Consider the following 54766-nt stretch of genomic DNA (forward strand, 5'->3'; position numbering starts at 1 on the left):
ACGCGATTGAGATAGCCGTAGATGTAGATCTTGAGTAGCACTGCCGGGTGGTAAGACGGCCGGCCTGTGGTCGCAGGCGTGGCCCCTTCAAATCCCAAAGAAGCCAGATCGAGTTCTTCAACGAATGCGTCGACGATTCTGACCGGATTGTCTTCTGCGATGAAGTCCTCGAGACATTCCGGCAGCAGCGTCGCCTGATTGCGGTCCGCACCTTCGACAAATCGCCCCATCTTCGCCTCTCGCAACAACGGGTTGATTCAGTCTAGGCGATCGATGCGTTTTTACACAGCCTCGGCCGCATCCTGTCCGAAGTGGTCGGCGGGAGTCGACCCTGAACGGCGATCACCCTACCCAAACTGTAGCGGCCGCTTCCAAGGTACAACAGACGCTAGTCCACTACGGGCGCAGTTGCTGTCTTTCTTTCTGCTCGCCCTCTCAAAGTCGTGACGCTCATGACGGGTCTAATCCACTCGGGCTTGCTTTCGGCCACGTACCCGGTCCGGCAAGCCATCGCTCTATGGGTTGGCTTGATGATGGCCGCCCCGACGGCCATCATCTCTTCTATTCGCCGTGCTCCATGACGTCAGTGAGGTAGGCGACGTCTTCAGTCTCCGAGAGTGGCCTCGCCAGATGTTGGTCAAACAGCTCCAGCGCTTCTTTCGTATAGGGCTGCTGCCAGTGCCAGTCCAAGGCGGCCTGATCTTTCCAGCGCTCGAACACGACGTATTTGTCCTCCTGCCCTTGCACCTTGAACAACCGGAATTCATTATTGCCCGCCTCCTTTCTCGTGAGACGGATGCCTGGCACCATCTTGTCCAGCACCTTCGCCGCAGAACCCGGCTTGAAGTGGAGGTTGAGCATCACGATTACTTCACCGGAAGCCTTGTTTCGAGTGTCCTGGTTCATGTCTCGGATTCCTCAAGCAGCGGGCGGTTCAGCCTTGTCCACGACGATGATCCCGTTCGAGCGCGCTGCCTGCAGCCTTAACGCCTTGAGTGGCTGATATTCCGCCGAATCGTAGAAATGGCGGACAGCCTGGCGATCAGGGAATTCCAGGATCACAAAAAAATTCGGCGCCCAGGCTCCCTCATAGTTTTCGGCCCGGAGTTCCCGGGCCAGCGGTCTGGCGCCATGGCGCGCCATCAACTCAATAGCCCCTTGCTCGTATTGCTCCATCCTGGCGCGGTCGTGTACTTCAAGATCGATGATGACTAGTGCTGACATGCCACGGCTCCTGTCGGGTTGCGAACGTATTGTTCTGAACATTCAAGACGATACCGATCGGTATCGTCTTGAATCGGAGTATGATACCGATCGGTATCCTGGTCAACAGGACTGCCGGAATTCTCCTTGGCTACACGCGGTAGAACAGACGAAATCCCCAGATAACATGACCACTTCAGCACTTGCGCCCCGTGAACGCATCATCGAAGCCGCGCAGTCGCTCTTTTACCGTGAGGGCATTCGCGGCATTGGTGTAGAGGCTATTGCCTCAGCGGCAAATACCAACAAAATGGCGATCTATCGTCACTTTGAGACCAAGGACGATCTGGTCATCTACTGGCTGTCGTCCGTGGCACAGGAGTACGAAACGATGTGGGCTCAGTGGGAAAATCTTTACCCCGGGGATCCCGCATCGCAACTCAAGGCATTGGTCCAGTCCGTGGTGCAGCGCCTGCGCACAGAGGGAAACCGCGGATGTGCTCTCGCGAACAGCCTGGCGGAACTCCCGGACGAGCGCCATCCCGCCCGAGTGGTGATCGACCAGCACAAGAATGCCCAGTTGCGGCGCATTCAGGCTTTGTGCGGCGCGGCCGGGCTCGAAGATCCCCAACATTCCGCCATGATCCTGCACCTGTGCTTCGAGGGTGCTCAGGTGGCGGCGCAATCGTTAGGCGCGGATCATGTTGCTACACACCTGGTAAGTTTGATCGACGCGATGCTGGGGAGCCGGGATGGGGTACATCCCAGGCCTGACGCAGGAAGCGGTCGATTTCGCAAGGCCCGTGGTACGAAATGATCCGTATGACCAGGGGCGAGAGCGATCCCGTCATGCATAAGTGTCCTGAGGCAAGGGGTTACGAGCTTTGCTCATAACTCCTTGTGCTGTTTTGTCAGTGAAATCTCGATCAGGTTTGCAGCGCAGCCTTGATTGCCTCGGCGAGTGATGTCGTGTTCCTGCCCAGAAGCCTGGAGAGGTCGCGCGACGCGCTATCCAGTTCACCTTGCGCCGATTTCACGTCCGCATCGATCACCACATCGACGATCATTTGCGGCAGGCCGAACCCCTGTAGCGCTGACGCATAGTCGGAGGAAGGAAGGTCGTTATAGGTAATCTGGCGACTCACCTGCCTCGATAGCTCCTCGACCAGTTCAGCCATCGAGTAGGCATGGTCTCCGGCGAGTTCATACGTCTTGTGGGCATGACCGGGCTGGGTTAGCACGGCAACCGCCGCGCCTGCGTAATCGGCCCGCGAGGCAGATGCAAATCGCCCTTGTCCTGCGCTCCCGTTGATCGCGCCATGTGCGAGCGCAGCCGCCAAGGCATCCGTGTGGTTCTCGAGATACCAACCGTTGCGTAGCAATACGAAATCAATGCCGGAACGCTTCAGATACGCTTCCGTCCTTTTGTGTTCGTCGGCCAGAATCAGCCTGGAGGTACTGGCGCGCAGTAAGCTTGTATACGCAATCAGCTTGACGTCAGCGTGCCTGGCGGCATCGATCACGGCCTTGTGTTGCTTGAATCGTTCACCTGGCTGGACTGCCGATATCAGCAGCAGTTTCTCCACGCCCTGGAACGCCTGTGCCAGTGTCTCGGGGCGATCGTAATCCGCTTCGCGTACCTGTACGCCAAGAGCGTGCAGTGCGTCGGATTTTTCCGGACTACGAACCGCAGCAATGATTTGCGCTGCGGGGACGACTTGCAGAAGCTCTTTGATGACCAGTTGTCCAAGCTTCCCGCTTGCTCCAGTAATGGCGATCATTTTGTTTCTCCTTTTCAGCGACGGCGGATGATCAGCGAAATCGGCAGGCCGAGAGCGAACATATGGATCAGCAAGGCGGCCACGTAAGGCATGGGCGACACCGATGCAGGCGTGGTGAAGGCGCTGTGCGGCAGCACGACTATGCCCATGAAAAAGAACACGATCAGGCCGAGCACCGGACCAGCAATCCACGCCAGGCGATTCACCACCGGCAGGCGCGACGCGACCAGGCCGTAGGCAAGTGCCGGAACGATCGACACAAAGAAGTGGAGCAGGGTTCCGAGGATCAGGCCTGCGGCGCCTTCATAAGCGGCCATGCCCATCAGGCTGCTGGCGGCGAGTTGCATCTCCGGAACGACGCCGATACCCCGTGACAGTTGCAGGATCAGCACCGGAACGAGAACGATAAGGCCGGCGGCCACTCCGGCGGTCAGCCCTTTGGTCAGGGTGCGGGATAACCCGTCCACCGATTTCGTAGTATGAAGCGATTGCTCGCCCGGTGTTGCATGTGTCGTGTTCATGATCTGCTTCCTCATATCCTCTTGAAATGTGGGCGGCGGAGCGGCTTGTCCGTCGTTGGAAGCAGTCTAAAAAGCCGGGGGCGGGAGAGAAACTCCTGGATTATTAAAAGATTATTGTCGATTACCCCCCCTAATCGCGCAGCTTCGGGAAGTAAATCACCCGTTGTCAGGCTTCACTTGCGACGGATGCGCGGCAAACAACTCGACGATCCAGTCCACGAACACGCGCACCTTGGTACTTAGATGCCGGTTCGGTGGGTAGACAACCGAAACGGGCATCGGCGGTATCTTCCAGGCTTCGAGGCAGATCTTCAGCTCGCCGGAGGCAACGAGCGGCGCAGTCATGAACGTGCCGCAAATCACAATGCCGAGACCGGCTTTGGCGAGATCGGCACACGTTGATACGTCGTTGCAAAGAATGGTTCTTTTGCCCTGGATATCGACGGATTCGCCATCGTGGTGAGCGACGAGTGGAAATGGCTTCGCGGTTCGTGCCGAGATCATATGGATCACTGTATGGTGAACGTTGATCTCGCCAGGGTGGGCCGGTTTGCCATGTCGTTTCCAATAGCCGGGCGATGCGCAGATGCCCATGTGGCTGAACCCGACCCGGCGGGCTACCAGTAGCTGGTCGGTAAGCGTGCCGATGCGTAACGCGCAGTCCACGTTGTCGGCGATCAGATCGACCGGTGTGTCACTGGCACCGATCTCCAGATCGATGTCTGGATATCGCGCAAGAAAATCGGGCAGAGCGGGTACGACCACCGAGTGGGCAAGCGGGCGCGGAAGATCGATGCGCAGCCTGCCTTTTGGATTGGCCTTGACACCGGTCATCGAATTTTCCAGTTCCTCCAGATCGGCCAGCAGGCGCACGGCGCGGTCGTAATAGGCCGCGCCGTCGGGCGTGACCGTGACGCGCCTGGTGGTCCGATTGAGCAGTTTGGTGGCCAGTTCGTCTTCGAGTAGTTGAACCAGCCGCGTCACGGTGGGTTTCTGGATGTTGAGGGTCTCGGCGGCCTTGGTGAAGGTTCCCGATTCCACCACGCGCACAAATATGCGCATCGCGTCGAACTTATCCATTCGTCCTCGGGCTCAAGGGTTGGGCGTCAATCTGCATCCAGGTCATCATGGGGCTTGATAAGGTTTCCACACCGGTAGTGTGTTGATTTGCAGTGGAGTTTGAAATCAGCACAAACGTTGTATTTTGTTCGGACAGCACGAAGAAATGATTGTGGTTAGGAGGCTCCGTCATCTCCAGCGCGCGTCGACCGTGTTACTCAGTACAGGAAATGCCGGTTCAAACGGCCAGCACTAGTCTTACGAGATCGGCCGTGCGGGAGACCGCCATCTTGGCGTGAATGGATTTGAGCTGGCTGCGAACCGTCCCGACAGAAACGCAACGGGACTCTGCACACTGTACTGGAGACAGTCCGTCACAACAAACGGCTACTGCGACTTGGGCTTCACTCGCGGTCAGGCCGTAAAAAAGCTGCAAGCGAGTTTCGCGTTCGCGCGGTGTCACGAGACCCGTGGACGTCATCAGCGTGACGCTTTGGGTATGTTGTTGTGCGAGCATCGACTGCGGCGGCACGGGCATTAGCGCCAGCGTGAGTCTTGTGCCATCGGCCCTGCGCAACACAATGCCGCCACGAGCTAATGCCGTGCGCCACTGCACGTCGTCCTGGCAGGCGTCGGGTATGAATCGATCATGCAGGAAGCGCAGCACGGGCTCCGTCGCCATGAGCGAAGCCGCAGCGGAATTTGCGAACAGCAAGGTTCGCCGGTCGTCGAGCAGGAATATCGGTAAGGGGAGGCTTTCGAGCGCAGACTCCGCTAGTGCGGCACGTGACTCGAGTTGATCCAGACGCGCCTGCATTCTCAGGGCCCGGCTAAAATGCGCGCCGAGCGCAATGCATTCACGTTGTTGCGCCGGGGTGAACCCTTCTGAATCGGGACCGCCGAGCAGACTGAGATATTTACTGTCTCCGCGATGCCGATGGATAAATACGCCCGAGATGCTACCAAGCCCATTAGGCCGCATGAATTCCTGGTGGAAGACACTGCGAGCGCGTTGTTGCTGCGTCATGATGGCCCGATCTTCGAACCACCGCCCGGCGGCCCAGGTGCCAATGACCCGTACGCCAGGATCGTGAAGATAGAACTCCGAACTGTATTCGCGTTGGCAGCTTTCTAGCCATGCTTCGTCATCGCCGACTGCGTGGTCGATCAGTGCCAGTTGTGTGGTGTCGTCGTAGGAGAGCAGGGTGGCTGTTCGCGTGCCCAACGTGCAACGCAAGCCTTGCAGCGCGTCCTCCCAGGTCGCGTCGCCGAGCGCGGCCGCGTAAATGGTATCGATCAACGCGACGTGATTCAAAAGCTCGTCTGACACAGCACTTCCCCGTTTCCCCGGCGCACCTTTTCAGCGCGCATTTTTCCGCAAATCTTACCTGAAGATGCCTTCAGTCTTCAATTGCGAACAGCCGTGACGTGTTGGTTGCCGGCGTCATCCCCAATTTTGGAGATGACACGCTGTTGCCGCCCCCGTAACTTCTGCACCCGGGAGCAGGGCCGTACGGCACGGCGTGCCGGCGAGACCCACTTCTTGTCTTTCCATGAAAACAACAGGGGGAAGTTTGCGCGTGGTGACGATTTGGTTGCGCATACAACGATAGTTCATCCATATTTGGCGAACGCGATCCTTATCTTCCGTCGTGGGACCGGCGCTGTACGCCGGGGGCAGAAGACAGCGGTGAGAAGAAGGAACTGGTCGTGATGTTCGACACTAAGAATATTGTGAAGCGCTATTCGATGAGCGAGTCGGCCATTTCGCGAAAGACCGGTATCTTCAACTAGTAGCTAACCTGGCAGACCGGAGCTCGTCGAGATTCATAGCCGCGCACGTGCCGCCTCTTTAAGTACCGAAGATGCGGCTTGAACGTTCATATACCAACAATAAAGTGACTGATTGAAGCACTGGCTGTACCAAAGCAAATCAAGGGGAGATGTGGAGATGCGAATGACGAACGTGAAGATTGGCACCCGGCTCGGCCTGGGTTTCGGGTTGGTGCTGATGTTGATGGTGGTCCTGGTCGTCGTGAGCTCATCCCGTATTGCACGGGTCGGTAATTTGAATGACCAGCTGGTCAAATCCGACTGGGTCAAGGCACAGGCTGCGAACGCCATCGACGGGGCGATGCGCTCCAATGCCCGGCACGCGCTGGAACTGATTGCCACGAACGATCAAGCCCGTCGAGAACAGATATTCGGCAAGATTGCAGACGACAAGGAATCGATTAACCGCGACATTCAGACGCTCGACACGCTGGTTTCAACCTCCGAGGGCAAGGCCATATTGAACCAGTTCAAACAGGATCGCGCGCAGTATGTGGAGTCGTTTTCGAGGGTTGGGCGGTTAGTGCGGGACGGCAAAGAGGATGGGGCTCGGCAGGCTGTCCTGACTGAAACGCTGCCGCGTCTCAATACCGCCTTGCAAGAGATCGGGAAACTGGTGGATTGGCAGGCAACCCGCGTCTCAAACATAGGGAGCCAGACACACGACGAGATCACTTCGACCCGTGACCTCATGGTCGGGCTGGGGATCCTGGAAATCGTGCTGGGCGCCGGCTTCGGCATCTGGATCACACGCACCATTACCCGCCCTCTCAATGAAGCCGTGAAGATCGCGCAATCCGTATCGAACGGTGATCTCACAAGCCGCATTGAAGTGCATAGCACTGACGAGGTGGGCCAGCTCCTGCAAGCGCTGAAAACGATGAACACGAGTCTGGCCGGCATGGTCTCCCGGATTCACGCTGGTGCGGAGACGATTTCCGCCGCCTCCGGGCAAATCGCGGCAGGCAACACCGATCTGAGTTCGCGCACGGAAGAGCAGGCCGCGTCACTCGAAGAAACTGCCGCGAGTATGGAGGAGCTGACTGCCACGGTACGTCAGAACAAAGAAAGTGCGAAGCAGGGCAACATGCTCGCGGCCGAGGCGTCCGAAATCGCTGCACGCGGCGGCGACGCAGTGGGGCGCGTGGTCGACACGATGCGCGAGATTTCAGACAGTTCGGCGAAGGTCGCCGAGATCATCAGCACGATCGAAAGTATCGCGTTCCAGACGAACATTCTGGCACTCAACGCGGCGGTCGAAGCAGCGCGTGCGGGCGAACAGGGCCGGGGTTTCGCCGTGGTCGCGGGCGAAGTGCGCACCCTCGCGCAGCGTGCAGCTACCGCCGCAAAGGAGATCAAGGATCTGATTACCGAGTCCGGGGATCGCGTGAAGGCTGGTACGGAACAGGTGGACGAGGCGGGCCGCACAATCAGCGAGGTGGTGTCCGCCGTGCGTCGCGTGACGGATCTGATGGGCGAGATCGCCGCAGCATCGAACGAGCAGCACAAGGGCATCGAGCAGGTGAACTCGGCGGTAATCCAGATGGACCAGGTCACGCAGCAGAACGCGGCGCTTGTGGAAGAGGCGTCGGCGGCGGCCCAGTCCATGGCCGAGCAGGCGCGCAGTCTACGCAACACGGTGTCCGAGTTCAAAGTCCCGACTGCACACGCGGCCTCTGCTGGGGCTGCGAGTGGCACGACGCGCACGACGCGCACGCCGGCCATGCCGGCGCCGAAAGCGCCCGTACGTTCCGCACCGCGCGCCACGCTGAAGTCAGCGGTCTCGACCGAATTGGTCAAGCTGGCCGAGCAAAGCGACGAGTCCTGGGGAACCTTCTGACCGAAAAACAATAGATAAATATTTTTAAGAAAACGGGGTTGGTTGTGATTAAAAGGATTATTCTTGTGCTCGCCACTTCTCGGTGGAGTGGCGTATGACGCCTATGCCAGCTCGTTCGTGCTAAAGCAAATAATTGACAGGAATGCCACCATCCAGCGCAACACGGACTACCGCGCTTGCGCTAAACAGCGTGGCCACCATACTGGCTTCGATGTTTTGCTTCGCCGTGGTGGATGCACTGGCGAAGACAGTCGCGCTGCAATATCCAGCAAATGAAGTCACGTTTTTCCGGATGCTCTTCGGTCTGGTGCCGGCAGTCGCAATGTGCTGCCGCGGGCGACTTTCAATAACTGAGCGACTGGCCAACATCGACATCAAAGGGCAGACTGCGCGTGCGCTGACGCTCCTCGGCGCGTCAGGACTATTCTTTGCCGGCTTGCCTTACGTCCCATTAGGAGAAGCGGTTGCACTCGCGTATTCGGAAACGCTAATCGTCATCCTGCTCGCACCTTTGATCTTGCGAGAGCGATTGACGCGAAGTGGAGTCGCCGCGGCGCTCGTCGGATTCTGCGGTGTGCTGCTTGTTGTGCGCCCGGGTGGCGGTCAGTCAAGCTGGCTCGGTCCAATGTTCCTTCTCCTGAGTGCCTTCTTCGGCGCGCTCTCCATCGTCCAGATCAAACGCATACGATCTACCGACGACTCGGCGACGACGGTTCTGTTCTTCACCCTGGTTGGGACGGTTATTACCGGCCTTACTGTTATGTTCAATTGGCGCACCCCATCCGTGGAGGCACTGTCGACCATGGCACTCCTTGGCGTATTCGCGACCGCAGGACAGATCTTGATGACGGTCGCTTTTCGCCAGGCGGACGTCGGGAAGCTCGCACCGTATAACTACACGAGCATAGTCTGGGCGGCGCTATTCGGTTATGTCATTTGGGGTGAGATGCTTCAGCCACTGTCCCTCGTGGGAATCGCACTTATCGTCGGCAGCGCCATTTCGGTCTCGGTTGGCCGGAAAGACAAGGAGGGGCCACTCGCCTGACGAGACATCCGCCGGCGTTTGGCCAGGAGGTATGACGTACGGTAGAAGAGGTGCATACTGCATTTTTCCAGTTTGAAGATGCACGGTATGCACGCCGCTCTAAGACGCCTCGATTTGAACCTCCTGCTCGTGTTCGACGCGCTTTATCGCCACCGCAGCGTGGCGGCAGCGGCCGACGAACTCGCGCTGAGCGCGTCTGCGTGCAGTCACGCGCTGTCGCGCCTGCGGGGCACCCTGGGCGACGATCTTTTTGTGCGCTATGGCAGTGCGATGCAGCCCACGGCGCTCGCCGACCAGATGTCGCAGGCCGTCGCCGACGCGCTTCGCCTTCTCTCGGACAATCTGGGCGCGGCGGGTCCGTTCGTCCCGACGACGAGCACGCAAACCTTCACACTCGCGGCCACGGACTTCACCGCGTTCGCGCTGTTGCCGGGTTTCATGGCGCGGCTACAGGCGCTTGCGCCTGACTTGCGGGTGAACGTCGTGTACTCCAGTCACCGCGATTCGCTGGAAGATCTCGCGGCCGGGCGGGCGCATTTCGCGCTCAGTTTCGCCGATGCGGATAGCACGTCGTGCGAAGGCGTGGAGTCACTGGACTGTTTCACCGATGAGTACGTCGTTGCGGCGCGAAAGCCTCATCCGCGTATTTCGGATTCGCTTTCCATCGAGCAGTATCTGCATGAGAAGCACGTGGCCGTGCTGCCGTGGACGAGTTCGGGCAGTGTGATCGACGCGGCGCTGACGAAATGCGGATATCGTCGCCGCGTCGCGGTCCAGTTGCCGAGTCTGATGGCCGCGCCGTTCATCGTGGCCAACACGGAGCTTCTGCTCACGCTGCCGCGACGAGCCGCCGAACAGCTGAGCAAGGCCACGCCCCTCGCTATATTCCCGACACCCTTCGAGAGTCCCGGTTACACCCTCAGGGTGTACTTCCACGTTCGGCATGCCGGTGTCGCTGCTCATGCATGGATGCGTGAACAGTTGATTCGAGCGTTCGATGAGGGGCACGACGCGAAGCCGCCTTCGAAGCCTGGCAAAAAATGAACTGCATATCGTGCAGCCTGCGCTGAAGACTATTCAGCGCATGGATTCGTCCCGGCTCTTATGATCCGAGGTTGATATTTTGCTGATCGACGCCTTCCATGACCCACGACATCCACTTTCGCGCGGCCTCGCCGGCCGACGCTGACCGCTGCTACGAAATCGAGATCTCCGCCTATGAGGGCGACGAAGCGGCAACGCACGAGAAAATAGCCACGCGTATCGCGCAGTACCCGGAAGGTTTCCTCGTCATGGAACGGGGCGACCGGGTAATCGGATTCATCAACTCGGGGTGCGCCTACGATGTCGTGATGTCGGACGAAGCGTTCAAGGAACTCGTCGGGCACGACGCGGCGGCGCCGAACGTCGTCATCATGTCCGTCGTCGTAGACCCCGCCGAGCAGGGCAAAGGCTACTCGACGCTTCTAATGGAGACCTTCGTTGGCCGCATGCGGGCGATGGGCAAAGCCACCATCCACCTGATGTGCAAGGACCGGCACGTCGAGCTGTACCGGAAGTTTGGCTACGAGTACGTGAGGCCGTCCGAATCCGATCACGGTGGCATGGCGTGGCACGAGATGATCCTCGTGCTCTGATTCAGCCATTCTGCTCGGACACCTCACCGGTATCGACGGACTCCGGTGCCGCGCCCGTTTCTGCAGGCGGCAGTGGTCCGGCCGCGTCGTCGCCGAGCAAGGGGCGCTCGGGGTGCACGAAGAGCCATAGCAGCGCACCGCAGGCGGCGGCCGCGCCGATCACGATCATGCCGCTTCCCCAGCTATGCGTGACCTTGACGACCAACGCCAGCGTCATGGGGCCCGCGACATTCGAGAGGGCCCCCCACACGTTCGTCCAGCCCGACATGACGCCGGCAAACGCGCGCCCGAGGTCCTGCGTGGCAGACCAGACGACGACTTGCACGAATCCCACCGCGGCGAAGGACAGGCACAGCAAGCCGATGACCACCGCAATCGAATCTGCTCGTGAGGCCGCCGCCAATGCGAGCGCGCTCACGACAAATCCGGTCATGGCAACGGGCGTGCGCGCCCGGTAGACCGAGCCGGTCTTGCGAAGCAGCCAGTCGCTGAACGCACCCGCGACGAATACCGCTACAAACACGGCAACCCAGGGCAACGATGCGTACACACCCATCGCCTTGAGCGAGAGCCCGCGCGCACGCATGAGGTAGGTTGGCAGCCACGTCGTATAGAAGCTCTGGATCAGCACGAGCAGGAAGTACTGGACACCGAAGACCCAGAAGCGCCACTGCTTCAGACAGCGCCTGAGCGCACCCCTGGCTGCCACGCGCTCGGGTGGCTGGCCGGCGGCGATGTACTCGACCTCTGCCTTTGTGATGAGCGGATGTGCCGCCGGCGTGTCGCGGTAGCCAAACCACCAGATCGCGCCGAGCAGCAAGCCCAGTGCGCCGAATCCGAAGAAAACGGCATGCCAGCCGAACCGCGCGATGGTCCACGCCGTAAGCGGCGCCGAAACGATCGGGCCAAGATAGAGCCCTGCCAGCAGCAGCGCGTTGCCTTTCGCGCGCTCGCTGGCCGGAACCCAGCGTTTGAGTGCGACGACGCTGCTCGACCAGTCCGCCGACTGCGCCCCGCCCAGCACGAGCCGGCACCCGAAGAGCCAGGCGAACGAGGTGCCCAAGGGGGTGGCGAGCATCATGAGCGACCAGAGCGTACTCGTGCCGAACAGCACCTTGCGCGACCCGAAGCGTTCGGCAGCGCGGCCGGCCGGTATCTGCCCGATTGCATAGGCCCAGAAGTAGATCGTGAGGATCATCGACATCTCGACGATCGACAGGCCCAGCTCGTTCTGGATCGTCGGGGCCGCGACAGCCATGGCCGTGCGGTCGAGCGTCATCACGAACGTCAGTGGCGCAACGAGCAATGCCACGATCTTCCAGCGGAGATGGTTCACGGTGTGCAACATCCCTTGTATGAAAAACCGCGAATTACGCCTCGCGGTCGGCGTGATCGGGATCGGCGGCTTCAAACCCTTGCGGATCGCGCTCGGCCCACTGATGCGCCCACGCCAGCAGCGGCTGCAATGCGGCCAGGAGCTTCCTGCCTTCGGCTGTCATTCGATAACCGCCATCGCCGTGCTCGACCAGACCGGACGCCCGCAATTCCGCGAGCCGCGTATTGAGCAGGCGGGCATTGGTGTCGCACGCTTCCTGGAGCGCGCGAAACGTCATCGCGTCACCGCGAAGTTCCCACAGTATCCGCAGTGCGGTACGCCGTCCGAGCAGGTCCAGCACGACCATGATCGGCCGTCCGGTTGTCGAGCCGCGAACGGGTTGTCCTGGTCGTGGAATTTTCATGCTTTACTTTTTAAAGCATCGAATCCAGGCTGTCAACCAGTGAGTGCGGGAACATGCGATGCGCCAGCCCGGCGCTACGCATGATGTGAAAAGCGATGTCCGAGTTCGCGCAACCACGCGAGAAAGGTGTTGATAGCAGGATCGTCGAGACGTGCTTCGCGGACATAGCTGCAGTAGCGCCATGCCGGCAAGGCGGGGCCGTCGAACGGAAACACGAGACGGCCCTCTTTGACGTCGAGCGCGACAAGCGCAGTAGGACCCATTGCAATGCCCAGCCCATCAATGGCGGCTTGCAGGGTCAAATAGAAGTGATCCAGTTGCTGCGAATGGCGAGCGGCGAGCCCAGGGTTGCCGCTCGCCGCAAGCCATTCCGCCCAGAGGCCGGGATAGGTCGCCGTGTGAAGCAGGGTGTGGTGCGCCAGGTCTGAAACGCTGTGTATCGGATGAGTTTCCAGCACCTTGGGTGAGCACACCGGCAACCGGACTTCCGACAAGAACTCCTTGACCGCATATCCTGCCGACTTCTGCTCGCTGCCGCGAATCGCCACATCGCATTCGTCGCCGAGTTTTTCGATTGGCTCGTCCGAAGTCGTCAGCCGGACTTCCACCGCCGGATTGGTCAGCTGGAAGCCTGAGAGCTGCGGCAATAGCCAGCGCAACGCGAACGTCGTCGGCGCGTTGACCCTCACGATCTGCGCGCGCGTGGCGCGAAGCTGTTCACTGGTCGCCAGCGCGATGCGATCCAGCGCCGCCGATACCTCGGCCAGGTAGGCGCGCCCCGACGCGGTCAATACGACCCTCCGACCACGGCGCTCGAACAGGTCGAGTCCAAGCCAGTCCTCCAGTTGCCGAACTTGTCGGCTAACGGCCCCGTGCGTGACGCAAAGCTCCTCGGCCGCCATTGAAAAGCTCTCCGCGCGGGCGGCGGCTTCGAATACGCGCAGCGCGTTCAACGGTGGCAGACGACGCGACATGAACTCAATCCTATGTGACTTTTCCTGACAAGTTCAGTGAGTTTACATCGCTTTTCGTAGCGCGAGCATAGCCCTATATTGAGCCCCTTTGCAGCAGTTCCGGTTCTGGATCTGTTCGATTAACTCACCAGGGAATATCTCGCATGTCGAATGTCGTCGTGGTCGGCGCGCAGTGGGGCGATGAGGGAAAGGGCCGGATCGTGGATTGGCTCGCGGAGAAGGCGGATATCGTCGTCCGTTACAACGGTGGGCACAACGCCGGGCACACGCTGGTGGTGGACGGCCGAATCTACAAACTGGCGCTGCTGCCGAGCGGCGTCGTGCGCGGGAAGCTCGGCCTGATCGGCAATGGCGTCGCGCTCGATCCCGAGGCGCTGCTCGCGGAGATCGACCGTATGGCGGCGATGGGCATCCGCGTCACGCCGGAGGTGCTGCAGATCGCCGAGACGGCTACGCTGGTCCTGCCGGTGCATCGCGCGATCGACGCTGCCCAGGAACGGATGCGTGCGAAGCCGCTCGGCACCACCTTGCGCGGCATTGGTCCGGCTTACGAAGACAAGGTTGGGCGCCGCGGCCTGCGCGTGTGCGATCTGGCAGAACCGGAACTTCTGGCCCAGAAGCTCGACGCTTTGCTCGCGCACCATAACGCCTGGCTGCGCGGCTCGGGCCAGGAGCCATTCCCGCGCGAGCCGATGCTGAGTGGCCTGCTTGCCATGGCGCCGCGCATCCTGCCGTTCGTGGGCCGCGTCTGGGAACAGCTCGACCACGCCCATTCGTCGGGCAAGCGCGTGGTATTCGAAGGCTCGCAGGCGGTCATGCTCGACGTGGATTGGGGCAGCTACCCCTATGTGACGTCGTCGAGCACCATTGCCGCCGGCGCGGCTAGCGGCGCTGGCATCGCGCCGTCCCAACTGGGGCGCGTGCTTGGCGTCAGCAAGGTCTATGCGACGCGCGTCGGCGAAGGTCCGTTCACGTCGGAACTGGACGGCACGCTCGGCGACGTGCTCCGCCAGCGCGGCGGCGAGTATGGGGTCAACACCGGCCGCCCGCGCCGCTGCGGCTGGCTGGACACCGTGCAACTGCGTCAAAGCTGCAAAGTCGCGGGCATCAACCAGCTCGCGCTCACCAAGCTCGATGTGCTCGATGGCTTCGAGTCGGTGCAGCTCTGCGTGGGCTACATGCTCGATGGGGCGCGCATCGACTACATGCCATCCACGAACGCCGAGCAGCAGCGTCTGCAGCCGGTCCTCAAGCGCTTCGACGGTTGGGCCGGTTCGACCCGCGGCGTCCGCTCGTACGCCGATTTGCCACCGCAGGCAGCGGCGCTGATCGATGCGATTCAGAACGAAGTCGGCGTTCCCGCGGCGATGGTCACCACCGGCCCTGAACGCGACGATGCGATTGTCCTGCAGTCCCCATTCGCGTAATGCTCGAATGTCGGCCTAACCTTCGCTGTCCATCCTTGAACGGATCTCGGCAGCCGAGAGGTCGCGCTGATGAGTGGCGATCTGCCAGGTGTTGCCCCACGGGTCTCTGACCATCGCGCGCCGGTCGCCGTATGGCAGGTCGGCCGGAACCTCGAGCGAGACCGCATTTGCCGCAATCGCTCGCTGGTAGGTCGAATCGGTGTCCTGAACGTAGACGTACAGAAATGCCGGCATCGGATCGCGAAGACCGTCCGAGCCGCTAACCATCACGACGGAATCGCCGATCCTGATTTCGGCTGGCAACCCATGGCGGAATGCGCCCTGTGCCTGAAACACCGTCTTGATGAAGGCGATCAGATTCTCCGCGTCCCGTACGACGATTCGGGGCGTGACGGTATGCCATCCATCGGGCTGAAAATTGGCCATGTCGGGCAGCCTCGCAAGAGATACGCACGGGCATTGTCCACCGGGTGCCCGGTCGGCGCTAGCCGCGTTTGCGCAGCGGCTCGAGCAAGCCCTTCAGCCCGTTATGGTCCAGCTCCTGCATCAGCGCGAGCAGCCGGCCGATTTCGCCCGGCGGGAACCCTTCGCGGGCGAACCAGTTGAGGTAATGCCCCGGCAGGTCGGCGATGAGCCGGCCCTTGTATTTGCCGAAGGGCATGGCGAGGGTGACGAGGCGTTCGAGGTCTTGGGCTTGCATGGGGGCTATTGTGCACGGCTCGGTGTTTCCGTGCGAATGCTACCCCGCGCGAAGCTCGGAGGGATCGAGAAAAAAGTTTCGGTTGCCGGCCATGCGCTCAACCATGAAGTCGATGAATGTCTTCACGCGCAGAGACTGTTCGGTTCGATGCTTGTAGTAAATATAGATCGTGCCGTACTCAGTGACGTGCTGTGTCAATAGCGGAATGAGCCGTCCGCTGCGGATATGCGTCGTGGCATTGAAGCTGCCCAACTGCCCGATGCCGAGACCCGAAAGCACCGCCTGCGTTTCCAGTTCCGTGTCGTTCACGCAGATGGCGGCGGCCACGTCGCGATAGACGATCTCGTCGCCGACACGAAACTGCCACTGCGCAAGCTTGCCCGTATTGGCGCGCCGGTACCCCGTGCAGCGATGCTGAGCGAGTTCTTCGATGGTCTGCGGCGCGCCGTTGCGCTCGATATATTCCGGCGATGCACACACGATCAGCTGAATCGGCACCAGCCGTCGCGCGATCGAGCCGCCCGAAGGCGGCGGCCCGCCGCGAAATCCCACATCGGCGCGGTCGGTCACGAGATCCGTGAACTGATCGTCGAATTGCACTTCGAGCTGCACGTTCTGATAGAGCTTCTGGAATTCCTCGAAGTACCGCCACAGGACCGGGAGCCCGAAGGCGCGCGGCGCACTCACGCGCAGCACGCCGGCCACGTCTTCTCTCGAGCGCCGGGCCTCGTCGAGCGCGGACGACAGAATGGCAAGCGCCGGCTCCACGCTCTCGAGAAGCCGTTGGCCTTCTTCTGTGAGGCTCAGCTTGCGGGTGGTTCGGTGAAAGAGCCGCACACCCAGTTCCTTCTCCAGTTGCATCACCGCATGGCTCGCGGCCTGCGGCGAGATGCCTTGATCGACTGCCGCGCCACGCAGGCTGCCGAGCGCCGCGGCACGGACGAACGTGGTGATCGCACGAATCTCGTTCATTTCCGGAGCACCCCATTCGCAAATAAAAGTTGATTATCTCGCCAGTAATATACGGCTAGTTTATGTCAATCGCCGCGCCTACCATGGCATCACCTCATCACACACGTAGGAGAGACATCATGGCTGACGCTCAACAAGGTGGCTTCAAGCGCGTATGGTTCATCACCGGCGCGTCGCGCGGCATTGGCGCATTGATTGCCGAAGCGGCGCTCGCGGAAGGCAACGCGGTTGTGGCCGCGGGACGTAACGTCCGGGCCATCGTCGAGCGCCTCGGGGAGTCGGCTGCATTGCTGCCGGTTGCGCTGGACGTCACCGACGAGGCTCAGGCAAAGGCGGCAGCGCAGGCGGCGGTTGAAAAATTCGGCCGCATCGACGTGCTGGTCAACAATGCCGGCTTCGGTCTGCTGGGCGCAGTGGAAGAATCCGCCGACAAGGACGTGCGCCGCATGTACGACACGAATGTATTCGGTCTGCTGAATGTCACGCGTGCCGTGTTGCCGACGATGCGGGCAAACCGCTCGGGCCACGTGATCAATATTTCATCGATTGGCGGTTATCGTGCCGCGGCCGGATTTGGCGTGTACTCGTCGACGAAGTTCGCCGTCGAAGGCATTACGGAAGCGTTGTATGCCGAGCTGAAACCGCTAGGCATTCACGCAACCGTTGTCGAGCCGGGCTATTTCCGCACCGATTTTCTGGACGCGTCCTCGCTCGTCGTCGCACCGGACGTGATCGACGACTACGACGAAACCTCGGGTGCCGTTCGCCGCAAAGCCGTGCAGATGAATCACAACCAGCCCGGCGACCCGACGAAGCTTGCGGCAGCGCTGATCACGCTCGTCGACGCGTCGAACCCGCCGTTGCGCCTTCCGCTCGGCACGGACACGCTCGCCGCCATCGCTGCGAAAAACGCTTACGTGACCGAGGAAACGCAAACGTGGAAGGATCTGTCGACATCGACTGACTTCGCCGCCTGAGTGCCCTGGCAATGTGACCCGCGGCCCGCGCCGTTCCTCATGGCGTACCGTTTGCGCAATGCACAGCAAACCCGGGCCGTTCGGCAAGCCGTTCGAAATACGCAGAAACAGCCGGCAAATGCGGATGCTCGAACGGCGTGCCGAACCAGCGGTTCATCGACAATCCAACTGGAATATCGGCAAGCGAGAATTGCGCGCCGGCAACGAACGCGCCGGTCGCCTGCAGCCGCGCGTCGAGAATGCGCATATGCCGGGTCCAGTTCTCGATGGAAAGGGCAATATCGTTCGTTGCCTGGTGAGCAGGCGACGCTCTGACCAGGCCGAGAAATGCATAGCTCCACGAACGGTTCAGGTCGGTCGCCTGCCAGTCCATCCACTGATCGACGCGTGCACGCGCAAACGCATCGGCAGGATAGAGATGCGCGCCGCCATAGCGCGTCGCCAGATAACGGATGATGGTGTTCGACTCCCACAGAACGAAATCGCCGTCCTTGATGACCGGCACGAGCGCGTTGGGATTCAATGCGAGGAATTCCGGCGTATGCGTCGAGCGAAAGCCCGAGCCCCAATCCTCACGCTCGAAGGGAAGATTCAACTCGACACAGGTCCAGAGCACCTTGCGAACGTTGATGGACGATGCTTTTCCAAGGATGTTGAGCATATCGAAAGGAAAGAAGAGGGAACCGCGCCGGTCCACGATACGTGAAGCGTTTCGCCGCCGCCATGTACAGTTCACCGAACATGCGCCGCTGCAGTTCTCACCAGCGCTTGCAATCGGCACGCAACCGGTGCATGGTTCAACGACTTGCCCCCGGACTCGAACCAGGAGACTCAACGATGTCGCTCGCGCTATATGGTCATCCGTTTTCCTCGTACACGCAGAAGGTGCTCGTCGCGCTGTACGAGAACGACACACCTTTCGAGTTTCGCGGCGTCGGTCCGGATTCGCCCGAGCATACGGCGCAGTGGCTGCAACGCTGGCCGCTACGCAAGTTTCCGGTGCTCGTGGACCGCGAACGCAACGTTGCGGAAACCAGCATCATCATCGAATACCTGCAACTCGCGCATCCTGGGCCGGTGCGCCTGCTGCCTGCCGATCCCATGGCCGCGCTCGACGTGCGCTTTCTCGACCGCTTCTTCGACCTGCATGTCATGACGCCCGTGCAACGCGCCGTGGATGGCGCATTGACCGGCGACCCGGCGAGGCGCGACGAAGGGCGCGCCTTTGCTGAGGAAAAGCTCGAACTCGCCTATGGATGGCTCGAAGGCCATCTGGCGGGCAAGACGTGGGCGGCGGGCGAGGACTATACGATGGCGGACTGCGCCGCGTCCTCGTCGCTGTTCTATGCGGACTGGACGCATCGCATCGCCCCGGCTTATCCCGTCCTGCGCGCCTATCGCGAGCGCCTGCTTGCGCGGCCTTCGTTCGCGCGGGCCGTGAACGAGGCGCGGCCATATCGTCCGCTCTTTCCGCTCGGCGCACCGGATCGCGACTGACGCGATTCGATCAGGGCTGCGAAGTAAGCGCGGCACCATTGTGAAAGAGGCTTGCACGATGCCATGCAAGCCTCTTTTGCTTTGCAGACAACGAAATCAACCCACCGAAGGCTCACCTTCGCCTGACTGCTTGCCGGGGCGGTCGGCGGGCGACTGCTTGCGCGACTTGTCATCGCGCTCCGGCATGGCACTGCGCTGGTCGTCGCTGTGCTCGGTGTGTTTCTGCTGGTTTTCGTTGGCTTTGCTGGCGCCATTTTCATGGGGCTTCGGGTTGCTGGCGGTCATCGTTCCTCTCCCATATTGGTAGGCCCGCCAGATCCCGCAAGGCTCGCGCCCGGGGCGTGAATACGCCTTAAGCGCTTTCGCGCTCCTTGAGCCGTTTGCGATGCGCGGCAACTTTCGCGCGATTCCCGCAGATCGCCATGCTGCACCAGCGGCGCGCGTGACCGCGTGTGTGGTCGGCGAAGAGCAGCGTACATTTCGGGCCTTCGCAGGCTTTCACATGGGTGAAGTCTTGCTCGCAGACCAGTTTCGCCAGCGCTTCGGCGATGGGCATCAAGAGCGATTCCGGCGTTTTCCAGCGGCGATTCACGCGGTATTCGAGTGCCGCTGCGCCCTCACCGCCGGCCGCAACGACTTCGCCATAGCGGTCGTCACGCGCAAGTAGACCGTTGAGCGGCGCGAGTGCGCTCAAATCGGCGCCGGCGAGCGGCCGGCCTTTTGTTTCCTGCACGAAGCACCTGAACCACTCGCGCAGCGCGCGCGCCTCGCCTGCGACGGTGTCGAACTCGGCCGCGGTGAACTGCGCGCGCATGGCGGCAAGCGCCGACGCGGGGACCATGCCCGCCTGATCGAGCCAGGATAGCAAACCTTCGCCGTCGGCGATCCAGTCGATGGGAACGTCTACCGGTGTGGCAACCGAGTTCAGGAAGTCGAGCCCCGGCGCATCGGCCACGAATATCGCAGGTATTGGACGGTAGTCCATTTTCTCGCCGCAAAAGGGTAATCAGGGTGCATTCAGTGTAACCGTCAAAAACGACCTTGACAAGTTACATCTCTGGTTAGTAACCTCTAAAACATCATCAACACGGTTACGAAAGGAGCGGAGCATGTCTCACGGTCAAGCGAGCGTGGTGCTGGCGCACGGCGCATGGGCGGATGGATCGAGCTGGAGCAAGGTGATCGAGCGGCTGAACCGGCAGGGCATCGAGGCCGTGGCGGCCCCGCTCCCGCTCACTTCACTGAGTGACGACGTGGCGGCGCTCGAGCGCACGCTCGAACGGGTCGAGGGCCCGGTCGTGCTGGCCGGGCATGCGTACGCGGGGGCTGTGATCGGCGCCGCGCGTGCTGCGAATGTCGCGGCACTGGTGTACGTGGCCGCGCTTGCGCCTGACGAAGGCGAAACCGTGGCCGACGTGTTCTATCGCGGGAAGACGCACCCGCAGGCGCCGCAACTCGCGCCCGACCGGCACGGCTGGATCTGGCTGCCGCAGGAGGCGTTTGCGAACGCATTCGCGCAGCATGCCACCGAGCAGGAGGCGTCGGCGCTCGCCGCGATCCAGCGTCCGATTGCGGCGGCATGTATCGGCGAGGCGGTGGCGCGGCCGCTGTGGAGAGACCGGCCGGCCTGGTTTCTCGTCGCCGGCGAGGACCGCATGATCGATCCCGATACGCAGCGCTTCATGGCAAGCCGGATGAACGCCCAGGTCCGCGCCCACGAAGTCGACCACACGCCCAGCGTCACGGCGCCCGATGCCGTGGCCGAGGTCATCGCCGAAGCCGTTCGGTCTGTCTCTTCGCGCTAAACGCGCGGTTTTCCGTTCACCTCTGGAGGAACCCATGACTGCCATTGCCTACCGCCGCGCCGATGTCGACGGCTACAACGTGTTCTACCGGGAAGCCGGGCGCGTCGGAGCGCCGAAGCTCCTGCTCTTGCACGGCTTTCCGAGTTCCGGCCACATGTTCCGCGACCTCATTCCCAAGCTGGCCGACCGCTTTCATATTGTCGCGCCGGATCTGCCGGGCTTCGGTCAATCGGACTTGCCGGACCGGGAGGAATTCGCGTACACGTTCGAGAACATCGCGAAGGTGATGGCGCGTTTCACCGAGCGCATCGGCTTCGACCGGTTTGCGGTGTACGTGTTCGACTACGGCGCGCCCACGGGCTTTCGCCTCGCGCTCGCGCATCCCGAGCGCATCACGGCGATCATTTCGCAAAACGGCAACGCCTACGAGGAAGGCCTGAGCGACGGCTGGAATCCGATTCGCGCTTACTGGCAAGACGCGTCGCCGGCCAATCGCGAAGCGTTGCGCGCGATGCTCAGTCGCGAAGCGACGATCTGGCAATACACGCACGGCGTGCCCGATGCGTCGGCGGTGTCGCCGGACGGCTATTCGCTCGACGACTACTATATGAACCGCCCCGGCGCGCACGAGATCCAGCTCGACCTGTTCCGCGACTATCGGAACAATGTTGCGCTCTACGCCGAGTTTCAGGCGTATTTCCGCACGCATCGTCCGCCGTTTCTCGCCGTGTGGGGCAAGAACGATCCGTTCTTCCTGCCTCCCGGTGCGGAGGCATTCAAGCGCGACTTGCCGCAAGCCGTGGTGCGCTTTTTCGACACCGGCCACTTCGCACTGGAAACGCACGCCGACGAGATCGCCACGGCGATCACGGAATTTCTCGAATGATGGTTGGCAATACTGATCGAACGAGGAGTGGGAAGATGGCCAGCAAAGTCGCAATCGTAACGGGCGCGAGTCAGGGGATTGGCCGCTCGACGGCCGTGAGGTTGGCGCGTGACTTCGACGCGATAGTGGTGGTGGCGCGCAACCGCGAGCAGCTCGAAGAGACCGCTACGCAGGTGAGAGACGCGGGCGCCGAGGCGCTCGTCATCGACATCGATCTTTCGCTTGCCGATGCGGCGCGGCAAGTGGTCGAGCAAACGCTCACGGCGTACGGGCGTATCGACGCCCTGCTCAACATTGCGGGCGCGGTGCCGCAGATCGACCTGTTTGAGATGACCGACGAGCAATGGGAGCGCGGCCTCGCGCTCAAACTGCACGGCGCGCGACGATTGACGATCGAAGCGTGGCCGGCACTGAAGGCCAGCTCGGGCGCGGTCGTGCTGATGTCGGGCAATTCGGCCGTGTTTCCGAAGGCGCCTTATGCGGCCGTGGGCACGATCAACGCGGCGATCGTCGCACTGGCAAAGGCCTTTTCGGACCGCGGTATCGCTGACGGTGTGCAGGTCAACAGCGTGCTGCCCGGCCCCGTGATGACAGGGCGCCGCCAGTCGTACCTGGAACACTGGGCGCCGCTGCACGACATGAGCGTCGAGGAAGCCACGGCGAGGTTCCCTGCGGAAGCAGGCATTGCGCGCTACGGCACCCCCGAGGAAATCGCCGAATTGATGGCGTTTATCGTCTCGCCCGCCGCGCACTGGATGACCGGCACGACACTGAGGATGGACGGCGGCGAGGTCAAGTCGATCTGAGCGCGATCTGAACGGCGAGGCGCACTCGTTCCTGCGCTGGCGCGCCTCGCCGTACCGGATGGATGCGTGTACAACAGATGACGCAGGCGCCCGCCTGCGTTTGCGCCTGGGTCCCCCGTTTTGCCCACATTGCGCACACGGGGTATCATCACGACCTCATCGGTAATACATCAACACCCCCCAATACGATCCGGACACCTCGCGTGAAGCGCAGGTGAGCATCGGCGCGCGCCTTCGCAGGCCGCCGCGTTCGATGCAGATCGACATCTCAAGCTTGCAGGAAAGGTCATGAAACGAGATTTGGCGGGGTGGGTGTTGTCTACGCGGTCGTCGGGGGACGCCGCCGCAGCCGTGCGAGCGGCGGCATGAGCGCCGCGCTTCTTCGCATGCGCCGCGTGGGCCCGCTTGCCGCGCGCATCGCCGGCGCGATTTTCGGCGGCTATGCGCTGGGCGCTCTCGCGAGCGTGGCCGCGCTTGCGCTGCCGATGAGTGCACCGCAAGGCGTCATCACGGGCATGCTCGCGAGCTTCATTTTTTACGCGGGTGCGGTGATCTGGGTGTTTCTCGCGCGTAGCGCGCGGCGTGCGTGGGCCGGTCTGCTGCTCGCGGTGCTGCCGCTCGCGCTGGCGGCATGGTGGGCTTCGTCGCCGGTTGCGCACGCAACGTCTGCGGCATCCACTGTAGCGTCGGCGGGAGGCGCGCAGCCATGAAGCACCCAGACAAACAACCGCAAGCGCGCGGCGTGCGCCAGAGCATGTCCGATCTCCATACGTGGGCCGGTCTGCTCGTCGGCTGGATTCTCTACGCGATGTTCCTGACCGGCACGGTCAGCTACTTCAAGGAGGAGATATCGCAATGGATGCGGCCCGAACTCGCGCATCAACAGATCACGCCCGACCCCGCCGCCGTCGCGCAGCGCGTGAATGACACGCTCGAAACGCTCGCGGCGGGCAGTCCGCAATGGAGCATGCAACTGCCGACCACGCGTAGCAATATCGCCAGTGCGTTCTGGCGCATGCCGGCTACGGCGTCTGGCAAGCGCGCCTTCGGCGAAGCGACGTTCGATCCCGCAACGGGCAACAAGGTAAGCGCGCGCGACACGCTGGGCGGCGAGTTCTTCTATCGCTTCCATTTCCAGTTCTATTACCTGCCGGTGATATGGGGACGCTGGCTGGCCGGCCTGTGCGCGATGTTCATGCTCGTGGCGATCGTGAGCGGCGTGATCACGCACAAGAAAATCTTCGTCGACTTCTTCACGTTCCGCTGGGGCAAGGGCCAGCGTTCCTGGCTCGATGCCCATAACGCGCTTTCGGTGTTCGGTCTGCCGTTCCACCTCATGATCACGTACACGGGCCTCGTCACGCTGATGACGATGTACATGCCATGGGGCGCGCAAACCGCGCTGAAGACCCCCGCGCAGCGCGAAGCACTCACCGCGCAGATGAGCGCATATATCCAGCCCGGCAAGCCGCTCGGCGTGAAAGCCCCGCTCGCACCGGTCGACGCGATGGTGCGCGAAGCGCAGGCGCGCTGGGGACGGGACAACGTGCTGCGCGTGACGGTGACGAACCCCGGCGACGCAAGCGCGCGCGTGGCGGTGGCGCGGGGCGAGGCGGCGCGCGTGTCGATGAGCCCGCAGTACCTGCTGTTCGATGGCGTGAGCGGCAAACTGCTCGCCGTGAAAGACAGCGTGGGCGGTGCGGCCGAAACACGCGGCGTGCTGTACGCGCTGCATATGGGACGCTTCAGCGACCTGCAGCTGCGCTGGCTGTATTTCATCGTGAGCCTGGCGGGCACGGCGATGGTCGGCACCGGGCTCGTGATGTGGACGGTGAAGCGCCGCCAGAAGCTGCCCGATCCCGAGCGGCCGTACTTCGGCTTTCGCTTCGTGGAGCGTCTGAATATCGCGAGCATCGCCGGCCTCTCTATTGCGATGACGGGCTATTTGTGGGCCAACCGACTGCTGCCCGTTTCGTTGATGCATCGGGCGGAAGCGGAAATCAACGCGTTCTTCGCAATCTGGGCAGCCACGCTGTTTTACGCGCTCGCTCGCCCCGCCAAACGCGCCTGGATCGAGTTGCTGTGGTTCGCGTCTGCGTTGCTGGCGTTGTTGCCGGTGCTCAATGCGTTGACGACGCAGCGCCCGCTTTGGCGCAGTCTCGCGAATGGCGACTGGGTCTATGCCGGTTTCGATCTGATGATGTGGGCGCTCGCCGCGCTGCACGCCGCACTCGCGATACGCACGGCGCGGCACCGGCCGAGTGCGAAGGCGGCCGGCAAGCGTCGCGTGAGTGCGCTTGCGGCGCAGGAGGACGCATGATGCCGATTTTCGCTTTGGTGTTGTGCGTACCTGCCTTTGCGTGCCTCGCGATGGCCATGGAGCGTCATCAGGAGACGCTGTTCAGCGCGCGATTGCCCGCCGTGCTTTCCCGCGTTCTGCGCTGTGTCGGATGGTGTGTGTTGCTCGCTGCGCTGTGGCTGGCCGTTGCGGGGAAGGGCTGGGCGTTGGGGCTCGTCTGGTATAGCGGCTGCACGAGTCTCGCGGCAGGCATCGTGTATGGACTCCTGATTGTTTATGCGCGACGAACAACGGTGCGGTGAGGGAAAGGCTTCGCGGAATTTGCAAACATACCGGCTTTAATGCTTTAGTTAAGCTGCGGTTACAGAGTGCTGGCCTTCATTCATGTCGCATTGGGTGTCTTGTGCCGACAACGGCACCAATTTCACGCAGGGGGTATTCCGAAGCAAGCGACTAACATAGGAATACCGATTACCCGGTGCGTGAAGGAGTTGCAAACATGAAAAAGCTTGCGCTTATGTTGCTTCCTGTTCCGCTCACCATGCTGGCGCCGGTCGCTCAAGCGCAAAGCAGCGTTACCCTTTACGGCGTGATCGACGAAGCCTTTCAGTTCGTCCACAACGCCGACGCTCAGGGCAACAATCTGTATCGGATGCAAGGTGGCAATCTGCAAGGGTCCCGCTGGGGCTTGAAGGGAACGGAAGATCTGGGCGGCGGCCTGAAAGCGATCTTCCAGCTGGAAAGCGGATTCGACATCAATAGCGGCAAGATGGGCAGCTACAACGGCAATACCTTGCTATTTGGCCGTCAAGCCTTCGTAGGATTGACGCACCAGCAGTATGGAACGCTGACACTGGGTCGCCAGTACGACCCGGTCGTCGACATGGTCCAGCCGCTTACCGCAGACAATTACTGGGGCAGCACTTTCACCACGCCGGGCGACGTCGACAACAACGACAACAGCTCTCGTACGAACAATGCGATCAAGTATCTCTCGCCGCAATTCGCGGGCTTCCAGGTCGAAGGCATGTATGCGTTCGGCGGCGTCGCGGGCGCGACGGGTTCGCAGCAGACCTGGTCGGCGGCGGCGAGCTATGTGACTGGCTCATTCAGCATCGCGGCGGGCTACGTCCGCATGACTAACGCAAATTCCACGATTCCTCGCACCGGCTGGACCAGCACTTCGGACGGCACCTTCGACGGCGGTTTCCAGAACCTCGCCTATGAAACCGCCAAGTGGGTCGGCATTGGTTCCGTTGCCCTGCAATACGTGGCCGGACCGTTTACGTTCGGCGGCCGGTATAGCAACGCGCAGTACAAGGCGGACTCGCAATCGCTTTTCCCGTCCAACCAGCGCTACAACGTCGCTGCCGGTTTCGTGAACTACGCGGTTACGCCTGCGTCGCTCATCGGTGTTGGCTATACGTGGACGCACAGCGCGGGCGACACCTCGGCGACCTATAACCAGGTCTCGCTGGGCGGCGACTACAACCTCTCCAAGCGTACCGACGTGTACCTCGTCGGCGCGTGGCAGCACGCCAACGGCACGCAGCGCGTACCGACCGCGACGGGTTCCATCCTGACCACCGCGGTCGCTTCCGTGGCGGACTATGGGCTGAACGGCAGCTCGAGTTCGCAAATCATGGTGAGCCTCGGCATCCGCCACAAGTTCTGATTCACCGCAGCCTCTCTTCTGCGCCCGCCGCACTGCATGGCCGTTCCGGCCGTGCATCGGCGGGCGCGTCATGCTGCCTGCCAGCCGCAGTGGCTGACGGTAGGACCATGGTCTGATTGTCTTCGCCGTGCCGCTCCCACATCATTGAACTGACCACTGCGCCGGTCGCACGGCGCGGTGTTTGCCCCGCATTCGGGCGTCGTGCCGATGGCACGACTGTCATTGTCCAATCTCCCGCCGATAGCAGCAGGCGTAATCGGCGCGATCTCGCACGCGCTCAAGGAGTTGATATGGATACCTATATAAATCGTCGGACCGGCGCCCTGTGCGCCGCCGTGCTGCTTTTGATGAGCGCCGCGCAGGCAACGCCTATTGCGTATCCCGCGAAGGGGCAGAGCGCGCAGCAACAGCATTCGGACGAATCGGCATGCTACTCGTGGGCGAAGAGCAACACGGGTATCGACCCGAAACAGGTTGCGTCGACGCCACCGCCGCCTTCGGGCCCGGCCGTGGGCGGTGGCCAGCGTGTCCAGGGCGCGGCGCGTGGCGCGGCGGGCGGCGCGGTGATCGGCGCGATTACCGGCGACGCGGGCAAGGGCGCGGCAGTCGGCGCGGCGGCCGGCACGATGGTGGGCGGCTCGCGCGCGCGGCAGGAGCGGCGTGCCCAGCAGGCGAACGCCCAGCAACAGCAGCAGGGCGCGATTGACACGTTCAACCGCGCGTTTGCCGCGTGCATGCAAGGGCGCGGTTATACGGTGCAGTAGCGCGCCGTGCATGGAGTGGCTCGAGGCGGCGTAAGACCAAGGTCCGATTTGTCCAGTGCGCCGCGTCTGACACTATGTAATTCAGCGATGAGCAACGCTTAGCAACGATGTGCGAGCAACGTCTCATTCTCGCGTGACGTTCGATCCGCATGCGTGAGTGCCGTGTCCGGGCTGTCTAAACCCAATGGAGGACAACAATGAAGCGACGGATTTTTGTGCTTACGGCGGCGGCCGCGGCTGGGCTGGCTGCAGCGGGTTGCAGCACGACCACGAGCAGTGGGACGAGCGGCGCGACCGACGCGGCGAAACGCCAGGAGATCGATGCGGCCGTGGACGGCACGATGTCCCGGTTGTTCTCGACTGTTCCGGGCTCGCAGGAACTCGTTTCGAAGTCGCAAGGCGTGCTGGTGTTTCCTTCGGTCGGCAAGGCGGCGTTCATTATTGGCGGCTCATATGGCCAGGGTGCGCTGCGCGTAGGCGGATCGACGGTCGGGTACTACAGCACGGCGGCCGCTTCGTTCGGCTTGCAGGCTGGGGTTCAGTCCACTGCCGTGATCTTTCTCTTCATGACGCAGGACTCGCTCGACAAGTTCCGCAACTCGAAGGGCTGGTCGGTTGGCGGCGACGTTGCCGTTGCGCTCGTCAAGGTCGGTGCGAATGGGCAGATCGACACGAGAACCGCGACGGCGCCGGTTCAGGCGATCGTGATGACCAATACGGGCATCATGGCCGATGCGTCGGTAGCTGGCACGAAGGTGACGAAGCTCGATCTGTAACAGGAGGTCGCGATGTCGTACCTCAAATGGGTTGTTTCAGCAGCCTTCGTGGCCGCGGCGCAGCTTGCCGCGGCCCAGGGCCAGACGACGGCTAACGTGACGCACGAGCCGGGCAAGGCAACCGTCACTGGCATGCACAAGGTGACGGCGACCGTCACGAAGATCGACGCCGATACCCGCACCGTCACGCTCAAGCGTCACGACGGCAAGCTGGTCGAAGCCGAGCTGGGACCGGAAGTCAGAAACTTCGATCAGCTAAAGGTCGGCGATGTCGTGACGATGACCTATAAGGAATCGCTCACGCTGAGCCTGAAGAAGGGCGGCGGCGGCGAGACCTCGGTACAGGAAACGCCACAGGTCGAGCGCGCGGCTGCCGGCGAGAAGCCCGGCGGCATGGTCGGGCGTGAGGTGAAAGTCACGGCCAATGTCGTATCGGTCGACACTAAAACGCAAATGGTCACCTTGATGGGACCCGAAGGGGGGACGATGGACCTGCGGGTCGAGGATCCCCAGCAGCTTGCCAGCGTGCAGGTCGGCGATCAGGTCGAGGCAGTGTATACGGAAGCGTTCGCCGTATCCGTCAAGCCTGCACAACACCACAAGTAGTCGCGCATGGGGCAGCCGCTTGCGCTCAGGATGCCGGTCGGCGCGCACGGCGGCGCGTGGCTGGCTGTCCTCATCGGTAACCGAACGCTGGGTCAAATGAACAACGTGACACGATCCGTGGCCGTCGTCGACGACGAGGAGTCGGTCGGGCGAGCAATCCAGCGCCTGTTGAAGTCGGTCGGCATCGACTCCGACGTGTACACGAGCGGCGAGGCATTTCTCGACGCGCTGGCGGCTGCGGCACCGGACGCGCCGACGTGCGTGGTCCTCGATATCCAGATGCCCGGCATCAACGGTATCGAGGTGCAGCGCCGGCTGGGGGGCACCGGCATCCAGTGCATCGTCATAACGGCGCACGACGATGCGCGCGTGCGCGAGCAGGCACAGGCAGCCGGTGCGGTAGCGTACCTGCGCAAGCCCTTCGACGACTCCGCGCTCATAGGCGCGGTCCATGCGGTGCTCGGCGTGCCGCCGCCACGCTGACGCCCCGCATGCCGAATCGGTACAGCGACGATGAATCGACCACGCCACGACCGGATTCAGGGAGGCCCCGCGATGAAGCGCGGCGAGCTTCTTGTTTGCCACGACTGCGATCTCATGCAGCGCGGCGCACCTTGTCCGCCGGGCGGCACGCTGCGCTGCCTGCGCTGCAACGCCGAACTGGAGCGGGATCTTCCGGAAAGCCTCGGGCGTGCGCTCGCATTCGCGCTGGGCGCGCTCGTGCTGTTCGTCATTTCCAACCTGTATCCGATCGTCGGGCTTTCGGTGAACGGCAATCTCGTGCGCACGACGCTGTGGCACGCGGTCGAGATTCTCTATCTCGACGGCATGTGGCCCATCGCGGCGCTGGTGTTCGCCACGACGATCCTCATGCCGGGCATGCAGGTCGTGTGCCTGCTCGCGCTCCTCGTACCGCTTGCGCTCGGCCGCGCGCCCTGGCAGGCGCCGCTCCTGTTTCGCGTGATGTACACCGCTCGGCCCTGGGGCATGACCGAGGTGCTGATACTCGGCCTGCTGGTTGCGCTCGTGAAGCTGTCCCATATCGCAACGGTCGTGACGGGCGTGGCATTGTGGTCGTTTGGCGCGTTGATGCTGGTGCTCGCGGGCGCGAGCGCGGCATTCGACGCAAGGCAGTTCTGGTCGCGCGTGGCGCGCGCGACGCAGCCGGCCAACGCGGTCAACGTGGCCGGCGCGCCTGGCGTCACAGCGAGCCTCGCGCCTGGCGAAGAGGCCGGAGCACGAGGCGAGCGCGCGGAAGGCCCGCTCACGGGCGCCGCGTGCGGCATCGCGCGCTGCCATGTGTGCGGGCTGCTCGCGCGAATGCCGGCGGCGGCGCATGCGGCGACGTGCCCGCGCTGCGGCAGCGCGCTGCATATGCGCAAGGTCGCGAGCCTGTCGCGCACGTGGGCGCTTCTGGTCGCGGCGATCGTGCTGTATGTGCCTGCGAACGTGCTGCCCGTTATGGACACGAGTTCTCTGTTCGGCACGCAGAAGGACACAATCATGAGCGGCGTGGTGTATCTGTGGGTGTCGGGTTCCTGGCCGCTCGCGCTGCTCGTGTTCATTGCCAGTATTGCCGTGCCCATGCTGAAGATTCTCGGGCTTTCGTATCTGACGTGGACCACGCAGCGCCGCTGGACATGGCTGCCCGAGCAGCGCACACGCATCTACCGGCTGATCGAGCTGGTCGGCCGCTGGTCGATGCTCGATATCTACGTCATCACGATGCTCGTCGCGCTGGTGCAGTTCAACGCGCTCGCCACGATCAAGGCGGGGCCCGCCGCGATTGCCTTCGGCGCCGTCGTGATCCTCACCATGTTCGCCGCGAACATGTTCGACCCGCGTCTCATCTGGGATGCGATGGAGCGCGAAAATGGCAGCGCCCGGTAACGACAATTCCTTGCCGGACCTGCCCGAGGCGAAGCCGGTGCGCGGCTCGCGCTGGCGCATGCAGATCGTCTGGCTCGTGCCGATCGTCGCGGTGCTCATTGGCGGCTGGCTTGCCGCCAAGGCGATCATCGAGGAAGGGCCGACCATCACGATCAGCTTCAAGACCGGCGACGGCCTCGAGGCCGGCAAGACGAAGATCAAGTACAAGGACGTCGATATCGGCGTGGTGAAGGCAGTCACGCTCTCGCCCGATCACAAGCGTGTGATCGCGACGGGCGAACTCGTGAAAGATGCGGCGAGCATGCTCGTCGACAACACGCGTTTTTGGGTCGTGCGCCCGCGCATTTCGGGCGGCACGGTTTCGGGCCTGAGCACGCTGCTCTCGGGTTCGTATGTCGGCATGGATGAGGGCAACTCCAGCAAGATGCGCCACGACTTCGTGGGGCTCGAAGTGCCACCAGTGATCCCGAGCGACATACCGGGACGCGAATTCGTGCTGCACAGCGGGAACATGGGCTCGCTCGATGTCGGCTCGCCGGTGTTCTTCCGTCGTCTTCAGGTCGGACAGATCGCTTCCTATGAAATGGACCCGAACGGCAAGGGCGTGACGCTGCGCGTGTTCGTGAACGCGCCCTACGACCGGTTCGTGCGCAGCGATACGCGCTTCTGGCACGCGAGCGGGCTCGACGTCTCGCTCAGCCCCGACGGCGTGCAGATCAACACGCAATCCGTGGTGTCGATGCTGATCGGCGGCGTGGCGTTCGAAACGCCCGACGACGACGACAGTGGATCGCCCGAGGCCGACGCCAACTCGAAGTTCGAGCTTTACGCCACGCACGCCGACTCGATGAAGGTGCATGACCGCATTGTCGACACCTACGTCGTGACCTTCTACGACTCCGTGCGCGGGCTCACCGTGGGCGCGCCGGTCGATTTCCGCGGCGTCGTGATCGGCGAGGTAACACGCATCTACACGCGTTTCGACCCGGTGAAGAAGCAGTTCAGCATTCCTGTTGAAATCAACCTGTATCCGGAACGTTTTACGTCGCGCTTCGAGAAAGGCCAGCCGTCCGGTCGCCTCACTTCGCAGCCGCGCCAGCTGGCCGAGTTCCTCGTCGCAAGCGGCTTCCGGTTCCAGCTGCGCTCCGGTAATCCGCTCACGGGACAGCTCTACGTCGCCTTTGACGTCTTCCCGGACGCTGCGAAGGCGAAGATCGACTGGTCGAGAACGCCGCCCGAGATGCCGACGGTGCCGCGCACGCTGCAGTCGCTGCAGGATTCGCTCACGCGGCTGCTCGCGAAGCTCAACGGCATCCCGTTCGAGGCGATCGGCGCGAATGCGCAGCGCACGCTGAAGAGCGCGAACGACGTGATGGCGAAGCTCGGCACCGACGTCGTGCCGCAGGCGCACGACACGCTTTCGGCGGCGCAATCGACGCTCAACTCGGCCACTGACGCCTTGCAGCCCGACTCGCAGCTGCAGCAGAACACGAGCGACGCCATGCGTGAACTGGCCCGTACCGCCGCTTCCGTGCGCATGCTCACTGATTATCTCGAGCGCCATCCCGAGGCCGTCGTACAGGGCAAACCTGGAGGCAAGCAGTGAACCGCCGCAACCTGATCCTGCCTACCGTTCTCGCCGCTGCGATGACGTGGCTCGCCGGCTGCTCCTCGCCGTCGCCCACGTTCTATGCGCTGCGCTCCGCCGACGATGCGACCGCCGCGACGTCGAACGCGTCGCCCGCCGTGCCAACGGGCGCTGCCGCGCTCGATGTTATCGTCGGTCCCGTGACCGTGCCCGACATGGTGGACCGGCCGCAAATCGTCACGCGCAATCCGGACAACACGATCCAGATGAACGAGTTCGCGCGCTGGGCCACGCCGCTCAAACTGGACGTCGGGCGCGTCGTTGCCGCGGACCTGGCGCAGCGGCTCGGTACGGCGCACGTCTCGACGTTCGATGGCGCGTCTACTCCGCCGGTCTGGCGCGTTCGCGTGGATATCACACGCATCGACAGCGTACTGGGAGACTCGGTGACGATCGATGCGCAATGGGTGGTGCGCCCGCCTGGTCACCAGGCGCTGACGCTCGGGCACACGGTGGCGCACGAACAGGTGACGAGCCAGGACTACGGCGCGCTCGTCGACGCGCACGATCGCGCACTCGCCACCATCAGCGCGGACATTGCCGCCGCGATTCGCGCGGACCATGCAACAGTTGGCAGTGCGACGGAGTGAGCGCGGCACGCGGGATCTCATGATGACGTTGCGTTGTGCGTTGCTCGCACTGACTGCGGCGCTGGCGTTGGCGGGCCACGATGCGGCGGGAAGCGTGCCGCGCACCGAGGACACGCCGGCGGGACTCTTCGCGGTGCTCGATTACGTTGTCTCACCCGCCGAGCCGGCATCCGCGCAGAGCGCGGTTGCGCTGCGCGAGGCCGGCGTGGAGCAGGAGACGATCAAGGCGCGCATCGTCGAAGCCTGGTTCTACCGCCTGCGTGCGGACCCGGCCGTGGCGGTCGCCGTGCCCGGCGGCGTGGCGGGCCTCGAAGCGCGGCTGCGCGACGACGCGGCCCGCGAGCGCCTGATCCGCGGTGGCATCGCGCGCCTGATTCCGCAAGACCGGTTGGCGTACCTCACGCTGCTCGCGAAATACATGGGCCGCGCGGCGCGCGGTAATTGCCAGGGCATGGCGAGTGTGCAGGACATTGCTCAGGGCATTTCGATCGGCAGCATGAGCGATGCCGACACGGCCGAATACTTCTCGTTGCTTTATCGCGTGGTGATCCGTTCCGTGCTCGCCGCGCCGGTTACGCTGCCCACGCCCATGGCATACGAGCGGGCGTTGCGGCATCTCGACGATGCGGTCAACGCGGCCCTCGCCGGCGATCCGCAATCCGTGGCGCGGCTCGAGCGCGTCACGAACGGCGGGCCGGGCGCCACGATGGCCGACATCTGCTGGGCGAGCGCGGTGCTCATGCGCTCGACGGCGGCGATGAGCGCACCCGATCGCGACGCACTACTGCTCTACATGCTCGGAGAAGACGCGCCGGAGCGAGTACCTGCCCCCGAGCCCGCGCATGCGCCCTGACGCACAGTGGCGCTGCGTCGGAGTTACCTGTCAAGGCGAAGCCTTCGTCCAGCCCGGGCCCGGATCGAAGGACGTCATCGCTTCGGCTTTCGCCGCACCGTCCGGGCCGAGATCGCGCTCGTAGACCTGGCCGTCGTGGCTCACCATGAAGGTCTTGATACCGGTGTCGCCGTACCGCACCGGCCACGCAACGACGCCGAATCCGCCGAACAGCTTGTTGTCGACCATGTAGTTATACGCGCCGCCCGGCGCGTGCGGTCCCTGCGAGGTCAGCAGCTTGTAGTGGTAGCCGTAGTAACCCGCATTTTCGGCATTGCGCGCGCCGGCCTTGAGGAAAGCCACGCCGAGCGGACTCGGCTCGGCGTCGGGGCCGGTCGGCCAGTACAGGCCGTCGTGTTTGCCCGGCGAACTCGCGAGCTTGCTGGCGTAGACCAGCATGTCGCTGCCGTCGTGATAGGTCTGCGCATATTCGCGTTGCGCGTCGTAGACCGCGAGCATCGTCTGCATCACGGCAAGCTCGTTGCGGCCAATGCGGCGCACGCGCATTTCCTCGACACCGGCGTGCGTGTCGAAGTGCCAGCCGTGAGCGGTCTTGACGATCGGGACCGGAAAGGTCCAGCCGTCGTCGCCAACGGCGATCATCGCGTGATTTTCATCGGTATCCTGAATGGTGTGCGAGGTCTGCCATTCGCTGAGGAATTTGTCCCGGATCTCCGCGCCGACCGGTGGTATGAGCTGGCGGAAATCCGCGCCGAAGAGCGTGCGCAGTTCCGCCTCGTCGTTGCCGGCCACGGCGTCGCCGAACGCGGTCATCGCCGCATCGGGTGTAGCGAAGGTGCTTTGCCCGGCAGCCGCGCAAGGCCGCGGCGCGTACGCGAGGAGTGCTATCGCGATCGCCGCCGCAACCGCTGCCGATGCAGCCGGACGGAGAAACTCATGTCTGTTCATGGCCGTTCTCCCTAGCGCCTGCCGCCGCCACGACCGCCGCCACCGCCGCGCATCCCGCCGCCGCCGCTCGGACGATTGAACCCTGAGGACTGCACGCTGGAGCGGCCGCGACTCGCGTCGCGCTGGGTGGCACCGCCGCCGCCCACACCCTGGAAGGCGCCATCACGTCCGCCTCCGCCGCCGTAGCTTCCGCCGCCGCCGCCGCCAAACCCGCCACCGCCTGCCCCGGTGCTCACGCGATTGCTGACGCCGGCATTGTTAGCCACACCGCCGCGATTGCCTCCGGCACCGTTATTACCGATGTTCCCGCGATTGCCGCCCGCACCGTTATTGCCGATGTTCCCGCGATTGCCGCCCGCACCGTTATCGCCGAGATTCCCGCGATTACCGCCCGCACCGTTATTGCCAACGTTCCCGCGATTGCCACCCGCCCCGTTGTCGGCGATGTTCGCGCGATTGCCGACACTCGCGTTATTGCCCGCGCCGCCGCGATTGCCGAGATTGCCCTGATTCCCGCGGTTTCCATTGCCGAGGCCCTGTCCGCCTGCGCCGCCGCCCGTGCGGTTGCCGGCGCGGTCGGCCACGCTGGCGCCGTTCTGGCCGTTGCGGCCGCGATAGTCGCGGCGGCCGTCGGCGCCCGCCACGTTGTTGCCGAATTTCTCGCGCGTAGCGTTGTCACGGTATGCAACGCCCTGGCGATGGCTCGCATCGTGCTGCCACTTGCCTCCCTGGACCTTCGTGCTGTCGAAGTTGCGATTGACGTTTCGCGCCTTGTCCACGTTGATGTTGACGTCGCCGCCGCCCCAGTTGCAGTTGCCGAAGATCGCGCCCGCGGCAGCGAGCCCGACGCCCCACGCGAAGCCGGTCATCAGCGCGCCGCCGGGATAGTAGGCGGGATAGGGTGGCCAGGCGTACGGCGGGTAAGCGGGGTAGCTCCATGCGCCGTACACGACCGTGGGGTTGTACGCGGGCACGTAGATCACCTCGGGGTTGGCAGGCTCGATCTTCACAATGGTCTGGCCGCCTTGGGCGGGCGGCTGTTCGACCACGACCTTCTGCTGTTCGTTGCTCTTCAGGTTGCCCGAGTCCTGCGCGCGCGCACGCAGGCGCTGCACGGCGGCGAGCACATCCTTTTCCTGCGCGAGGAAGGCGTCACCGAGCTTCTGGGTCCAGTCGAGCTTGTCGTTCATCGGCTCGAGCGCCTGCGGGAACGCAACGAGCGATTTCACGCTCGTGTCCCACGGCTGGTCCTGGACGGCCTTGACGGCATCGTCGCCCTTCACCTTCGGATGCTCCTTGACCCAGCGCGCCGCGTGCACGATTTCCAGCGGGTAAGTCGACGCCATGAGGACTTGCGCCAGCACCGAATCTGGATAAAGCGCAATCGGCGCGACGAGCGCTTCGAGTTCCTCGGGTTTGTAGGGGGCGGGCTGCGGCGCATCTTGCGCGCGCACCGCCTGAGTGCCTGCCAGGAGCAACGCGAGCACGAGCAGGCAGACCGTGTGCGTGCGTTGTTTGATCCAAGAGGTCATGGCCGATCCTTCCATTCGTTTGCTCAACCGCACTGCGGGACGGATAGCGACAACGTGAAGGGGCGAGCGCGTGAGCGCGCATTCTTTTTCGAGTGTGGCGAGGCGGGGAGGCCCACGGGTATAGTCCGGTAAGCCGCTCTGTGCTGGCAATCGGACCAGAGTCCTATTGACAGCGCAATGGTGGCGCAACGATTCTATTCGTTCGTCAAGGCTGGCAGCGGCGATACCGGGAGACTCAAAATGAAAATGCGTTTTGCTGCGCCGTGTGCGATGGCGCTCCTGCTTTGTGCGCCCGTTTTCATGTCCGAAGTATTTGCGCAGGCGGGAACGATGGGTACGAAGCAGATGCGGGACGTGCAGCGCAAGGCGGAGCACAAGGCTCGCTCGAACCAGGCCCAGCAACATAGCCAGCAAAATTCGACGCAGCACCATGCGGCGAGCGCAGCCGCGCCAGCTTCGGCGCCTTGATCGACAACGGTACTGGACGAACTGTCACATGTTGAAAGTGTGACGGACGCTGCACGGCCGTTTAGCGCGTCTCCAATCGAAATAATGGCTGCGGTTATTTCATAAAAAACATAATAGATAATTCACACGACAAAAGACACGGCTGTTATTCATTTTGAATAAAAATGATTGCGCGTGCCATTATCAAAAGCGAATAAAACGTTCGCAAATATATTCCGCAAATAGTCAGTGTATATGAGTGCTTGCAAGCGCATTCAAGGCCTGGCGCGCCTAAAAGGCGATGTATGCGGAAAAAGTTATCGAAAACAATTGCGCGCAGAACGAATCATCGGCAATTTCTTTCATATAATAAACGCGCGGCGAAAGCGTACAGCGAAGCGGTTCCGCAATCATGATCCCATCCATTGTTTTCTTCAACGACTGACTCATTTTCCGCAGCTGCCGGAGCGTTCTTCGAAAATGAAAACCAGGCGGTAGTCAGTATTGGGGTGCAACCTGCCCCGCAAACGGCCGGAATTCTGGTGCTCGTCAAATCCGCCCCGCTCAGGCGCTGAAGCGTTCGAAGCGTTTCGCACGCCGGAGCAGGGTAGCGTAGTCGGAGGACACCGTGATCAGGGCAGACATGGGGAACGAAAAACTAAAACTGAACAGGTCGAGAGCCGAGCACGCGGCGGCGAGCCTGCTGGCGTGGCTCGACAGGATGAAGCCACGCACGCTACCGAACGGGCGGGCATTGGCCGCGCGCAGTAGCGGCCACGTATCGGCGCAGGCCACGCAAGACATTGCGCAAAGCCTGCGCAGCGTCCTTGAAGTGGTGCCTGCGGCGGCGCTCGTGATCGACGAAGCGGGCAGCGTTGCCTGGGCAAATGGCATGGCTACGCGAGTACTCGGCTACGCCTTGGGCGAGTTGATCGGCATGCGTATCGAGGCCGTGCTCGTGGCCTGGCGGCAAGGCGCGGGCCCCGTATCGTTCGCCGCGTTGAAGACCGGGCAAGGCCGGCCGCATAGCGAGACGCGCGTGGCCATTGCGCGCGCGAAGAACGGCGCCGATCTCGACGTGCATGTGAGCGCTTCGGCGTCGCTCGCGGCCGGACCGGCGGCGCGCATGGTGGTCGTCATCGAACCGGAAGGTCACGACACGATGCCCGCGGAAGCCGGCAGCGAACCACGCCGGCTGCGTCGGGAACGGGCGTCCGAAGTGGGCGACATGGCCGCCGCGCTCGCGCACGAAGTCGATCAGCCGCTCACGGCCATTCTCAGCAACGCGCAGGCGGCGCAACGGTTTCTCGCGCAGAAGCCGCCGGCCATGAGCGACCTGCGGGAACTGCTTGGCGAGGTCGTCTCCGATAGCACGCGTGCGCACGCGATCATCCGCAAGATGCGCCAGTCCGCGCGCTGCGAGCCGCCCGAGATGTGTCCTGTCGATGTCGGCAGCCTCGTGCGCGACGTGGTTCGCCTGCTGCGCCGTGAGACGGAAAGCTGTGGCGCGGCAGTGGGCGCGCGTATCGAAGACGGCCTGCCGCAAGTGCACGGCGATGCGGTTCAACTGCAGCAGGTGCTCGTCAATTTGCTCTTGAATGCGCTCGATGCGGTGCACGACTGCCGCGCGGAAGATCGCAGGGTGTGCATCTTCGTGACGGCAAGCGAGGATCGCGGCAAGGTGCGCCTCGCCATCCGCGATCATGGGCCGGGTGTCGATGCCGACCGGCTCGTCACGCTGTTCAAGCCGTTCATGACGTCCAAGCCGCAAGGGCTGGGTCTCGGCCTCTCGATCAGCCGCACCATCGTGATGGCGCACGGCGGCCAGCTATGGGCCGAGCGCAACGCCGATAGCGGCCTGACGTTCCATATCGAACTTCCCGCGGAGGGCGCGTGCGTGCAGACGAACACGCGTTTTTCACCATGAACTCGCCCACTTCCATTGTGTTCGTCGTGGACGACGACGAGCACGTTCGCAACGCACTATGCCGCTTGCTGCGATCCGGCGGGTATACGGCAGAGGCCTACGGAAGCGCCAGCGCCTTCCTGCACGGCGCGGATCTGGCGAGTGCGCCGGCGTGCCTGCTGCTCGATCTCCAGTTGCCCGACTTGAGCGGCATTGAATTGCAGCAGCGACTCGAGGGCAGGGTGCCGATCGTCTTCGTATCGGCCCACGGCGACATGGGCACGGCGGTCCAGGCGATGAAGGCTGGCGCATCGGATTTCCTGACGAAGCCGATCGACGCGCGCGTGCTGTTCGAAGCCACGTCGCGCGCGCTCGAACGTGCCTGCCATCTCTACGAACAACGCGAGCACCGCGCGGAGATCCAGCGCCGGGTGGAAAAACTCACGCCGCGCGAGCGCGAGGTGATGGCGCTCGTGGTGACTGGCCGGCCGAACAAGCTCGTGGCCGACGAACTGGGCGCGGCGGAGAAGACGATCAAGATTCACCGCGCGCGCGTCATGGAGAAGATGAAGGCGAATTCGCTTGCCGACCTGGTGCGACTCATGACCACGTTCGATGCCGACGCGCCCGAGTTGCATCCGCTTCCGCATACAGGCTGAGGGGCCAAGGGGCTAAGCGGTAGCAGGGCAGCCGCGCCGCAGCCCCGTCACTTCAAATGGCTATTGCGCCAGTCGCGCGGCGTCATGCCAAAGCGCGCGCTGAACCAGTTCGTGAACGAGCCCTGCTGCGCGTAGCCGAGCAAGTCGGAAACGCGCCCGATAGGGTAGCGCGGGTTGCTCATGTAGCGCACGGCAAGTTCGCCGCGCACTTCCTCCACGAGCCGCGTGAAGCTCGTATCGGCGCCCCCGAGCTGGCGCTGCATCGTGCGCACGCTCAGCCGCAGATGCGCGGCCACCCCTTCGACGGTGGCCTGCTCGAGCGGCAGCAGCAGGTAGATCGCCTTGCGCACCTCGAGCGCCGTGGAATCGACGCCCGTTACGTTGAGCGATTCGGCGAGGCTCTCCGCGTAGCGCACCAGCTCCGGGTCGGCGGCGGGGTTCGGGTAGTCGAGATCGGCGGCCGTGCATACGATGCCGTTGAAGTCGCTGCCGAATTCCAGCGGACAGCCGAAAAAACGCCGATGAAACGTGAGACTGGGCGGCGCCCGGTGAACGAAGTGCACCGCGCGCGGTTTCCAGTGGTCGCCGAGCAGTGCGCTGGAGTGGCGCGCGAGCACGCCCACCGCGAGTTCGATGGCCTGGTTCGTGGGAATGCCCGGCTCGACCACCAGTTCCTCGCGGATAGTGACTGTCGCGCCCGCATCCTCGACATACACGGCAAGCGCCTCGTTGAGCAGGTGCCGGAATTCGGCGGTCGCGAGCAGCACTTCACGCAGCGTGCGCTTGTGCGCGAGCAGAATGTTGACCACGCCGCTGCCGAACTTGTGCCGGACCTCGGCCATCTGGAGCGCGAAAGTCGGGCACGATGCCTTTTCGGCCGAGCGCTCCAGCAACAGGCAGGCCGCGGCGACGGGAATGCGGTCGTCGGGGTTCGCGAGCGCCGCGGCGTCGATTCCCACCTCGTGGGCAAGCTCGACCGGGTTCAGCCCTACGCGTTTCGCGATGTCGAAATACCCGCTCATCGACACCGAACTCGCCGTTGTCTCCATTGTCGTGTCTCCTCCTTGCTGCGGTCTTGCCGTGCCTCGTCGCCCGTCAATCATGGGCTTGAGCTTATGTCGGTGTTAACGCCTGGTGGCGCGAAAAGCTAAAACGATGGCGCGCGATCAGAAAAGTGTAGCGCAGGTTTGCCGTATCGTGCATCTCAACGGATCAGCCAAGTTCCGAGCGTTATTTCAGGCTCCTGGCCATGTTGCCAAACGTTGAAATACCGTCCCCCATATTGGAGAACACGATGCAATTCCTCGACGATTCGCTGCACCCCGAGAACCAGGACAAGGTTGTGATTACCACCGCGCCGTATGGCCCGGAATGGATGCCCGAAGACTTTCCGGAAGACATTCCGGTGACGATGGACGAACAGATCCAGAAGGCCGTCGACTGCTACAACGCGGGCGCAACGGTGCTGCATCTGCACGTGCGTGAACTCGACGGCAAGGGCTCCAAGCGCCTCTCGAAGTTCAACGAGCTGATCGCAGGCGTGCGCGCCGCGGTGCCGGACATGATCATCCAGGTCGGCGGTTCGATCTCGTTCGCGCCGGAAGACGAAGGCGAAGCGGCGAAGTGGCTCTCGGACGACACGCGTCACATGCTGGCCGATCTCGAGCCGAAGCCGGACCAGGTGACCGTGGCGATCAACACCACGCAGATGAACATCATGGAGCTGCTCTACCCGGAATACCTGGCCGGCACCTCGCTCTCCAACCCGGCGTTCATGGCCGCGTATAGCGAAATGACGGTCCCCGCCGGTCCGGCATGGGTCGAGGAGCATCTGCGCCGTCTGCAGGCTTCGGGCATCCAGCCGCACTTCCAGCTCACGGGCATCCACGCGCTCGAAACGCTCGACCGCCTCGTGCGCAAGGGCGTGTACAAGGGTCCGCTGAACCTCACGTGGATCGGCATCGGCGGCGGCTTCGACGGCCCGAACCCGTTCAACTTCTTCAACTTCGTGCATCGCGCGCCGGATGGCTGCACGATCACGGCGGAATCGCTGCTCAAGAACGTGCTGCCGTTCAACATGATGGCGATGTCCATGGGCCTGCATCCGCGCTGCGGCATTGAAGACACGATCATCGACCAGCACGGCAAGCGCTTCACGTCCGTGCAGCAGATCGAGCAGTGCGTGCGCGTGGCGCACGAGCTGGGCCGCGAAATTGCCACGGGCAAGGAAGCGCGCGAGATCTACAAGATCGGCGTGCAGTATGAAACGGTCGAAGAGACGCTTGCAGCGAACGGCATGGCGCCGAACCGTGTGTCCGGCGTGAAAAACCTGCCGCTGCGCGCGGCGTAATGGCAGTGGGGTCCGGCGCGCGCATAGGCTTGTGCCGGGCCTCGAAACGGGTGTTTGGCGCTTGCGTCATACCTGCTGGAAACTGAGAGAACAACGGAACCCGACGAAGAGCGGGCTACCACGGAGACAACCCATGCTCACGCATGCCGAGCCCACCGCGGGCGAATTGACGACGACCAGGACGAGCGTGCCCGCTTACGCGTGGGTGGTGTTCGCCTTGACGGTCGGGCTGCTGCTTTCGGACTACATGTCGCGGCAGGTCCTGAATGCAGTGTTCCCGCTGCTCAAGACCACATGGAATCTTTCGGATACGCGGCTCGGCTCGCTGAGCAGCGTGGTCGCGCTGATGGTGGGCGTGCTCACGTTTCCGCTGTCGGTGCTCGCCGACCGCTGGGGCCGCGTGAAGAGCATCGTCCTGATGGCGGCGCTGTGGAGCATCGCCACGCTTGGCTGCGCGCTTTCGACAAACTACGGCGAAATGCTGCTTGCTCGCGCCTTCGTCGGCATCGGCGAAGCCGCTTATGGCAGCGTGGGGATTGCCGTTGTCCTGAGTATTTTTCCGGTGCGCCTGCGCTCCACGATTACGGGCGCGTTCATGGCGGGCGGCGCATTCGGCTCGGTGCTGGGCATGGCGCTGGGCGGCGCGGTGGCGGCGCAGCATGGCTGGCGCGCGGCATTTGGCGCGATGGCGGCGATGGGAATCGTGCTGGTCGTGATCTATCGCATCGTCGTCACGGAAAAGCGCATTGCCCCGCTGCAGCCGGCAAGCGTGAGCCGCGAGGCGAATGGCCTCGGGATGCGTATGAGCCTGCGCGCGCTGCTCAAGGGCCTGTTTTCCACGCGCTCCGTGGTGTGCGCGTATGTGGGCAGCGGCGTGCATCTGCTCGTGCCGGCGGCGGTGTGGAGCTGGCTGCCGAGCTTTTTGAACCGCTACTACGGCATGGCTACCGGCAAAGCGGCCGCGACCGCCGCAGTGTTCGTGCTGGTGACGGGCATTGGCATGGTGGTGTGCGGCAACCTCGCGGACCGCTTCAGCAAGGATAACGGCGCGCGCAAATGGAGCATCGCCATTGCGTACTGCCTGATCTGCTTCGCGCTGCTCACGGTCGGCTTGCACATGCCGGCCGGCCCGGCGCAACTGGTTCTGATCGGTGCGGCCATGTTCTTCTGCGCAGGCGCAGCGGGCCCTTCGGGCGCGATGGTGGCGAACCTCACGCCGCCTTCGATCCACGCCTCGGCGTTCGCCACGCTCACGCTGGCGAACAACCTGCTCGGCCTCGCGCCCGCCGCGGTGCTCACGGGCATTGCCGCCGACCATATCGGCCTGCTTGGCGCGCTGCAGCTCGTACCGTTTGCGCCGCTCGTGGCGGCAGCTGTTTTCCTGATCGGCAAGCGCAACTACGCTGTCGATCTGGATCGTGTGAACACACTGCGCGAAGAAGCCGGTGGGCACGCACAACGATGAATTTGAATTGGCAGTTTGAGTCGGCTTGACTGAGTTCGAGTCAACGCGTTTGAGTAAAGGATAGGAGATTGAACATGGCGAAAGCAGTGCGCTTCCACGAAACCGGCGGTCCCGAAGTCATGCGCTACGAGAGCGTCGAAGTGGGCGATCCCGGCCCCGGACAGGTCCGCCTGCGCCATGAGGCAGTCGGCCTGAATTTCGCGGATACCTACTTCCGCTCCGGCCTGTACCCCGTCCCGCTGCCTGCCGGCATGGGCGTGGAAGCCGCGGGCGTGGTCGAGGCCGTGGGCCCCGAAGTGAGCAACGTGGCGGTGGGCGACCGCGTGACCTACACCGGCTTCATCAACACGCTCGGCGCGTACAGCACCGAACGCCTGATGCCGGCGGCTCCGCTCATCAAGCTGCCCGATGCGATCACGTGCGAAACGGCGGCCGGCATGACCATGCGAGGCCTCACGTCGTCGTACCTCATGCGCCGCATCCACGACTTCAAGGCCGGCGACACGATCCTGCTGCACGCAGCGGCAGGCGGTGTCGGTCTGATCGTCTCGCAGTGGGCGAAACTGCTGGGCCTCACGGTGATCGGCACGGTGTCGAACGAGGCGAAGGGGGCAGTGGCGCGCGCGCATGGCTGCGATCACATCGTGTACTACGGCCGCGAAGATGTCGCGAAGCGCGTGCGCGAACTGACGAACGGCGTGGGCGTGAACGTAGTGTTCGACAGCGTGGGCAAGGATACCTTCGAGGCCTCGCTCGACTCGCTCAAGCGCCGCGGCCTGATGGTTTGCGTCGGCACGGCTTCCGGTCCGATTCCGCCGTTCAATCCGCAGATCCTCGCGATGAAGGGCTCGCTCTATCTCACGCGCCCGGCGCTGGCGGACTATATCGCCGATCCCGCGGAGAAGAACGAACTGGCCGGCGAGCTGTTCGGGCACGTCGCTGCGGGCCGCATCAAGATCGAACTGAACCAGCGTTACGCGCTGGAAGACGCGGTGCAGGCGCATCGCGACCTCGAAGCGCGCAAGACGACGGGGTCGTCGGTCTTCGTCATCTGAGGAGCGCAGCATGAAAGTCGAACAACTGACCTATGCCATCGGCGCGGAACTGACCGGCCTGAATCTCGCCGATGCCGTTCACGACGACGCACTCTTTGCCGAGATTCGCGCGGCGCTGCTCAAGCACCGCGTCCTGTTCCTGCGCGATCAGAACATCACGCGCTCCGAACACGTGGCGTTTGCGCGCCGCTTCGGCGAGCTGGAGGACCATCCGGTTGCCGGCAGCGACCCTGACCATCCGGGTCTCGTGCGCATCTACAAGAATCCGGACCAGCCCAACGACCGCTACGAAAACGCATGGCATGCAGATGCGACGTGGCGCGAGGCGCCGCAGTTCGGCGCGGTGCTGCGCTGCGTGGAGTGCCCGCCCGTGGGCGGCGACACGATGTGGGCGAACATGGTGCTCGCCTACGAGAAGCTGCCGGAACACGTGAAGGCGCAGATCGAAGGGCTGTACGCGCGCCACAGCATTGAGGCGAGCTTCGGCGCGGCCATGCCGATCGAGAAACGCCATGCCCTGAAGGCGCAATTTCCCGATGCCGAGCACCCGGTGGTGCGCACGCATCCGGAGACCGGCGAGAAGGTGCTGTTCGTGAGCGCGTTCGCGACGCACTTCACGAACTATCACACGCCCGAGCGCGTGCGCTTCGGGCAGGACGCCAATCCGGGCGCGGGCGACCTGCTGCGCTATCTCGTGAGCCAGGCCTATATTCCGGAGTACCAGGTACGCTGGCGCTGGAAGCCGAACAGCATCGCGATCTGGGACAACCGCAGCACCCAGCACTATGCGGTAATGGACTACCCGCCGTGTCACCGCAAGATGGAACGCGCCGGCATTATCGGCGACAAGCCGTACTGAAGCACGCAGGAGACCACAACAAATGACACTGAAGACCACACCGACCATCCTGATGGTCCCGGGGTTGCGCGACCACGTGGCGGAGCACTGGCAAACGTTGCTGCAGCAAAAGCTACCGAACGCGGCATCGGTGCCACCGCTCGAGCACGACAAGCTCAGCCGTGCGGCGCGCGTGGCCGCGCTCGACGCGGCGCTCGCGAAGATCGACGGTCCGGTCATTCTCGTCGCCCATAGCGCGGGCGTGATGATCACGGTGCACTGGGCGCAGCAGCACAGCCGCAAGATTCACGGCGCGCTGCTCGCCGCGCCGGCCGACCTCGAAACGCCGCTGCCGCCGGGCTATCCGGCATTCGATGCGCTGGCCGAGCACGGCTGGAACCCGATTCCGCGCAAGCCGCTGCCGTTCCCGAGCATCGTGGGCGCGAGCCGCAACGATCCGCTCGCGCGCTTCGAGCGCGTGGAGGCCATGGCGAAGGACTGGGGCAGCAGCCTCGTCGACCTGGGGGAAGTCGGTCATCTGAATCCCGCAGCGGGTTTTGGCGAATGGCCCATGGCCGAGATGTTGATCAATGAACTTGTCTGATCAAAAGTGGGCGGCGCAGGCGAGTCGCGATGCGGGCGAGCCGGGCGTGCTGACGATCGAAGCTTTCTTCGATCTCATCTGCCCGTGGTGCCTGATCGGCAAGCGCAATCTGGACGCAGCCATCGCGCGCTTCGCGAGTTCGCGGCCCGATGTGCGCGTGCGTGTGCAGTGGCGCTCGCATCAACTGCTGCCGTGGACGCCGCTCGAAGGCATGCCGTATCAGGCGTTCTATCGCGATCGCCTGGGCAGCGCCGAAGCGGTGGCTGCGCGGCGTGCGCAGGTGCAGCGCGCGGGACGCGACGCGGGTGTCGAGTTCGCATTCGATCGCATCGAGGTGCTGCCGAACACGGCTGCCGCGCACGACCTCGTGACGTTTGCAGCTAGCCGTGGCACGCGCGAGCAGAGTGCGGCGCTGATCGACCGTCTGCTCAAGGCTTATTTCATGGAAGGCCAGAACATCGGCGATTACGCGGTGCTCGAGCGCGTGGGTCTCGAATGCGGCCTCGAGCGCGAGAGCCTGGCGGCGCACATCGCAGCATCGCAACGCCTCGCGGACCCGACAGGTCAGCGCGCTCCCTACGCCGAGCCGCAGGTGAACGGCGTGCCGTATTTCGTGTTCAACACGGGTTATTCGCTCTCGGGCGTGTATTCGCCGGTGGCGATGGCCGGCGCGATGGCGCTGGCGGTCGCGCACTGAGGCGAGCTCAGGGAAGTCGAGGGGAATGGGAATGACACGTGAAGTACCGGTCGGCATGGCCGACGAACTTGCGCCGGGCCAGCGCAAACTGGTTTTCGTCGATGGCCGCAGCATCGTTCTGTTCAATATCGAAGGACAGATGCACGCGATCGACAATTCGTGCCCCCACAACGGCGCCTCGCTCGCGAGCGGCCCGCTCGAAGGATGCCTGTTGCGCTGCCCGGCGCATGGTCTGCGCTTCGACGTGCGCAGCGGCAGTATGCCGGGCCCGGGCGGACTGAAGCTCACGACATTTCCCGTGCGGGCCGTGGAAGGAAAGCTGCTGGTGAGCGTGATGGAAACGCCGGCTTCCAGCCAGGCATAGCCGCACGGCACGGCGTTCAAGAATCGCACACGAACACAAGTCACTTAGGATAGCAAACCATGCAAGGTCTGATGATGGGGCAACCGCTCCTGGTCGCTTCGCTGCTCAAGCACGCAGAACGCCATCACGGCGCGCGGGAAATCGTCTCGCGCCGTGTGGAAGGCGACATTCACCGCTACCGTTATCAGGATCTCGCGCAGCGCGCGCGCCGCATGGCGAATGCGCTGTCGAGCCTCCTCATTGCGCCGGGCGAGCGCGTGGGGACGCTGGCATGGAATGGCTACCGGCACATGGAGCTGTACTTCGCGGTATCGGGTTCGGGCGCGGTGCTGCACACGCTGAATCCGCGCCTGCATGCCGATCAGCTCGTGTACATCATCGAGCATGCGCAGGACCGCGTGATCTTCTTCGATCTCACGTTCCTGCCGCTCATCGAAAGCGTCGCGGCACGCGTGACGTGCCCGAAGTTCTTCATTGCCATGACCGATCGCGCGCATATGCCGCGCAGCCATAGCCTGGGATCGAGACTCCTCTGCTATGAGGACCTGATCGACAATCACACGGACAATTTCGAATGGCCGCTGCTCGATGAGAACAGCGCCTCGTCGCTCTGCTATACGTCGGGCACGACCGGCAATCCGAAAGGCGTGCTCTATAGCCACCGCTCGACGCTGCTGCACACCTACGCGGCGGCGCTGCCCGATGCGCTGAACTGCTCGGCGCGCGACACGATCCTGCCGGTGGTGCCGATGTTCCATGTGAACGCGTGGGGCCTGCCGTACATTGCCTGCATGACCGGTGCGAAGCTCGTGTTTCCGGGCCCGGCGCTCGATGGAAAGTCGCTGTATCAACTGATCGAGGAAGAGCAGGTCACGGTGTCGGCCGGCGTTCCGACCGTGTGGCAGGGGCTGCTCTCGCACGTCGAATCGGTGGCGGGTTCGTTCTCCGCCATGCGCCGCACGATCATTGGCGGCGCGCCGTGCCCGACCGCGATGACCCAGGCGTTCCAGAAGCGTCATCACGTCGACGTGCTGCACGCATGGGGCATGACGGAGCTGAGCCCGGTTGGCACGGTGTGCAGCTTCAAGGCGCATCAGGTCGATCTGGCCGAAGACGAGCGCTATGCGCTTCAGGCGAAGCAGGGGCGCTCGGTGTTCGGCATCGACATGAAGATCGTCGACGCCGCGGGCGAGGAGCTGCCCTGGGACGGCAATGCCGCGGGCGACCTGCAGGTGCGCGGCCACTGGGTCGCGAGCGAATACTTTGGCGGCGACTACGCCTCGCCGCTGCAGGGCGGCTGGTTCCCGACCGGCGACGTGGCGAAGATCGATGCCGACGGCTTCATGCAGATCGTGGATCGCAGCAAGGACGTCATCAAGTCGGGCGGCGAATGGATCAGTTCCGCCGACATCGAAAACGTCGCGAGCCTGCACCCCGAAGTCGCGACCGCGGTGTGCATTGCGGCGCGCCACCCGAAGTGGGACGAACGGCCGCTCTTGCTGATCGTGAAGAAGCCGGGCAGCGCGCTCGAGGCGGACGACCTGCTTTCGTTCTTCGACGGCCGCGTGGCGAAATGGTGGAAGCCCGACGCCGTGCTTTTCATCGATTGCGTGCCGATTGGCGCGACGGGCAAGGTGCTCAAGAACCAGTTGCGCGACCAATACGGCGGCCACTACTTGCAAGCTGGTTAAGGTCCCCGGTCACAGATTTTCGTTCAGGCAATACCCTTCATGTAATACCCATCAGGCAACAAAAAAAGGCGCCGGGACCAACCGGCAGCCACACACACGGAGAGAGGCAATGAAATTGAAGTTCGGCAGCGTGGCAGCGTTGGCCCTGTTCGCCAGTGCGGCGCATGCGCAATCGTCGGTCACGCTTTATGGCGTGGTGGACTCTGGTTTGCTCTACCAGAGCACATCGGCGCAGCATGCCTTCGCGCCCAAGACAGTGGGCGGCAAACTTTTCAACGGCAACGCGGGCTCTATTTTTGCGCTCAAGGACGGTGGCATCTACTCGAGCATCTTCGGTATGAAGGGCACGGAAGACCTTGGCGGCGGATACGCGGCCAACTTCAAGCTGCAGGGATCGTTCAACAGCTCCACGGGGCAGACGGGACTGAACAGTTCAGCAACTGCGTCCGCGATGTTCAACCAGGTCACCACCGTTGGCGTGTCGGGCCCGTTCGGCAAGATCGACTTCGGCCGCCAGTTTGCACCGATGGCCTACGCGATGGCCGAAACGGACGTGCGCAATGCGCAGTACTTCGGCAGCACGCTGACTGCCTGGCTGACCATGAACACGATGTCGGGTTGGGCGGGGAACAACACGAACGCGCAGATTGGCGCGCTCTATGACGACAATGCGATCGTCTACAATTCGCCGTCGTTTTACGGTCTTTCTACCGCACTCGAGTACGCGCCCGGCGGCGTGGCAGGGCAGCTCCAGGGCGGTACGCGCGAGTCGGCCATCCTCAAGTATTCGGGCTTTGGCCTGAACGCTGATGCCGTCTATTACAACGGTCACGATGCGAACCCGTACGGGTACACGAACCCGCCGACTGCCACTCCGGCAACCGGCCTGAACAACAACCGCTTCGTCTATTTTGGCGCGAAATACACGTGGCACGGTTTCTCGGTCTCCGGCTCGTTCGCTAACGGCCGCAATCCGGCCAACACGAATGGCGTACCGAAGTCGCTGACTGTGTCCGGTGATTTCGACATGTGGACGGGCGGTCTTGGCTATCGCTTCTCGCCGGCGTTCGACGTCACCTCGGGCGTGTACTACCTGAAGGACAACCGGAACAACGCAAACCAGTCGACCGCCTACGTCATCGGCGCCGACTACAGCCTCACGAGGCGCACGCAGGTTTATGCCCAGGCCGGTTATGTGTCCAACCGCGGCCAGATGAACCAGGAGCTCATCTACGGGACGCCGGTCGCCCCGGGTCGCAACACCACGGCCGTCAACGTCGGCCTGCGCCACACCTTCTAAGTCGTATCCGGCCGCATAACAACATTTCACGGAGTAGCAGTACCCACTGGAGTATGGAATGAACACACTTACCAAGACCCTCAGTCTTGCGATCGTCACGCTGCTCGCCACGGCGTCCCTGAACGCGTCGGCCCAAGCCGAGGCCAGCGCGCCCAGCGCTACGGCTTCGGCGGCGGCCAGCGCCGAGGCACCCGCGACTCCGAGCAACACCAAGCTACGGCGCGCGGTGTACCGCGCGCTCGCGAAGCACAAGGAAATTCACGGTGGCAGTATCGGCGTCACCGCCAAAAATGGGGCGATTACGCTCAATGGCACTGTCACGGATGCGGCGCAGGTCGACAGAGCCGCCGAGATCGCCAAGGGCGTTCCTGGCGTGACCTCGGTGACGAACAAGCTGACGGTTCAGAAACCATTAGGCGGCATGTGAGCCGTCACAAGAGGCGCGCAGTGCGGTGAGGCCGGGAGTCCCCCCGGTCGCGGCGGGCTGCGCCCAGCAGCACGGAGGTTGAATCCAGTCTGCCTCTTGCTGTTACTCCGGAGTGCGTAGCAATCCGGAGCGTCGATCAGGCTCGTGTGCAGGCGCGAGTCTGGAGGCGTGAGTTCGACGTTAGAGTCGGAGCGTTTTTCGCCGTTTCGCGGGTGCGGAACGGCGATTTTTTTATGCGGCCACCGCCCGCACCACCATCACCAGACCCACCGCGATTGCAGCACCCCCAATCCCTCGCGCGACTCTTCCGCCGCCCGGCACCCACCGCTCCGCAGCGATAGCCGCCGCGACCAGAGCCATCGCAGGCCGATCCATCACGCCCGCTGCAAGCAGCGCCGCCATCAGATTCCCGCAGCAGTACAGGCAGTGCCGGCCGAGCCTCAAGCCGTGACGCAGCGCAGCCTGCACATCGAGCCGCGCAGGTCCGCACGACGGCAAGTTCCCGCAGCACGCAAGCCACCGCGCTTTCCATGCGGAGAACTGCAGCACGCCCGCAATCACGACGACAATACCGGCCAGGGCTGGCGCGGTATGCGCTAGCGCAGGCGCTTCGACGGCTAGCGCGGTGAGTTGCGCTCCCGCCGCGAACACGAGCGCCCCAACCACGAGCCACACGAAGAAGTACCCCGCTCCGGCCATCACGGTCATCCCACTTGCACGCGCCGCGCATCCATCGCCCGCCGCCTCGAAATATCGCCACAAAGCGGGCGCGACTGCAGGCAACATCATCGCGACCATCATCACATTCCACATGCCGGCAAACGATACGGCGGCGTCGAACCAGTTGCGTCCACACATGGGCGTCCAGAGCGCGGACATCGTCCAGCCGCCAGGCATCGGCGTGCCGCCCATCGCCTTCATCGAAGCGCACCAGACGAACGTTGCCGTCGCGCTCGCCGCGAAGACCAGCGACGAAACGCCGAAGAAAATCGCGCGCGGTGCCTCGCCGCGTAGCCGTACCGTCATGCCGACGTTATCCATGATGTGCCTCAGCTCTGCGCGTACTCGTCGTGCCGGTGCCACCAGATGCCGGCCTCGTTGCGTCCCTTCGGTGCGCGGTCGAGCCACTGGTACATGCCCCACACGCCATCCAGGCCGCGCGCATAGGTCGAGTACGTGTGATAAACCACGCCGTCCTCGAGCACGAATGCGCTGAGGCCCGGACGGTCGCGCGTATAGGTCGCCGCGTCGGTGCCGCAGCTCGCCGCGAACTCGGCGACGGGCGCGGGCGGCGGATTCATGTCCATGGCGTGGCCGCTGCGCGCGTAGTTGTATTCGATGTCGCCCGCGCGCTGCTGCGCCGTGGTGAACGCCACGTTGAAATCGAAGTTGAAGTCGTTGCCGCTCGACGAGGCCCACGGAAAATGCCATCCCATGCGCTTGCGGTAGGCGAGCAGCTTCGCGAGCGGCGCGCGCGACACCGCCATGAGCCGCACGTCGTGATTCGCGAGATGGACCGCGATGCCGTCAAAGCCATCCGCAATCGACGAGCACGACGGACAGCCCGCCGCGTAATCCGGTCCGAACATGAAGTGATAAACCAGCAACTGCGAGCGTCCCTCGAAGAGATCGGCGAGCGTGGCGCCGCCATCTTCGGTTTCGAAGCGATACGTCTTGTCCACCCGCACCCACGGCAACGCCTGACGCTGCTGCGCCAATGCGTCACCGCGCCGTGTGTGCTCCTTTTCGGCCGCGAGCAGTTCGATGCGCGCCGCGAGCCAGTCTTCGCGTGTTCCTGTGGTATGGGTTGCCATTGCTTGGTCCTCCTATGGATTCGCCCAGGGTGGCGGCGTGCTGTGGGTACCGCCGCGCCGTTCGATCGATGATTCGTTTGATCGCCGTGTTAGATTAGGTCCGGACCCAGGAGGAGGGGGAGTGACAAGTGTGGCGGGATTCGCATGACCATGGATTCGCTGATCACGGCTGCCGCGCGCGCGCTCGCGGCCGGTGATCCGCTCGGCGCGCTGAACCGGGTCGCGTTGCGGGACGACGCGCCCGCGCTCGCGCTGCGCGGCATCGCCATGGCGCAGCTCGGCGACTTCGCGCGCGCCAAAGCGCTGTTGCGCAGCGCGGCGCGCGGCTTCGGCGCGCGCGAGGCCGTGGCTCGTGCCCGCTGCGTCGTCGCCGAGGCCGAAATCGCGCTTGCCTCACGCGATCTCGGCTGGCCGACCGATACGCTCGCTGCGGCGCGGCAAACGCTCGAAGCCCATGGCGACCGCCTCAATGCCGCGCACGCGCGCTACCTGGAAATTCGCCGTTTGCTGCTCATCGGACGGCTCGACGAGGCCGGGGGCATGCTCGCCGAGGCCGATCCCGCGCCGCTGCCGCCCGCATTGCGCGCGGCGCATGAGCTGATCGCCGCCGGCATTTCCATGCGACGCATCCAAACGCAGGTGGCGCGGCGCTCGCTCTCCGAGGCTGCACGCGCCGCGCGGGCAGCGGGCATCGCGGCGCTGAGCGCCGAGATAGAAAGCGCCGCGCGGCTCTTGACCTCGCCGGCTGCGCGCCTCATCGCGCGCGGTGAAGAGCGGGTGCTGCTGCTGGAAGACGTCGAAGCGCTGTTCGCCTCGAAGGCGCTCATCGTGGACGCGTGCCGCTACGTCGCGCGCGAGGGCGCGACGGTCATCGAACTCGCAAGACGGCCCGTGCTCTTCGTGCTCGCCCGCGCGCTCGCCGAGGCGTGGCCCGCCGATGTCCCGCGCGACGCGCTCATCGCCCGCGCCTTTCGCACGAAGCACGCCGATGAAACCCACCGCGCCCGCCTGCGCGTGGAAATCGGCCGTTTGCGCACGCTGTTGCGCGACGTGGCCGAGATCGGCGCGACCCCGCAGGGCTTTGCGCTGGCGCCGCGCAACGCGAGCGAAGTGGTGGTGCTGGCGCGGCCTGTGGAAGAAAAGCACGCTGCCGTGCTGGCTTTTCTCGCCGACGGCGAATCGTGGTCGAGTTCGGCGCTGGCGCTCGCGCTCGGCGCGAGCCAGCGCACCGTGCAGCGCGCGCTCGATTCGCTCGCCGCGGCGGACAAGGTGCAGTCGTTCGGCTACGGCCGCGCGCGCCGCTGGACCACGCCGCCCGTCCCCGGATTCGCGACGACCTTGTTACTCCCCGCCCCGCTGCCAGGCGATTAGGATGAACGCCTGTCCCTTCATTCAAGGAAGAAACCATGAAACGAACGACTGCCGAAATCGTCCGCGAGTACGGCCCTTTCCCCGGCATCGAGAAGGTGGGCGGGGTCTCGTACGACGGCAAGCAGGTGTGGTTCGCCGTGGGCGAGCGCATCGCGTCGCTCGATCCTGAGAGCGGCCAGACGCAGCGTTCGATCGACATCGCGGCGCACGCGGGCACGGCCTTTGACGGGCGGCATCTGTTTCAGATCGCCGAGGACCGCATCCACAAGATCGACCCTGAAACGGGCCGCGTGCTCGCCACGATTCCCGCGCCCGGAGGCGGCGGCGACTCGGGACTCGCGTGGGCGGACGGCACGCTCTGGGTCGGGGTGTATCGCGAGCGCAAGATCCATCAGATCGATCCGCAGACGGGCGCGATCTTGCGCACGCTCGAATCGAGCCGCTTCGTCACGGGCGTGACGTGGGTGGACGGCGAGCTGTGGCACGGCACCTGGGAAGGCGACGAGAGCGATTTGCGTCGTATCGATCCGGGCACGGGCGAAGTGCTGGAACAGCTCGACATGCCGCCCGGAACCGCCGTTTCGGGACTGGAGTCCGACGGCGGCGAGCAGTTTTTCTGCGGCGGCGGGAACAGCGGGAAGATTCGCGCGGTGCGGCGTCCGAAGCGCGAGGGCTAAGCGAACGGGTGCACAAAGAGCTTGAACGCACCCGTTCGCACGCAACGCTCAGAACGTATAGGTTGCCTTGCCAAACGCCGTGCGCCCCAGCGTGCTGTACCCGTAGGCAGTCACATACTGCCGGTTGAACACGTTCGCAAGCGTGGCCGATAGCGCGAGATGCGCGTTGACCTGGTACGACGCGCGCAGGCTCACCGTCGTCCACGAAGGCAGGTAGATCGTGTTGAGCTGGTCGTCGAACGTCGAGCCGTTATACAGCAGCGAAACGCCGGTGCTGAGCGCGTGGAGCTGGAACTCGTCCCATGTGTGATCCACGCTCAGGCTCGCCGTCTGGCGCGGGCGGCGATTGAGCCAGGTCTGGTCGGTCACGTCCTGCGGATTCAGAATCCCCACTGTGAGGCTCACCGGCGTGGACTTGCCGAGCGTGCCCTTGTACGAGAGGTCGAGACCCTGAATGTGCGCGCGGCCCACGTTCACGGGCAGGAAGGTCTGCGAGTTGTACGTGATGAGATCGTGCACGCGCGTGTCGTACACGGCTGCCGTGAACGTGCCGATCGACGTGGTGGCATCGAGCGCGGCTTCGACCGAGTCGCTGCGCTCCGGCAGCAGGTTCGGGTTCGAGTAGCTCGGATAGTAGAGGTCGTTGAACGTAGGCAGGCGGAACGCATTGCCGTACGAAACGCGCGCCGTGTAGACCGGCGTGATCGCCCAAGAGAGCGCGACGTTGCCCGTATTCACCGATTGCCCCTGCACGATTTCGTGCCGCCCCGCCAGAAACAGCGTGGCGGGTCCGAGCGTGGTGGACTGATGCATCGACA

The 54766-nt window shown here is 63.5% G+C and carries 60 protein-coding genes (1 of these 60 cut by a window edge); 38 read left to right on the top strand and 22 right to left on the bottom strand.

Annotation, left to right across the window (positions count from 1 at the left end):
* The 3 genes from E1N52_RS12055 to E1N52_RS12065 all read right to left on the bottom strand — a co-directional run.
* On the bottom strand, nucleotides 1–230 hold a 230-nt coding region (locus tag E1N52_RS12055; protein ID WP_133183020.1), incomplete at its 3' end, for a transposase.
* Nucleotides 231–561: 331 nt separating this feature from the next.
* A complete protein-coding gene (locus E1N52_RS12060; RefSeq protein ID WP_133183021.1) occupies nucleotides 562–906 on the bottom strand; it encodes a putative quinol monooxygenase in 345 nt (114 codons plus the stop codon).
* A gap of 12 nt (nucleotides 907–918) precedes the next feature.
* Nucleotides 919–1224 carry a DUF1330 domain-containing protein gene (locus E1N52_RS12065; RefSeq protein WP_165979362.1) on the bottom strand — a complete coding sequence of 102 codons (306 nt, stop codon included), beginning with the start codon at nucleotides 1222–1224 and terminating at the stop codon, nucleotides 919–921.
* A gap of 166 nt (nucleotides 1225–1390) precedes the next feature.
* On the opposite strand from E1N52_RS12065, the gene E1N52_RS12070 reads away from it, so the two are divergent.
* The gene (locus E1N52_RS12070) at nucleotides 1391–2020 is read left to right on the top strand and encodes a TetR/AcrR family transcriptional regulator (RefSeq protein WP_165979363.1); all 630 of its coding nucleotides are present in this window, start codon (nucleotides 1391–1393) and stop codon (nucleotides 2018–2020) included.
* Nucleotides 2021–2129: 109 nt separating this feature from the next.
* Here E1N52_RS12070 and E1N52_RS12075 read toward each other — a convergent pair whose 3' ends face one another.
* The 4 genes from E1N52_RS12075 to E1N52_RS12090 form a co-directional block, all read right to left on the bottom strand.
* A complete protein-coding gene (locus E1N52_RS12075; protein WP_133183024.1) occupies nucleotides 2130–2984 on the bottom strand; it encodes an SDR family oxidoreductase in 855 nt (284 codons plus the stop codon).
* A gap of 14 nt (nucleotides 2985–2998) precedes the next feature.
* A complete protein-coding gene (locus E1N52_RS12080; protein WP_246089035.1) occupies nucleotides 2999–3505 on the bottom strand; it encodes a hypothetical protein in 507 nt (168 codons plus the stop codon).
* Between the two features lie 156 nt (nucleotides 3506–3661).
* Nucleotides 3662–4585 carry a LysR family transcriptional regulator gene (locus E1N52_RS12085; RefSeq protein ID WP_133183025.1) on the bottom strand — a complete coding sequence of 308 codons (924 nt, stop codon included), beginning with the start codon at nucleotides 4583–4585 and terminating at the stop codon, nucleotides 3662–3664.
* A gap of 217 nt (nucleotides 4586–4802) precedes the next feature.
* Nucleotides 4803–5894 carry a helix-turn-helix transcriptional regulator gene (locus E1N52_RS12090; RefSeq protein ID WP_133183026.1) on the bottom strand — a complete coding sequence of 364 codons (1092 nt, stop codon included), beginning with the start codon at nucleotides 5892–5894 and terminating at the stop codon, nucleotides 4803–4805.
* Nucleotides 5895–6521: 627 nt separating this feature from the next.
* Here E1N52_RS12090 and E1N52_RS12095 point away from each other — a divergent pair.
* The 4 genes from E1N52_RS12095 to E1N52_RS12110 all read left to right on the top strand — a co-directional run bounded on the left by E1N52_RS12095 (nucleotide 6522) and on the right by E1N52_RS12110 (nucleotide 10919).
* On the top strand, nucleotides 6522–8237 hold the full coding sequence (locus E1N52_RS12095) for a methyl-accepting chemotaxis protein (RefSeq protein WP_246089036.1): 1716 nt from the start codon (nucleotides 6522–6524) through the stop codon (nucleotides 8235–8237).
* Nucleotides 8238–8379: 142 nt separating this feature from the next.
* Nucleotides 8380–9282 carry a DMT family transporter gene (locus tag E1N52_RS12100; RefSeq protein WP_133183028.1) on the top strand — a complete coding sequence of 301 codons (903 nt, stop codon included), beginning with the start codon at nucleotides 8380–8382 and terminating at the stop codon, nucleotides 9280–9282.
* An 87-nt stretch (nucleotides 9283–9369) separates the two neighbouring features.
* The gene (locus E1N52_RS12105; protein ID WP_133183029.1) at nucleotides 9370–10326 is read left to right on the top strand and encodes a LysR family transcriptional regulator; all 957 of its coding nucleotides are present in this window, start codon (nucleotides 9370–9372) and stop codon (nucleotides 10324–10326) included.
* Nucleotides 10327–10424: 98 nt separating this feature from the next.
* Complete coding sequence (locus E1N52_RS12110) at nucleotides 10425–10919, top strand: GNAT family N-acetyltransferase (protein ID WP_133183030.1); 495 nt, start codon at nucleotides 10425–10427, stop codon at nucleotides 10917–10919.
* Between the two features lies 1 nt (nucleotide 10920).
* On the opposite strand, the gene E1N52_RS12115 is transcribed toward E1N52_RS12110, so the two are convergent.
* From E1N52_RS12115 to gcvA, 3 genes are all read right to left on the bottom strand, one after another.
* Nucleotides 10921–12255, bottom strand: coding sequence for an MFS transporter (locus tag E1N52_RS12115; RefSeq protein ID WP_165979364.1), 1335 nt, complete (start codon nucleotides 12253–12255; stop codon nucleotides 10921–10923).
* Nucleotides 12256–12289: 34 nt separating this feature from the next.
* Nucleotides 12290–12601 carry a winged helix-turn-helix transcriptional regulator gene (locus tag E1N52_RS12120; RefSeq protein WP_246089037.1) on the bottom strand — a complete coding sequence of 104 codons (312 nt, stop codon included), beginning with the start codon at nucleotides 12599–12601 and terminating at the stop codon, nucleotides 12290–12292.
* 131 nt (nucleotides 12602–12732) lie between these two features.
* On the bottom strand, nucleotides 12733–13632 hold the full coding sequence (gene gcvA / locus E1N52_RS12125) for a transcriptional regulator GcvA (protein WP_133183033.1): 900 nt from the start codon (nucleotides 13630–13632) through the stop codon (nucleotides 12733–12735).
* A gap of 143 nt (nucleotides 13633–13775) precedes the next feature.
* Between gcvA and E1N52_RS12130 the strand changes: the two genes are divergently transcribed.
* Entirely contained in the window at nucleotides 13776–15059 is a 1284-nt protein-coding gene (locus tag E1N52_RS12130; protein ID WP_133183034.1) for an adenylosuccinate synthase, read from the top strand.
* Between the two features lie 15 nt (nucleotides 15060–15074).
* Here the strand turns inward: E1N52_RS12130 and E1N52_RS12135 are convergent, their stop codons facing one another.
* From E1N52_RS12135 to E1N52_RS12145, 3 genes are read right to left on the bottom strand one after another with little or no spacing between them, the layout of a single operon-like run.
* Nucleotides 15075–15485: a VOC family protein gene (locus E1N52_RS12135; protein WP_133183035.1), complete on the bottom strand. Its 411-nt coding sequence runs from the start codon at nucleotides 15483–15485 to the stop codon at nucleotides 15075–15077.
* A 58-nt stretch (nucleotides 15486–15543) separates the two neighbouring features.
* Nucleotides 15544–15759 (bottom strand): DUF3820 family protein, encoded by a 216-nt coding sequence (locus E1N52_RS12140; protein ID WP_028208077.1) that lies wholly within the window; start codon nucleotides 15757–15759, stop codon nucleotides 15544–15546.
* 39 nt (nucleotides 15760–15798) lie between these two features.
* A complete protein-coding gene (locus tag E1N52_RS12145) occupies nucleotides 15799–16731 on the bottom strand; it encodes a LysR family transcriptional regulator (RefSeq protein WP_133183036.1) in 933 nt (310 codons plus the stop codon).
* A gap of 119 nt (nucleotides 16732–16850) precedes the next feature.
* Between E1N52_RS12145 and E1N52_RS12150 the strand changes: the two genes are divergently transcribed.
* Nucleotides 16851–17708, top strand: a complete 858-nt coding sequence (locus tag E1N52_RS12150) for an oxidoreductase (protein WP_133183037.1) — start codon at nucleotides 16851–16853, stop codon at nucleotides 17706–17708.
* 37 nt (nucleotides 17709–17745) lie between these two features.
* On the opposite strand, the gene E1N52_RS12155 is transcribed toward E1N52_RS12150, so the two are convergent.
* Complete coding sequence (locus E1N52_RS12155; protein WP_133183038.1) at nucleotides 17746–18369, bottom strand: glutathione S-transferase family protein; 624 nt, start codon at nucleotides 18367–18369, stop codon at nucleotides 17746–17748.
* Between the two features lie 176 nt (nucleotides 18370–18545).
* Here E1N52_RS12155 and E1N52_RS12160 point away from each other — a divergent pair, with 176 nt between their 5' ends.
* Nucleotides 18546–19205: a glutathione S-transferase family protein gene (locus E1N52_RS12160; RefSeq protein WP_133183039.1), complete on the top strand. Its 660-nt coding sequence runs from the start codon at nucleotides 18546–18548 to the stop codon at nucleotides 19203–19205.
* Between the two features lie 96 nt (nucleotides 19206–19301).
* On the opposite strand, the gene E1N52_RS12165 is transcribed toward E1N52_RS12160, so the two are convergent.
* Complete coding sequence (locus tag E1N52_RS12165) at nucleotides 19302–19490, bottom strand: hypothetical protein (RefSeq protein ID WP_133183040.1); 189 nt, start codon at nucleotides 19488–19490, stop codon at nucleotides 19302–19304.
* 67 nt (nucleotides 19491–19557) lie between these two features.
* A complete protein-coding gene (locus E1N52_RS12170) occupies nucleotides 19558–20190 on the bottom strand; it encodes a CGNR zinc finger domain-containing protein (protein ID WP_133183041.1) in 633 nt (210 codons plus the stop codon).
* A 124-nt stretch (nucleotides 20191–20314) separates the two neighbouring features.
* On the opposite strand from E1N52_RS12170, the gene E1N52_RS12175 reads away from it, so the two are divergent.
* From E1N52_RS12175 to E1N52_RS12245, 15 genes are all read left to right on the top strand, one after another.
* Nucleotides 20315–21010: an alpha/beta fold hydrolase gene (locus E1N52_RS12175; protein ID WP_133183042.1), complete on the top strand. Its 696-nt coding sequence runs from the start codon at nucleotides 20315–20317 to the stop codon at nucleotides 21008–21010.
* A 34-nt stretch (nucleotides 21011–21044) separates the two neighbouring features.
* Nucleotides 21045–21896, top strand: a complete 852-nt coding sequence (locus tag E1N52_RS12180) for an alpha/beta fold hydrolase (protein WP_133183043.1) — start codon at nucleotides 21045–21047, stop codon at nucleotides 21894–21896.
* A gap of 35 nt (nucleotides 21897–21931) precedes the next feature.
* A complete protein-coding gene (locus E1N52_RS12185; RefSeq protein WP_133183044.1) occupies nucleotides 21932–22702 on the top strand; it encodes an SDR family oxidoreductase in 771 nt (256 codons plus the stop codon).
* Between the two features lie 365 nt (nucleotides 22703–23067).
* Nucleotides 23068–23412 (top strand): DUF3649 domain-containing protein, encoded by a 345-nt coding sequence (locus E1N52_RS12190; RefSeq protein WP_133183045.1) that lies wholly within the window; start codon nucleotides 23068–23070, stop codon nucleotides 23410–23412.
* Nucleotides 23409–25022 carry a PepSY-associated TM helix domain-containing protein gene (locus tag E1N52_RS12195; RefSeq protein WP_133183046.1) on the top strand — a complete coding sequence of 538 codons (1614 nt, stop codon included), beginning with the start codon at nucleotides 23409–23411 and terminating at the stop codon, nucleotides 25020–25022. Before E1N52_RS12190 ends, E1N52_RS12195 begins: the two co-directional genes overlap by 4 nt.
* Entirely contained in the window at nucleotides 25019–25303 is a 285-nt protein-coding gene (locus tag E1N52_RS12200) for a DUF3325 domain-containing protein (protein WP_133183047.1), read from the top strand. The genes E1N52_RS12195 and E1N52_RS12200 overlap by 4 nt, the downstream gene beginning before the upstream one ends.
* A 197-nt stretch (nucleotides 25304–25500) precedes the next feature.
* Nucleotides 25501–26676, top strand: coding sequence for a porin (locus tag E1N52_RS12205; RefSeq protein ID WP_133183048.1), 1176 nt, complete (start codon nucleotides 25501–25503; stop codon nucleotides 26674–26676).
* A 347-nt stretch (nucleotides 26677–27023) separates the two neighbouring features.
* Nucleotides 27024–27440: a YMGG-like glycine zipper-containing protein gene (locus E1N52_RS12210; RefSeq protein ID WP_425468049.1), complete on the top strand. Its 417-nt coding sequence runs from the start codon at nucleotides 27024–27026 to the stop codon at nucleotides 27438–27440.
* Between the two features lie 197 nt (nucleotides 27441–27637).
* Complete coding sequence (locus E1N52_RS12215; RefSeq protein WP_069263122.1) at nucleotides 27638–28216, top strand: BPSL1445 family SYLF domain-containing lipoprotein; 579 nt, start codon at nucleotides 27638–27640, stop codon at nucleotides 28214–28216.
* A gap of 12 nt (nucleotides 28217–28228) precedes the next feature.
* Complete coding sequence (locus E1N52_RS12220) at nucleotides 28229–28822, top strand: hypothetical protein (RefSeq protein ID WP_133183050.1); 594 nt, start codon at nucleotides 28229–28231, stop codon at nucleotides 28820–28822.
* A 96-nt stretch (nucleotides 28823–28918) separates the two neighbouring features.
* Entirely contained in the window at nucleotides 28919–29305 is a 387-nt protein-coding gene (locus E1N52_RS12225; RefSeq protein ID WP_133183246.1) for a response regulator transcription factor, read from the top strand.
* A gap of 72 nt (nucleotides 29306–29377) precedes the next feature.
* The gene (locus tag E1N52_RS12230; RefSeq protein WP_133183247.1) at nucleotides 29378–30712 is read left to right on the top strand and encodes a paraquat-inducible protein A; all 1335 of its coding nucleotides are present in this window, start codon (nucleotides 29378–29380) and stop codon (nucleotides 30710–30712) included.
* Nucleotides 30696–32318: a PqiB family protein gene (locus E1N52_RS12235; RefSeq protein ID WP_133183051.1), complete on the top strand. Its 1623-nt coding sequence runs from the start codon at nucleotides 30696–30698 to the stop codon at nucleotides 32316–32318. The genes E1N52_RS12230 and E1N52_RS12235 overlap by 17 nt, the downstream gene beginning before the upstream one ends.
* Entirely contained in the window at nucleotides 32315–32950 is a 636-nt protein-coding gene (locus tag E1N52_RS12240; RefSeq protein ID WP_246089038.1) for a PqiC family protein, read from the top strand. Before E1N52_RS12235 ends, E1N52_RS12240 begins: the two co-directional genes overlap by 4 nt.
* A gap of 19 nt (nucleotides 32951–32969) precedes the next feature.
* Nucleotides 32970–33803, top strand: a complete 834-nt coding sequence (locus tag E1N52_RS12245) for a hypothetical protein (RefSeq protein WP_133183052.1) — start codon at nucleotides 32970–32972, stop codon at nucleotides 33801–33803.
* A gap of 30 nt (nucleotides 33804–33833) precedes the next feature.
* Here the strand turns inward: E1N52_RS12245 and E1N52_RS12250 are convergent, their stop codons facing one another.
* On the bottom strand, nucleotides 33834–34751 hold the full coding sequence (locus E1N52_RS12250; protein ID WP_133183053.1) for a DUF2950 domain-containing protein: 918 nt from the start codon (nucleotides 34749–34751) through the stop codon (nucleotides 33834–33836).
* An 11-nt stretch (nucleotides 34752–34762) separates the two neighbouring features.
* A complete protein-coding gene (locus E1N52_RS12255; protein WP_133183054.1) occupies nucleotides 34763–36283 on the bottom strand; it encodes a DUF3300 domain-containing protein in 1521 nt (506 codons plus the stop codon).
* Nucleotides 36284–36523: 240 nt separating this feature from the next.
* Here E1N52_RS12255 and E1N52_RS12260 point away from each other — a divergent pair, with 240 nt between their 5' ends.
* The 3 genes from E1N52_RS12260 to E1N52_RS12270 all read left to right on the top strand — a co-directional run bounded on the left by E1N52_RS12260 (nucleotide 36524) and on the right by E1N52_RS12270 (nucleotide 39295).
* Nucleotides 36524–36751, top strand: coding sequence for a hypothetical protein (locus E1N52_RS12260; RefSeq protein WP_133183055.1), 228 nt, complete (start codon nucleotides 36524–36526; stop codon nucleotides 36749–36751).
* A 607-nt stretch (nucleotides 36752–37358) separates the two neighbouring features.
* Nucleotides 37359–38657 carry a two-component system sensor histidine kinase NtrB gene (locus E1N52_RS12265; RefSeq protein WP_133183056.1) on the top strand — a complete coding sequence of 433 codons (1299 nt, stop codon included), beginning with the start codon at nucleotides 37359–37361 and terminating at the stop codon, nucleotides 38655–38657.
* The gene (locus E1N52_RS12270; RefSeq protein WP_133183057.1) at nucleotides 38654–39295 is read left to right on the top strand and encodes a response regulator transcription factor; all 642 of its coding nucleotides are present in this window, start codon (nucleotides 38654–38656) and stop codon (nucleotides 39293–39295) included. Before E1N52_RS12265 ends, E1N52_RS12270 begins: the two co-directional genes overlap by 4 nt.
* A 47-nt stretch (nucleotides 39296–39342) precedes the next feature.
* On the opposite strand, the gene E1N52_RS12275 is transcribed toward E1N52_RS12270, so the two are convergent.
* Nucleotides 39343–40344 carry an AraC family transcriptional regulator gene (locus E1N52_RS12275; RefSeq protein WP_133183058.1) on the bottom strand — a complete coding sequence of 334 codons (1002 nt, stop codon included), beginning with the start codon at nucleotides 40342–40344 and terminating at the stop codon, nucleotides 39343–39345.
* Nucleotides 40345–40589: 245 nt separating this feature from the next.
* On the opposite strand from E1N52_RS12275, the gene E1N52_RS12280 reads away from it, so the two are divergent.
* The 10 genes from E1N52_RS12280 to E1N52_RS12325 all read left to right on the top strand — a co-directional run bounded on the left by E1N52_RS12280 (nucleotide 40590) and on the right by E1N52_RS12325 (nucleotide 50086).
* On the top strand, nucleotides 40590–41645 hold the full coding sequence (locus E1N52_RS12280) for a beta-keto acid cleavage family enzyme (RefSeq protein ID WP_133183059.1): 1056 nt from the start codon (nucleotides 40590–40592) through the stop codon (nucleotides 41643–41645).
* A 133-nt stretch (nucleotides 41646–41778) separates the two neighbouring features.
* A complete protein-coding gene (locus tag E1N52_RS12285; RefSeq protein WP_133183060.1) occupies nucleotides 41779–43110 on the top strand; it encodes an MFS transporter in 1332 nt (443 codons plus the stop codon).
* Nucleotides 43111–43184: 74 nt separating this feature from the next.
* Nucleotides 43185–44165: a quinone oxidoreductase family protein gene (locus E1N52_RS12290; protein ID WP_133183061.1), complete on the top strand. Its 981-nt coding sequence runs from the start codon at nucleotides 43185–43187 to the stop codon at nucleotides 44163–44165.
* Nucleotides 44166–44175: 10 nt separating this feature from the next.
* On the top strand, nucleotides 44176–45024 hold the full coding sequence (locus E1N52_RS12295; protein ID WP_133183062.1) for a TauD/TfdA dioxygenase family protein: 849 nt from the start codon (nucleotides 44176–44178) through the stop codon (nucleotides 45022–45024).
* A gap of 22 nt (nucleotides 45025–45046) precedes the next feature.
* Nucleotides 45047–45607, top strand: a complete 561-nt coding sequence (locus E1N52_RS12300; RefSeq protein WP_133183063.1) for an RBBP9/YdeN family alpha/beta hydrolase — start codon at nucleotides 45047–45049, stop codon at nucleotides 45605–45607.
* Nucleotides 45594–46304, top strand: coding sequence for a DsbA family oxidoreductase (locus tag E1N52_RS12305; protein ID WP_133183064.1), 711 nt, complete (start codon nucleotides 45594–45596; stop codon nucleotides 46302–46304). Before E1N52_RS12300 ends, E1N52_RS12305 begins: the two co-directional genes overlap by 14 nt.
* Before the next feature lie 31 nt (nucleotides 46305–46335).
* Nucleotides 46336–46668, top strand: a complete 333-nt coding sequence (locus E1N52_RS12310; RefSeq protein ID WP_133183065.1) for a Rieske (2Fe-2S) protein — start codon at nucleotides 46336–46338, stop codon at nucleotides 46666–46668.
* A gap of 59 nt (nucleotides 46669–46727) precedes the next feature.
* Nucleotides 46728–48359 (top strand): 3-(methylthio)propionyl-CoA ligase, encoded by a 1632-nt coding sequence (locus E1N52_RS12315; protein ID WP_133183066.1) that lies wholly within the window; start codon nucleotides 46728–46730, stop codon nucleotides 48357–48359.
* Between the two features lie 109 nt (nucleotides 48360–48468).
* Nucleotides 48469–49659 carry a porin gene (locus tag E1N52_RS12320; protein ID WP_133183067.1) on the top strand — a complete coding sequence of 397 codons (1191 nt, stop codon included), beginning with the start codon at nucleotides 48469–48471 and terminating at the stop codon, nucleotides 49657–49659.
* Between the two features lie 58 nt (nucleotides 49660–49717).
* A complete protein-coding gene (locus E1N52_RS12325) occupies nucleotides 49718–50086 on the top strand; it encodes a BON domain-containing protein (RefSeq protein ID WP_133183068.1) in 369 nt (122 codons plus the stop codon).
* 231 nt (nucleotides 50087–50317) lie between these two features.
* Here E1N52_RS12325 and E1N52_RS12330 read toward each other — a convergent pair whose 3' ends face one another.
* Nucleotides 50318–51127, bottom strand: coding sequence for a DUF2182 domain-containing protein (locus E1N52_RS12330; RefSeq protein WP_133183069.1), 810 nt, complete (start codon nucleotides 51125–51127; stop codon nucleotides 50318–50320).
* Between the two features lie 8 nt (nucleotides 51128–51135).
* Entirely contained in the window at nucleotides 51136–51900 is a 765-nt protein-coding gene (locus E1N52_RS12335) for a DUF899 domain-containing protein (protein ID WP_133183070.1), read from the bottom strand.
* A gap of 150 nt (nucleotides 51901–52050) precedes the next feature.
* Between E1N52_RS12335 and E1N52_RS12340 the strand changes: the two genes are divergently transcribed.
* Both E1N52_RS12340 and E1N52_RS12345 read left to right on the top strand, forming a co-directional pair.
* Nucleotides 52051–53271: a helix-turn-helix domain-containing protein gene (locus E1N52_RS12340; protein ID WP_133183071.1), complete on the top strand. Its 1221-nt coding sequence runs from the start codon at nucleotides 52051–52053 to the stop codon at nucleotides 53269–53271.
* Between the two features lie 35 nt (nucleotides 53272–53306).
* Entirely contained in the window at nucleotides 53307–53948 is a 642-nt protein-coding gene (locus tag E1N52_RS12345; protein WP_133183072.1) for a Vgb family protein, read from the top strand.
* A gap of 48 nt (nucleotides 53949–53996) precedes the next feature.
* Here the strand turns inward: E1N52_RS12345 and E1N52_RS12350 are convergent, their stop codons facing one another.
* Nucleotides 53997–54766, bottom strand: the end of a protein-coding gene (locus tag E1N52_RS12350) for a TonB-dependent receptor domain-containing protein (protein WP_133183073.1). 1174 nt of this gene lie beyond the right edge of the window; only the last 770 of its 1944 coding nucleotides appear in the window; the start codon falls outside the window, past its right edge; the stop codon is at nucleotides 53997–53999.

Source organism: Paraburkholderia guartelaensis, assembly GCF_004353905.1.
Taxonomy (GTDB): Bacteria; Pseudomonadota; Gammaproteobacteria; order Burkholderiales; family Burkholderiaceae; genus Paraburkholderia; species Paraburkholderia guartelaensis.

What these genes read in the sequence shown, in the direction of transcription:
- E1N52_RS12060 (WP_133183021.1), bottom strand. Translation starts at nt 906, where the DNA reads ATGAACCAGGACACTCGAAACAAGGCTTCCGGTGAAGTAATCGTGATG.
- E1N52_RS12065 (WP_165979362.1), bottom strand. Translation starts at nt 1,224, where the DNA reads ATGTCAGCACTAGTCATCATCGATCTTGAAGTACACGACCGCGCCAGG.
- E1N52_RS12070 (WP_165979363.1), top strand. Translation starts at nt 1,391, where the DNA reads ATGACCACTTCAGCACTTGCGCCCCGTGAACGCATCATCGAAGCCGCG.
- E1N52_RS12075 (WP_133183024.1), bottom strand. Translation starts at nt 2,984, where the DNA reads ATGATCGCCATTACTGGAGCAAGCGGGAAGCTTGGACAACTGGTCATC.
- E1N52_RS12080 (WP_246089035.1), bottom strand. Translation starts at nt 3,505, where the DNA reads ATGAACACGACACATGCAACACCGGGCGAGCAATCGCTTCATACTACG.
- E1N52_RS12085 (WP_133183025.1), bottom strand. Translation starts at nt 4,585, where the DNA reads ATGGATAAGTTCGACGCGATGCGCATATTTGTGCGCGTGGTGGAATCG.
- E1N52_RS12095 (WP_246089036.1), top strand. Translation starts at nt 6,522, where the DNA reads ATGACGAACGTGAAGATTGGCACCCGGCTCGGCCTGGGTTTCGGGTTG.
- E1N52_RS12100 (WP_133183028.1), top strand. Translation starts at nt 8,380, where the DNA reads ATGCCACCATCCAGCGCAACACGGACTACCGCGCTTGCGCTAAACAGC.
- E1N52_RS12105 (WP_133183029.1), top strand. Translation starts at nt 9,370, where the DNA reads ATGCACGCCGCTCTAAGACGCCTCGATTTGAACCTCCTGCTCGTGTTC.
- E1N52_RS12110 (WP_133183030.1), top strand. Translation starts at nt 10,425, where the DNA reads ATGACCCACGACATCCACTTTCGCGCGGCCTCGCCGGCCGACGCTGAC.
- E1N52_RS12120 (WP_246089037.1), bottom strand. Translation starts at nt 12,601, where the DNA reads ATGGTCGTGCTGGACCTGCTCGGACGGCGTACCGCACTGCGGATACTG.
- gcvA (WP_133183033.1), bottom strand. Translation starts at nt 13,632, where the DNA reads ATGTCGCGTCGTCTGCCACCGTTGAACGCGCTGCGCGTATTCGAAGCC.
- E1N52_RS12130 (WP_133183034.1), top strand. Translation starts at nt 13,776, where the DNA reads ATGTCGAATGTCGTCGTGGTCGGCGCGCAGTGGGGCGATGAGGGAAAG.
- E1N52_RS12135 (WP_133183035.1), bottom strand. Translation starts at nt 15,485, where the DNA reads ATGGCCAATTTTCAGCCCGATGGATGGCATACCGTCACGCCCCGAATC.
- E1N52_RS12140 (WP_028208077.1), bottom strand. Translation starts at nt 15,759, where the DNA reads ATGCAAGCCCAAGACCTCGAACGCCTCGTCACCCTCGCCATGCCCTTC.
- E1N52_RS12145 (WP_133183036.1), bottom strand. Translation starts at nt 16,731, where the DNA reads ATGAACGAGATTCGTGCGATCACCACGTTCGTCCGTGCCGCGGCGCTC.
- E1N52_RS12150 (WP_133183037.1), top strand. Translation starts at nt 16,851, where the DNA reads ATGGCTGACGCTCAACAAGGTGGCTTCAAGCGCGTATGGTTCATCACC.
- E1N52_RS12155 (WP_133183038.1), bottom strand. Translation starts at nt 18,369, where the DNA reads ATGCTCAACATCCTTGGAAAAGCATCGTCCATCAACGTTCGCAAGGTG.
- E1N52_RS12160 (WP_133183039.1), top strand. Translation starts at nt 18,546, where the DNA reads ATGTCGCTCGCGCTATATGGTCATCCGTTTTCCTCGTACACGCAGAAG.
- E1N52_RS12165 (WP_133183040.1), bottom strand. Translation starts at nt 19,490, where the DNA reads ATGACCGCCAGCAACCCGAAGCCCCATGAAAATGGCGCCAGCAAAGCC.
- E1N52_RS12170 (WP_133183041.1), bottom strand. Translation starts at nt 20,190, where the DNA reads ATGGACTACCGTCCAATACCTGCGATATTCGTGGCCGATGCGCCGGGG.
- E1N52_RS12175 (WP_133183042.1), top strand. Translation starts at nt 20,315, where the DNA reads ATGTCTCACGGTCAAGCGAGCGTGGTGCTGGCGCACGGCGCATGGGCG.
- E1N52_RS12180 (WP_133183043.1), top strand. Translation starts at nt 21,045, where the DNA reads ATGACTGCCATTGCCTACCGCCGCGCCGATGTCGACGGCTACAACGTG.
- E1N52_RS12185 (WP_133183044.1), top strand. Translation starts at nt 21,932, where the DNA reads ATGGCCAGCAAAGTCGCAATCGTAACGGGCGCGAGTCAGGGGATTGGC.
- E1N52_RS12190 (WP_133183045.1), top strand. Translation starts at nt 23,068, where the DNA reads ATGAGCGCCGCGCTTCTTCGCATGCGCCGCGTGGGCCCGCTTGCCGCG.
- E1N52_RS12195 (WP_133183046.1), top strand. Translation starts at nt 23,409, where the DNA reads ATGAAGCACCCAGACAAACAACCGCAAGCGCGCGGCGTGCGCCAGAGC.
- E1N52_RS12200 (WP_133183047.1), top strand. Translation starts at nt 25,019, where the DNA reads ATGATGCCGATTTTCGCTTTGGTGTTGTGCGTACCTGCCTTTGCGTGC.
- E1N52_RS12205 (WP_133183048.1), top strand. Translation starts at nt 25,501, where the DNA reads ATGAAAAAGCTTGCGCTTATGTTGCTTCCTGTTCCGCTCACCATGCTG.
- E1N52_RS12210 (WP_425468049.1), top strand. Translation starts at nt 27,024, where the DNA reads ATGAGCGCCGCGCAGGCAACGCCTATTGCGTATCCCGCGAAGGGGCAG.
- E1N52_RS12215 (WP_069263122.1), top strand. Translation starts at nt 27,638, where the DNA reads ATGAAGCGACGGATTTTTGTGCTTACGGCGGCGGCCGCGGCTGGGCTG.
- E1N52_RS12220 (WP_133183050.1), top strand. Translation starts at nt 28,229, where the DNA reads ATGTCGTACCTCAAATGGGTTGTTTCAGCAGCCTTCGTGGCCGCGGCG.
- E1N52_RS12225 (WP_133183246.1), top strand. Translation starts at nt 28,919, where the DNA reads ATGAACAACGTGACACGATCCGTGGCCGTCGTCGACGACGAGGAGTCG.
- E1N52_RS12230 (WP_133183247.1), top strand. Translation starts at nt 29,378, where the DNA reads ATGAAGCGCGGCGAGCTTCTTGTTTGCCACGACTGCGATCTCATGCAG.
- E1N52_RS12235 (WP_133183051.1), top strand. Translation starts at nt 30,696, where the DNA reads ATGGCAGCGCCCGGTAACGACAATTCCTTGCCGGACCTGCCCGAGGCG.
- E1N52_RS12245 (WP_133183052.1), top strand. Translation starts at nt 32,970, where the DNA reads ATGATGACGTTGCGTTGTGCGTTGCTCGCACTGACTGCGGCGCTGGCG.
- E1N52_RS12250 (WP_133183053.1), bottom strand. Translation starts at nt 34,751, where the DNA reads ATGAACAGACATGAGTTTCTCCGTCCGGCTGCATCGGCAGCGGTTGCG.
- E1N52_RS12255 (WP_133183054.1), bottom strand. Translation starts at nt 36,283, where the DNA reads ATGACCTCTTGGATCAAACAACGCACGCACACGGTCTGCCTGCTCGTG.
- E1N52_RS12260 (WP_133183055.1), top strand. Translation starts at nt 36,524, where the DNA reads ATGAAAATGCGTTTTGCTGCGCCGTGTGCGATGGCGCTCCTGCTTTGT.
- E1N52_RS12270 (WP_133183057.1), top strand. Translation starts at nt 38,654, where the DNA reads ATGAACTCGCCCACTTCCATTGTGTTCGTCGTGGACGACGACGAGCAC.
- E1N52_RS12275 (WP_133183058.1), bottom strand. Translation starts at nt 40,344, where the DNA reads ATGGAGACAACGGCGAGTTCGGTGTCGATGAGCGGGTATTTCGACATC.
- E1N52_RS12280 (WP_133183059.1), top strand. Translation starts at nt 40,590, where the DNA reads ATGCAATTCCTCGACGATTCGCTGCACCCCGAGAACCAGGACAAGGTT.
- E1N52_RS12285 (WP_133183060.1), top strand. Translation starts at nt 41,779, where the DNA reads ATGCTCACGCATGCCGAGCCCACCGCGGGCGAATTGACGACGACCAGG.
- E1N52_RS12290 (WP_133183061.1), top strand. Translation starts at nt 43,185, where the DNA reads ATGGCGAAAGCAGTGCGCTTCCACGAAACCGGCGGTCCCGAAGTCATG.
- E1N52_RS12295 (WP_133183062.1), top strand. Translation starts at nt 44,176, where the DNA reads ATGAAAGTCGAACAACTGACCTATGCCATCGGCGCGGAACTGACCGGC.
- E1N52_RS12300 (WP_133183063.1), top strand. Translation starts at nt 45,047, where the DNA reads ATGACACTGAAGACCACACCGACCATCCTGATGGTCCCGGGGTTGCGC.
- E1N52_RS12305 (WP_133183064.1), top strand. Translation starts at nt 45,594, where the DNA reads ATGAACTTGTCTGATCAAAAGTGGGCGGCGCAGGCGAGTCGCGATGCG.
- E1N52_RS12310 (WP_133183065.1), top strand. Translation starts at nt 46,336, where the DNA reads ATGACACGTGAAGTACCGGTCGGCATGGCCGACGAACTTGCGCCGGGC.
- E1N52_RS12315 (WP_133183066.1), top strand. Translation starts at nt 46,728, where the DNA reads ATGCAAGGTCTGATGATGGGGCAACCGCTCCTGGTCGCTTCGCTGCTC.
- E1N52_RS12320 (WP_133183067.1), top strand. Translation starts at nt 48,469, where the DNA reads ATGAAATTGAAGTTCGGCAGCGTGGCAGCGTTGGCCCTGTTCGCCAGT.
- E1N52_RS12325 (WP_133183068.1), top strand. Translation starts at nt 49,718, where the DNA reads ATGAACACACTTACCAAGACCCTCAGTCTTGCGATCGTCACGCTGCTC.
- E1N52_RS12330 (WP_133183069.1), bottom strand. Translation starts at nt 51,127, where the DNA reads ATGGATAACGTCGGCATGACGGTACGGCTACGCGGCGAGGCACCGCGC.
- E1N52_RS12335 (WP_133183070.1), bottom strand. Translation starts at nt 51,900, where the DNA reads ATGGCAACCCATACCACAGGAACACGCGAAGACTGGCTCGCGGCGCGC.
- E1N52_RS12340 (WP_133183071.1), top strand. Translation starts at nt 52,051, where the DNA reads ATGGATTCGCTGATCACGGCTGCCGCGCGCGCGCTCGCGGCCGGTGAT.
- E1N52_RS12345 (WP_133183072.1), top strand. Translation starts at nt 53,307, where the DNA reads ATGAAACGAACGACTGCCGAAATCGTCCGCGAGTACGGCCCTTTCCCC.